The 57,671-nt window shown below is 36.0% G+C and carries 58 protein-coding genes (1 of these 58 running past the window's edge); 23 read left to right on the forward strand and 35 right to left on the reverse strand.

Annotation, left to right across the window (positions count from 1 at the left end; all coding sequences use genetic code 11):
• The 3 genes from obgE to hpt all read right to left on the reverse strand — a co-directional run.
• On the reverse strand, nucleotides 1-883 hold the 5' portion of the coding sequence (gene obgE / locus B0I22_RS01645) for a GTPase ObgE (RefSeq protein WP_133942874.1). Its footprint begins 101 nt before the window's first position; the window shows 883 of its 984 coding nt (coding positions 1-883); the start codon lies at nucleotides 881-883; its stop codon lies beyond the left edge, outside the window.
• 71 nt (nucleotides 884-954) lie between these two features.
• Nucleotides 955-1,536, reverse strand: a complete 582-nt coding sequence (locus B0I22_RS01650; protein WP_133942875.1) for an adenylate kinase — start codon at nucleotides 1,534-1,536, stop codon at nucleotides 955-957.
• A 128-nt stretch (nucleotides 1,537-1,664) separates the two neighbouring features.
• Entirely contained in the window at nucleotides 1,665-2,219 is a 555-nt protein-coding gene (gene hpt, locus B0I22_RS01655) for a hypoxanthine phosphoribosyltransferase (protein ID WP_133942876.1), read from the reverse strand.
• 129 nt (nucleotides 2,220-2,348) lie between these two features.
• On the opposite strand from hpt, the gene B0I22_RS01660 reads away from it, so the two are divergent.
• The 5 genes from B0I22_RS01660 to murI all read left to right on the forward strand — a co-directional run bounded on the left by B0I22_RS01660 (nucleotide 2,349) and on the right by murI (nucleotide 7,583).
• Nucleotides 2,349-3,395, forward strand: a complete 1,047-nt coding sequence (locus B0I22_RS01660; RefSeq protein WP_133942877.1) for a PASTA domain-containing protein — start codon at nucleotides 2,349-2,351, stop codon at nucleotides 3,393-3,395.
• Nucleotides 3,396-3,446: 51 nt separating this feature from the next.
• Nucleotides 3,447-4,514: an RluA family pseudouridine synthase gene (locus B0I22_RS01665; RefSeq protein WP_133942878.1), complete on the forward strand. Its 1,068-nt coding sequence runs from the start codon at nucleotides 3,447-3,449 to the stop codon at nucleotides 4,512-4,514.
• Nucleotides 4,515-4,533: 19 nt separating this feature from the next.
• On the forward strand, nucleotides 4,534-5,502 hold the full coding sequence (locus tag B0I22_RS01670) for a PorP/SprF family type IX secretion system membrane protein (RefSeq protein WP_246022128.1): 969 nt from the start codon (nucleotides 4,534-4,536) through the stop codon (nucleotides 5,500-5,502).
• Between the two features lie 86 nt (nucleotides 5,503-5,588).
• On the forward strand, nucleotides 5,589-6,698 hold the full coding sequence (gene hemW, locus B0I22_RS01675; protein ID WP_246022158.1) for a radical SAM family heme chaperone HemW: 1,110 nt from the start codon (nucleotides 5,589-5,591) through the stop codon (nucleotides 6,696-6,698).
• Between the two features lie 54 nt (nucleotides 6,699-6,752).
• On the forward strand, nucleotides 6,753-7,583 hold the full coding sequence (murI, locus tag B0I22_RS01680) for a glutamate racemase (protein ID WP_133942880.1): 831 nt from the start codon (nucleotides 6,753-6,755) through the stop codon (nucleotides 7,581-7,583).
• On the opposite strand, the gene B0I22_RS01685 is transcribed toward murI, so the two are convergent.
• Nucleotides 7,580-8,476 (reverse strand): LysR family transcriptional regulator, encoded by an 897-nt coding sequence (locus B0I22_RS01685; protein WP_133942881.1) that lies wholly within the window; start codon nucleotides 8,474-8,476, stop codon nucleotides 7,580-7,582. The genes murI and B0I22_RS01685 overlap by 4 nt on opposite strands.
• 101 nt (nucleotides 8,477-8,577) lie before the next feature.
• On the opposite strand from B0I22_RS01685, the gene B0I22_RS01690 reads away from it, so the two are divergent.
• Nucleotides 8,578-9,198 (forward strand): NAD(P)H-dependent oxidoreductase, encoded by a 621-nt coding sequence (locus tag B0I22_RS01690; protein ID WP_133942882.1) that lies wholly within the window; start codon nucleotides 8,578-8,580, stop codon nucleotides 9,196-9,198.
• A gap of 45 nt (nucleotides 9,199-9,243) precedes the next feature.
• On the opposite strand, the gene abc-f is transcribed toward B0I22_RS01690, so the two are convergent.
• The 5 genes from abc-f to B0I22_RS01715 form a co-directional block, all read right to left on the reverse strand.
• Nucleotides 9,244-10,830, reverse strand: coding sequence for a ribosomal protection-like ABC-F family protein (gene abc-f / locus B0I22_RS01695; RefSeq protein ID WP_133942883.1), 1,587 nt, complete (start codon nucleotides 10,828-10,830; stop codon nucleotides 9,244-9,246).
• 120 nt (nucleotides 10,831-10,950) lie between these two features.
• A complete protein-coding gene (locus B0I22_RS01700) occupies nucleotides 10,951-11,397 on the reverse strand; it encodes a glucosaminidase domain-containing protein (protein WP_133942884.1) in 447 nt (148 codons plus the stop codon).
• Between the two features lie 13 nt (nucleotides 11,398-11,410).
• Complete coding sequence (locus tag B0I22_RS01705) at nucleotides 11,411-11,977, reverse strand: RsmD family RNA methyltransferase (protein WP_133942885.1); 567 nt, start codon at nucleotides 11,975-11,977, stop codon at nucleotides 11,411-11,413.
• A 3-nt stretch (nucleotides 11,978-11,980) separates the two neighbouring features.
• Complete coding sequence (locus B0I22_RS01710; protein ID WP_133942886.1) at nucleotides 11,981-12,421, reverse strand: GNAT family N-acetyltransferase; 441 nt, start codon at nucleotides 12,419-12,421, stop codon at nucleotides 11,981-11,983.
• A gap of 2 nt (nucleotides 12,422-12,423) precedes the next feature.
• A complete protein-coding gene (locus B0I22_RS01715) occupies nucleotides 12,424-13,140 on the reverse strand; it encodes a DUF3822 family protein (RefSeq protein WP_133942887.1) in 717 nt (238 codons plus the stop codon).
• A 315-nt stretch (nucleotides 13,141-13,455) separates the two neighbouring features.
• On the opposite strand from B0I22_RS01715, the gene B0I22_RS01720 reads away from it, so the two are divergent.
• Genes B0I22_RS01720 through B0I22_RS01750 form a run of 7 tightly spaced genes read left to right on the forward strand, consistent with a single transcriptional unit; the run spans nucleotide 13,456 to nucleotide 18,410 of the window.
• Nucleotides 13,456-14,625 (forward strand): thioredoxin family protein, encoded by a 1,170-nt coding sequence (locus tag B0I22_RS01720; protein WP_133942888.1) that lies wholly within the window; start codon nucleotides 13,456-13,458, stop codon nucleotides 14,623-14,625.
• Nucleotides 14,626-14,627: 2 nt separating this feature from the next.
• Nucleotides 14,628-15,248 (forward strand): DUF3575 domain-containing protein, encoded by a 621-nt coding sequence (locus B0I22_RS01725; RefSeq protein WP_133942889.1) that lies wholly within the window; start codon nucleotides 14,628-14,630, stop codon nucleotides 15,246-15,248.
• A gap of 3 nt (nucleotides 15,249-15,251) precedes the next feature.
• The gene (locus tag B0I22_RS01730) at nucleotides 15,252-15,455 is read left to right on the forward strand and encodes a hypothetical protein (RefSeq protein WP_133942890.1); all 204 of its coding nucleotides are present in this window, start codon (nucleotides 15,252-15,254) and stop codon (nucleotides 15,453-15,455) included.
• A gap of 26 nt (nucleotides 15,456-15,481) precedes the next feature.
• Nucleotides 15,482-16,246, forward strand: coding sequence for a UDP-2,3-diacylglucosamine diphosphatase (locus B0I22_RS01735; RefSeq protein WP_133942891.1), 765 nt, complete (start codon nucleotides 15,482-15,484; stop codon nucleotides 16,244-16,246).
• A gap of 23 nt (nucleotides 16,247-16,269) precedes the next feature.
• Entirely contained in the window at nucleotides 16,270-17,250 is a 981-nt protein-coding gene (locus tag B0I22_RS01740) for a LuxE/PaaK family acyltransferase (protein WP_133943936.1), read from the forward strand.
• Between the two features lie 9 nt (nucleotides 17,251-17,259).
• On the forward strand, nucleotides 17,260-17,853 hold the full coding sequence (locus B0I22_RS01745; RefSeq protein ID WP_133942892.1) for a DUF5715 family protein: 594 nt from the start codon (nucleotides 17,260-17,262) through the stop codon (nucleotides 17,851-17,853).
• Nucleotides 17,854-17,864: 11 nt separating this feature from the next.
• Entirely contained in the window at nucleotides 17,865-18,410 is a 546-nt protein-coding gene (locus tag B0I22_RS01750; RefSeq protein WP_133942893.1) for a hypothetical protein, read from the forward strand.
• Nucleotides 18,411-18,463: 53 nt separating this feature from the next.
• Here B0I22_RS01750 and aqpZ read toward each other — a convergent pair whose 3' ends face one another.
• Entirely contained in the window at nucleotides 18,464-19,177 is a 714-nt protein-coding gene (aqpZ, locus tag B0I22_RS01755) for an aquaporin Z (protein WP_133942894.1), read from the reverse strand.
• Nucleotides 19,178-19,341: 164 nt separating this feature from the next.
• On the opposite strand from aqpZ, the gene B0I22_RS01760 reads away from it, so the two are divergent.
• Nucleotides 19,342-20,334, forward strand: coding sequence for an LLM class flavin-dependent oxidoreductase (locus B0I22_RS01760; protein ID WP_133942895.1), 993 nt, complete (start codon nucleotides 19,342-19,344; stop codon nucleotides 20,332-20,334).
• A gap of 93 nt (nucleotides 20,335-20,427) precedes the next feature.
• Here B0I22_RS01760 and B0I22_RS01765 read toward each other — a convergent pair whose 3' ends face one another.
• From B0I22_RS01765 to B0I22_RS01855, 19 genes are all read right to left on the reverse strand, one after another.
• A complete protein-coding gene (locus B0I22_RS01765; protein ID WP_133942896.1) occupies nucleotides 20,428-22,281 on the reverse strand; it encodes a CocE/NonD family hydrolase in 1,854 nt (617 codons plus the stop codon).
• Nucleotides 22,282-22,608: 327 nt separating this feature from the next.
• Nucleotides 22,609-23,991 carry an NADH-quinone oxidoreductase subunit N gene (locus tag B0I22_RS01770; protein WP_133942897.1) on the reverse strand — a complete coding sequence of 461 codons (1,383 nt, stop codon included), beginning with the start codon at nucleotides 23,989-23,991 and terminating at the stop codon, nucleotides 22,609-22,611.
• Between the two features lie 77 nt (nucleotides 23,992-24,068).
• Complete coding sequence (locus B0I22_RS01775) at nucleotides 24,069-25,562, reverse strand: complex I subunit 4 family protein (RefSeq protein WP_133942898.1); 1,494 nt, start codon at nucleotides 25,560-25,562, stop codon at nucleotides 24,069-24,071.
• Nucleotides 25,563-25,569: 7 nt separating this feature from the next.
• Nucleotides 25,570-27,483, reverse strand: a complete 1,914-nt coding sequence (nuoL, locus tag B0I22_RS01780) for an NADH-quinone oxidoreductase subunit L (protein ID WP_133942899.1) — start codon at nucleotides 27,481-27,483, stop codon at nucleotides 25,570-25,572.
• An 8-nt stretch (nucleotides 27,484-27,491) separates the two neighbouring features.
• On the reverse strand, nucleotides 27,492-27,824 hold the full coding sequence (gene nuoK, locus B0I22_RS01785; RefSeq protein WP_133942900.1) for an NADH-quinone oxidoreductase subunit NuoK: 333 nt from the start codon (nucleotides 27,822-27,824) through the stop codon (nucleotides 27,492-27,494).
• A 4-nt stretch (nucleotides 27,825-27,828) separates the two neighbouring features.
• Nucleotides 27,829-28,326 carry an NADH-quinone oxidoreductase subunit J family protein gene (locus tag B0I22_RS01790; protein ID WP_133942901.1) on the reverse strand — a complete coding sequence of 166 codons (498 nt, stop codon included), beginning with the start codon at nucleotides 28,324-28,326 and terminating at the stop codon, nucleotides 27,829-27,831.
• Nucleotides 28,326-28,883: a NuoI/complex I 23 kDa subunit family protein gene (locus B0I22_RS01795; RefSeq protein WP_133942902.1), complete on the reverse strand. Its 558-nt coding sequence runs from the start codon at nucleotides 28,881-28,883 to the stop codon at nucleotides 28,326-28,328. Before B0I22_RS01795 ends, B0I22_RS01790 begins: the two co-directional genes overlap by 1 nt.
• An 83-nt stretch (nucleotides 28,884-28,966) precedes the next feature.
• Nucleotides 28,967-29,356 (reverse strand): four helix bundle protein, encoded by a 390-nt coding sequence (locus tag B0I22_RS01800; protein ID WP_133942903.1) that lies wholly within the window; start codon nucleotides 29,354-29,356, stop codon nucleotides 28,967-28,969.
• 116 nt (nucleotides 29,357-29,472) lie between these two features.
• On the reverse strand, nucleotides 29,473-30,534 hold the full coding sequence (nuoH, locus tag B0I22_RS01805) for an NADH-quinone oxidoreductase subunit NuoH (RefSeq protein ID WP_133942904.1): 1,062 nt from the start codon (nucleotides 30,532-30,534) through the stop codon (nucleotides 29,473-29,475).
• A 46-nt stretch (nucleotides 30,535-30,580) separates the two neighbouring features.
• Nucleotides 30,581-31,609, reverse strand: coding sequence for a 2Fe-2S iron-sulfur cluster-binding protein (locus tag B0I22_RS01810; RefSeq protein ID WP_133942905.1), 1,029 nt, complete (start codon nucleotides 31,607-31,609; stop codon nucleotides 30,581-30,583).
• A gap of 96 nt (nucleotides 31,610-31,705) precedes the next feature.
• Nucleotides 31,706-32,605 carry a hypothetical protein gene (locus B0I22_RS01815; protein ID WP_133942906.1) on the reverse strand — a complete coding sequence of 300 codons (900 nt, stop codon included), beginning with the start codon at nucleotides 32,603-32,605 and terminating at the stop codon, nucleotides 31,706-31,708.
• Between the two features lie 18 nt (nucleotides 32,606-32,623).
• On the reverse strand, nucleotides 32,624-33,976 hold the full coding sequence (gene nuoF, locus B0I22_RS01820) for an NADH-quinone oxidoreductase subunit NuoF (protein ID WP_133942907.1): 1,353 nt from the start codon (nucleotides 33,974-33,976) through the stop codon (nucleotides 32,624-32,626).
• A 65-nt stretch (nucleotides 33,977-34,041) separates the two neighbouring features.
• On the reverse strand, nucleotides 34,042-34,551 hold the full coding sequence (locus tag B0I22_RS01825; RefSeq protein WP_034975451.1) for an NADH-quinone oxidoreductase subunit NuoE family protein: 510 nt from the start codon (nucleotides 34,549-34,551) through the stop codon (nucleotides 34,042-34,044).
• A 101-nt stretch (nucleotides 34,552-34,652) separates the two neighbouring features.
• Nucleotides 34,653-35,876 carry an NADH-quinone oxidoreductase subunit D gene (locus B0I22_RS01830; protein ID WP_133942908.1) on the reverse strand — a complete coding sequence of 408 codons (1,224 nt, stop codon included), beginning with the start codon at nucleotides 35,874-35,876 and terminating at the stop codon, nucleotides 34,653-34,655.
• A 76-nt stretch (nucleotides 35,877-35,952) separates the two neighbouring features.
• Nucleotides 35,953-36,447, reverse strand: coding sequence for an NADH-quinone oxidoreductase subunit C (locus tag B0I22_RS01835; protein ID WP_074233217.1), 495 nt, complete (start codon nucleotides 36,445-36,447; stop codon nucleotides 35,953-35,955).
• Nucleotides 36,448-36,453: 6 nt separating this feature from the next.
• Nucleotides 36,454-37,014, reverse strand: a complete 561-nt coding sequence (locus tag B0I22_RS01840; RefSeq protein WP_063969022.1) for an NADH-quinone oxidoreductase subunit B — start codon at nucleotides 37,012-37,014, stop codon at nucleotides 36,454-36,456.
• 94 nt (nucleotides 37,015-37,108) lie between these two features.
• On the reverse strand, nucleotides 37,109-37,480 hold the full coding sequence (locus B0I22_RS01845; RefSeq protein WP_133942909.1) for an NADH-quinone oxidoreductase subunit A: 372 nt from the start codon (nucleotides 37,478-37,480) through the stop codon (nucleotides 37,109-37,111).
• A 119-nt stretch (nucleotides 37,481-37,599) separates the two neighbouring features.
• Nucleotides 37,600-37,785, reverse strand: a complete 186-nt coding sequence (locus B0I22_RS01850) for a hypothetical protein (protein WP_133942910.1) — start codon at nucleotides 37,783-37,785, stop codon at nucleotides 37,600-37,602.
• Nucleotides 37,786-37,853: 68 nt separating this feature from the next.
• Nucleotides 37,854-38,984 carry a GNAT family N-acetyltransferase gene (locus B0I22_RS01855; protein ID WP_133942911.1) on the reverse strand — a complete coding sequence of 377 codons (1,131 nt, stop codon included), beginning with the start codon at nucleotides 38,982-38,984 and terminating at the stop codon, nucleotides 37,854-37,856.
• Between the two features lie 121 nt (nucleotides 38,985-39,105).
• Here B0I22_RS01855 and B0I22_RS01860 point away from each other — a divergent pair, with 121 nt between their 5' ends.
• The 3 genes from B0I22_RS01860 to B0I22_RS01870 all read left to right on the forward strand — a co-directional run bounded on the left by B0I22_RS01860 (nucleotide 39,106) and on the right by B0I22_RS01870 (nucleotide 40,594).
• Nucleotides 39,106-39,792, forward strand: coding sequence for a zinc metallopeptidase (locus tag B0I22_RS01860; protein WP_133942912.1), 687 nt, complete (start codon nucleotides 39,106-39,108; stop codon nucleotides 39,790-39,792).
• Between the two features lie 126 nt (nucleotides 39,793-39,918).
• Complete coding sequence (locus tag B0I22_RS01865; RefSeq protein ID WP_133942913.1) at nucleotides 39,919-40,173, forward strand: DUF6364 family protein; 255 nt, start codon at nucleotides 39,919-39,921, stop codon at nucleotides 40,171-40,173.
• Entirely contained in the window at nucleotides 40,163-40,594 is a 432-nt protein-coding gene (locus B0I22_RS01870; protein WP_133942914.1) for a type II toxin-antitoxin system VapC family toxin, read from the forward strand. The genes B0I22_RS01865 and B0I22_RS01870 overlap by 11 nt, the downstream gene beginning before the upstream one ends.
• Before the next feature lie 19 nt (nucleotides 40,595-40,613).
• On the opposite strand, the gene B0I22_RS01875 is transcribed toward B0I22_RS01870, so the two are convergent.
• Nucleotides 40,614-41,210, reverse strand: coding sequence for an IMPACT family protein (locus B0I22_RS01875; RefSeq protein ID WP_133942915.1), 597 nt, complete (start codon nucleotides 41,208-41,210; stop codon nucleotides 40,614-40,616).
• Between the two features lie 206 nt (nucleotides 41,211-41,416).
• Between B0I22_RS01875 and B0I22_RS01880 the strand changes: the two genes are divergently transcribed.
• A complete protein-coding gene (locus B0I22_RS01880) occupies nucleotides 41,417-42,496 on the forward strand; it encodes a 3-oxoacyl-ACP synthase III family protein (RefSeq protein ID WP_133942916.1) in 1,080 nt (359 codons plus the stop codon).
• Nucleotides 42,497-42,583: 87 nt separating this feature from the next.
• A complete protein-coding gene (locus B0I22_RS01885; protein ID WP_133942917.1) occupies nucleotides 42,584-43,789 on the forward strand; it encodes a metallophosphoesterase in 1,206 nt (401 codons plus the stop codon).
• 80 nt (nucleotides 43,790-43,869) lie between these two features.
• Here B0I22_RS01885 and B0I22_RS01890 read toward each other — a convergent pair whose 3' ends face one another.
• Both B0I22_RS01890 and B0I22_RS01895 read right to left on the reverse strand, forming a co-directional pair.
• Complete coding sequence (locus tag B0I22_RS01890) at nucleotides 43,870-44,622, reverse strand: polysaccharide deacetylase family protein (protein WP_133942918.1); 753 nt, start codon at nucleotides 44,620-44,622, stop codon at nucleotides 43,870-43,872.
• 86 nt (nucleotides 44,623-44,708) lie between these two features.
• Entirely contained in the window at nucleotides 44,709-45,671 is a 963-nt protein-coding gene (locus tag B0I22_RS01895) for an NAD-dependent epimerase/dehydratase family protein (RefSeq protein ID WP_133942919.1), read from the reverse strand.
• A gap of 222 nt (nucleotides 45,672-45,893) precedes the next feature.
• Here B0I22_RS01895 and B0I22_RS01900 point away from each other — a divergent pair, with 222 nt between their 5' ends.
• Complete coding sequence (locus tag B0I22_RS01900) at nucleotides 45,894-46,727, forward strand: sulfurtransferase (RefSeq protein WP_133942920.1); 834 nt, start codon at nucleotides 45,894-45,896, stop codon at nucleotides 46,725-46,727.
• Nucleotides 46,728-46,825: 98 nt separating this feature from the next.
• Here the strand turns inward: B0I22_RS01900 and B0I22_RS01905 are convergent, their stop codons facing one another.
• Entirely contained in the window at nucleotides 46,826-50,014 is a 3,189-nt protein-coding gene (locus B0I22_RS01905) for a hypothetical protein (RefSeq protein ID WP_133943937.1), read from the reverse strand.
• A 209-nt stretch (nucleotides 50,015-50,223) separates the two neighbouring features.
• Between B0I22_RS01905 and B0I22_RS01910 the strand changes: the two genes are divergently transcribed.
• From B0I22_RS01910 to B0I22_RS01920, 3 genes are all read left to right on the forward strand, one after another.
• Nucleotides 50,224-51,198, forward strand: coding sequence for a T9SS type A sorting domain-containing protein (locus B0I22_RS01910; protein ID WP_133942921.1), 975 nt, complete (start codon nucleotides 50,224-50,226; stop codon nucleotides 51,196-51,198).
• A gap of 201 nt (nucleotides 51,199-51,399) precedes the next feature.
• On the forward strand, nucleotides 51,400-52,107 hold the full coding sequence (locus B0I22_RS01915) for a T9SS type A sorting domain-containing protein (RefSeq protein ID WP_133942922.1): 708 nt from the start codon (nucleotides 51,400-51,402) through the stop codon (nucleotides 52,105-52,107).
• A gap of 243 nt (nucleotides 52,108-52,350) precedes the next feature.
• Nucleotides 52,351-53,118: a T9SS type A sorting domain-containing protein gene (locus B0I22_RS01920; protein ID WP_133942923.1), complete on the forward strand. Its 768-nt coding sequence runs from the start codon at nucleotides 52,351-52,353 to the stop codon at nucleotides 53,116-53,118.
• Between the two features lie 75 nt (nucleotides 53,119-53,193).
• On the opposite strand, the gene B0I22_RS01925 is transcribed toward B0I22_RS01920, so the two are convergent.
• Nucleotides 53,194-56,010, reverse strand: a complete 2,817-nt coding sequence (locus B0I22_RS01925) for a TonB-dependent receptor (RefSeq protein WP_133942924.1) — start codon at nucleotides 56,008-56,010, stop codon at nucleotides 53,194-53,196.
• Nucleotides 56,011-56,172: 162 nt separating this feature from the next.
• The gene (pyrF, locus tag B0I22_RS01930) at nucleotides 56,173-57,531 is read right to left on the reverse strand and encodes an orotidine-5'-phosphate decarboxylase (RefSeq protein WP_133942925.1); all 1,359 of its coding nucleotides are present in this window, start codon (nucleotides 57,529-57,531) and stop codon (nucleotides 56,173-56,175) included.
• Nucleotides 57,532-57,671: the final 140 nt, after the last annotated feature.

Genomic DNA, 57,671 nt, shown 5'->3' on the forward strand with positions numbered 1-57,671 from the left:
CTGCGATTTCTTTCTTAAGTTCATCATCAAGCAAATCAGCTTTTGAAACGGATAGTATGAAATCTTTGTCCACCAATTCTGGATTATATTCTTTCAATTCATTCTCCAAAATCTTATATTCCTGAAAATGATCTTCGGAATCTGCCGGAATTAAAAATAATAAAATTGAGTTTCTCTCGATATGTCTCAGGAATCTGTGTCCCAATCCTTTTCCTTCTGCCGCACCTTCTATAATTCCGGGAATATCTGCCATTACAAAAGATTTGTAATTTCTCCATTCCACGATTCCAAGATTTGGAGTCAAGGTTGTAAAAGCGTAATCTGCAATCTTGGGTCTCGCTGCTGAAACAGATGATAGAAGTGTAGATTTTCCAGCATTTGGGAAACCAACCAATCCAACATCAGCCAAAAGCTTCAGTTCGAAAATAATGTAACCTTCTTGCCCATCCATTCCAGGTTGTGCAAATCTCGGTGTTTGGTTGGTCGCAGATTTGAAAAATTCATTTCCTCTTCCACCTTTTCCACCTTCCATTAGGATGATTTCTTGCCCGTCTTCCAAGATTTCTCCAACGATTTCACCTTCTTCATTTTTGGCAATGGTTCCCAATGGTACATTGATGTAAACATCTTCACCATAAGCACCAGTCAACTGGTTTTTGGCACCATTTTGACCTCGTTCTGCTTTCACGTGACGTGTGTATCTCAGGGGAAGAAGTGTCCATTCGTGAGCGTTTCCTTTCATAATCACGTGTCCACCACGTCCACCATCGCCACCATCTGGGCCACCTTTTGGGATGTATTTTTCTCTACGAAGGTGAGCCGATCCAGCACCGCCGTGACCGCTTTTACAGTGGATTTTTACGTAATCTACGAAATTTGACATAATTTTGGTTTAATATTTAACGTTCAAAGTTTCAACCTTGAATATTGAACTTTGAACCTTGAATCAAAAATTTATTTTTGAATTTTTTCTACTTCAGCGAATAGTTTTTCAGAGATTTCGGAGATGTCGCCAATGCCGTCCACTTCTGCGTATTTGCCTTGTTTCTTGTATAATTCTGCAACTTCTGCAGTTTTTGTATAATATTCTACAATTCTGTTTCGGATGATTTCCTCATTAGAATCGTCTGTTCTACCGCTGGTTTCACCTCTTTTCAGAAGTCTTTCTACCAATACAGCATCATCTACAATCAATGATAGACAAACACTGATTTCAGAATTTAATTCTTCTTTCACGATGGTTTCCAAAGCTTCGGTTTGAGTCGCTGTTCTTGGGAATCCGTCAAAAATAAATCCATTGCTTTCTGTTGGTTTTCTCAGTTCGTCAATCAGCATATCGATAGTCACTTGGTCTGGAACCAATTGACCTTTGTCGATGTATGATTTTGCTAATTTTCCAAGTTCGGTATCATTTTTCATATTAAAACGAAAAAGATCTCCAGTCGAAATTTGTTTCAGATTAAACTTCTCGATAAGATGCTGAGCTTGGGTTCCTTTTCCACTTCCTGGAGGGCCAAAGAGAACAATGTTTATCATAGTCTTGAGGGGCTTTTAGCAAATTGCTTTTGGCTTTTTGCTCTTGAGCAATTTTAGTTAATATTTACTTTTTATTTAGATATAATTTCAAAAGCCAATAGCCAGAAGCTAAAAGCTAATAGCATTTTTTAATGATTGATTCTTCCTTCCTCCAATTGATAAAGATCTGGTAGGTTTCTTCCCAATTCGTCGTAATCCAAACCGTAGCCTAGAACAAACTTATTCGGGATTTCTTTTGCAACATAATCCACAATGAAATCTTTTTTGAAAACATCTGGTTTCAATAGCAAAGAAGCAACTTTCAAAGACTTAGGACGTTGTGTATTTTTGAAATATTCGAAAAGATTTTCTAATGTATTTCCGGTATCCACGATGTCCTCCATTAGAATAATGTGGCGATCTACAACATCTTTCGTAAGATCCATTTTTTTGTAAATAATTCCAGTAGATTGTGTTCCGGAATAAGAACTTACCTGCAAAAATGCGATTTCACATTTCCCAGGATAATATTTTAAAAAATCTGAGAAAAACATAATCACACCATTCAAGACACCTACAAAAATAGGCGTTTCGTCTTTGTAATCTTCGTAAACTCTCAGTGCTAATTTTTTTATAATTTCCTGAATTTCATCGTGTTTCAGGTAGGGTACGAAACTTTTGTCGTGAATTTGTACAGATTCCATAAGTATATCAAAGTGCAAAAGTAAGATTTTTCAGCCAAACTGCCATTTTTCTTTTATGAAGCTTTTTCTGAATCGGGTAATACAATTTAATTATCTATATTTGCGTTACGTTTCTGAAAAAGAATAATTATGTTCAAATCGCTTTTCCACTGGAAAGTATTACTTAATATCGTTTTAGCAATGGCGTTTTTCGCCGGTTTGGTTTGGCTTACATTCCGATGGTTGGAGTTTCATACCAATCACGGAGAGGAAGTTCCTGTGCCTAATGTCGTGAATATGACCATTCACCAAGCCATCAAAGTTCTGGACGACTCTGGTTTGGAATATGAAGTTGACAGTTTTAAATATGACCCAAAATTTCGTCCGTTTCAAGTTTTGGCAGTTTTTCCTGCACCTGGAGCGAATGTGAAAAATGGTAGAGTTATTAATGTTAAAGTTAATCCAAGAACTTGGGCAAAAGTTGGTATTCCTGATATTATTGATAGATATAAAGGTTTGGCTTTTAATCAATTAAATCTTGTAGGTTTGAAAGTTGGTGATACATTGTATGAGCCAAGTATTCAGAGAGATGCAGTTCTTAGAATTTTGTATAATGGAACCAGCGTAAAGCCGGGAACTCAAATTCCTAGATTTTCTTCTGTAGATCTTGTGATTGGATCTGGACCACTTAGAAATGTGGCTATTCCGAATTTGGTGGGAAGAACTGTCCAAGAAGCTAGAAAAATAATCGCTCAAGCCTTATTTGAAGTTGGAATCGTGGATCACGAAGATGGCGGAAAAGATGAGTCTGATATTATTTATTATCAAGATCCGGAATTTGGTTCATTGAGAGATCAGGGAATGCAAATCGATCTCTGGGCAAGTAAAAAAACGCCAGCCGAATTGCAAAACAAAATTAGACAATTGGATGATATGTACCGACCGAAAATCGATACGACATTGGCGCCAATTCAGTATAATGAAGTTCCGTCGCCAACGATTGAACAGAAACCTGTAGTTGCAAAACCGCCAGTTTCTACAAATCCATCAACATCTGGAACTACAACAACGCCGAAACCAAAACCAACCACCACACAGCCTGCGACTACTTCGACGCCTGTGAAACAAAATACAGCCACGCCAACATCTACAAAACCTGTAGATAAGCCTAAGCCAAAAAAAGTGATCATTGAATAAAAACAAATAAAAAAGGCTTCGACAATTGTTGAAGCCTTTTAAAATTAATATATGCTGGACGAGACCGAAGATTTCCTAGAAGATGAATTTACAAATGACGATCATTCTGCTGATGAAGAAAACAGTGGACTTTTCGAGCATCTCAAAATCACCGTAGATAAAAAGCAAGAGCCACTCAGGATTGATAAATTTTTGCTCTTATTTCGCCAAAATACTTCTCGAAACAAAATCTCAGAAACTTGCAGAGCCGGAAACGTAATTGTGAACGGAAATCCCGTAAAACAAAATTACAAAGTAAAGCCAAGTGATGTGATTAGCGTTCTTTTGGCGCATCCACCAAGAGAAAATGTCATCATCCCACAAGATATTCCGATTAATATCGTTTATGAAGATAATGATTTGATTATTGTGGACAAAGATCCTGGAATGGTGGTTCATCCGGGCTTTGGGAATTGGGATGGAACCTTGATTAATGCATTAGCGTTTCATTTTGCAAAAGATCCAAATTATAATTCAGATTTGGATAGAGTAGGATTGGTTCATAGGATTGATAAAGATACTTCAGGATTATTGGTAATAGCCAAGACGGAATTTGCGCTGAGTTTTTTGGCAAAGCAATTTTTTGATCGTACAACCAAACGTCTCTATTGGGCTTTCGTTTGGGGAAATGTAAAAGAAGATACAGGAACAGTCACTGGCCATATCGGCAGACATCCAAAAAACAGAATGCAGATGTACACCTATGAAGACGGAAGTCACGGAAAACACGCTGTAACGCATTACAAAGTTTTGGAGCGTTTCCGCTATATGACTTGGATAGAATGTAAATTGGAAACTGGAAGAACGCATCAGATCAGAGCTCATCTGAAACACATTGGTCATACTTTGTTTAATGATGCCCGGTATGAAGGAAATATTATAATGAGAGGCGTGAATTTGCCTAAGTACAAGCAATTTGTGCAAAATGTTTTTGAAGTTTTGCCAAGACACGCTTTGCACGCACACACTTTAGGATTTATCCACCCGACCACAAAAGAAGAAATGTATTTTGAAAGTCCAATGCCAAAAGATATGCAAGATGCATCCGAACGTTGGAGAAAATACCTCGATAATAACTAGAGTTTTATATATTTGCACTGTGAAGAAAAATTACAAATTCTATAAAATATTTTTGCTGTTGATTGCCGTTTTTTCTATTGAAGCAAAAGCTCAAGAGACATTGCCATTTTATCAGCAATACCTTTTGGATGGCGATTTCTTGTTCAATCCAGCGTTGTTGGGAAAGACAGATGATGTGGTGCTAAATCTCAATTACCAAAAACAATTTTCACAACTTAGTGAGTCACCGAATGTACAATCTATCGGTTTGCATGCCAACATATTTGACAGAGTTGGAGCTGGGATTTCATTTTTCAGAGATCAGAACGGCCCCATTTCCTCCAATGGATTGATGTTGGGAGCGTCGTATTTTGTTCCATTGAGCGATGAGGAAGACCGTCAGGATCAATTCTCATTCGGGATTGGAACCAATCTGTATAATATGAATATCGATTACACCCAGGTCAATGCCGCACAGCCTGGTGATCAGACTTTGGGAGAAAATACCAACGATATTTTCATTGCTTATGCCAATTTGGGAGCTGCTGTAAAGTATCAACGTTTCTTCGCTGGGATTTCCGTTGTGGATATTCCTTTGAGCAATGATTTGCCTATAATCAATGGAATAGAGCCTTCGCCCACAAAGTTTTATGCAAACTTAGGTTACGACTGGCATTTCACAGAAGGGATATTTCTGACGCCGTCTTTTATGATGAATCTCAATACCAATTCGTCAAGAATAATGGATTATAATTTAATGGCAACCGCTTTTGGAGAGACAAATAATATTTCTGCCGGAATTAGTTTCCGAAGTGCAAAAAGTGCCGTTGGAAGCCAGAATCTTGGAATGTCACCCATCATCAAAGGTCGAGTAGGAAACTTTACATTTGGTGGTGTTTACAACTTTGGTGTTTCAGAGTTGACGGAGACTTTTGGAAACAGTTTTATGTTATCGATCGGATTCAATATCGAAAATTTCATCAACACAAGAGGTTTCCGATACAGATAGTTTATAAATGGTAATTGATAAGTCATAAATGATTGTCATTCATCAATTATCATTCATCATTTATAATTATTTTGATTTATCTTCACATTCCTTTTTGCAAGCAGAAATGTAGCTATTGTAATTTTCATTTTTCGACTTCTTTTAGTTTGAAGGATGAGATGCTTTTGGCAATAAAAAAAGAGATTGGTTTAAGACATCAAGAACTCGAAAACAAAACTCTCAAATCCCTTTATTTCGGAGGAGGAACGCCTTCAGTTCTTAGTGTTGACGAAATCAAATCTTTATTAGATGAATTTCAAAAATATTTCATTTTTGATGAGAATATTGAAATCACTTTGGAATCAAATCCTGATGATCTCAATAAAAATTTCCTCAAAGACTTATCCCAAACAGAGATCAATCGATTGTCCATCGGGACGCAAAGTTTTTTTGATGAAGATTTGAAATTAATGAATCGTGCCCACAACGCTTCCGAAGCTGAAAGTTCAATTAAAAGAGCTCAGGATTTTGGATTGGAAAATATCAGCATCGATTTGATTTACGGCTCACCAACTTCAAACTTCGAAATCTGGAAAGAAAATCTCAACAAAACTATTGAATTACAAGTTCCTCACGTTTCATCTTATGCTCTGACTGTTGAACCAAAAACAGCTTTGGAAAAATGGATTGAAAATGGAAAAGTAAGTTCTCCTGAGGAAGCAGAACAGAATCAAGAATTCCATTATATGTCTGATTTTCTGAAAGATAATGGATTCGACCATTATGAGATTTCAAATTTTGGAAAACCAGGTTTTCATTCCAAGCATAATTCTGCATATTGGAAATCTGAACCTTATCTGGGAATTGGTCCATCCGCGCATTCTTACAACGGACATCTTGAGAGAAGTTGGAATATCGCCAATAATCCAATTTATATCAAGAATCTAAACCAAAATATTCTCCCAAAAGAAACCGAAATCCTTTCTGAAAAAGACAGATTTAATGAAATGATGATGATTGGTTTAAGGACAATTTGGGGCGTTGATTTGGAAAAAATCAATCAAAATTTTTCTTCAGAAATAATTGATTATCTCAATCAAGAAATAAAAAATAAATTAGAATCCAGAATTCTCAAAATCGAAAATAATTATCTCAAAATTCCCGAAAAACATTGGTTTTTAGCAGATGGAATTGCGAGTGATTTATTTATGGTTTAAACGTTGCAAATATGCAACGTGATTTTCTTATTTTTGTAAAAATATTTTTTCAAATTGAAAAAGAAAAAAGCCGACTACACCCATCTTTCAGCCAATCAGCCAATCGGGATTTTTGATTCCGGCGTTGGCGGATTAACAGTTGCGAAAGAAATCAAAAGATTGTTGCCCAACGAAGATTTGATTTATTTTGGCGACACAAAACATCTTCCTTACGGTGAAAAATCCCGTGAAGCGATTGTCGGTTATTCTACAAAAATCACCAATTTCTTACTAGAGAAAAACTGCAAAGCCATCGTGATTGCCTGCAATTCTGCGACAGCTAATGCTTTGCAGGAAGTTCAGGAATTGGTTGCTGAAAGAGTTCCTGTGATTGACGTTATTAATCCGGTTGCAGAAAAAGTGTCGTACGAAATACACAATAATGTCGGTGTAATTGCGACAAAAGCAACCGTGAATTCTGGACTTTACAAAAAATCAATTCGGAAGCATAACAAATTCATCAAAGTTGATGAATTAGCAACGCCACTTTTGGTTCCGGCAATTGAAGAAGGTTTTAAAAATCATCCAATCACGCATTCTATTATTTATAATTATTTGAGTAATAGTAAATTAAAAAATATCGAAACTTTGATTCTCGGTTGTACGCATTATCCACTTTTGATAGATGAAATCAAACAATATTACGGAAACCGAGTTCGAGTAATCGATTCTCCAAATATCGTTGCAAACCAATTGAAAATGATATTGGACAAGCATAATCTTCTGAATGAAGAAAGTCATCAACCAACTTATCAATTTTTCTTGTCGGATATTACCAAAAATTTCGAAAAAATCTCAAAAAAATTCTTCGGAAAATCGATTGATTTGGAACATAAAGTTCTTTAGAAATTTTCATTTCGGAATATCTCTTTGATTTTATCAATTTCATTTTGAACATTGTTTTTCACGCGCTCGCCAAAATAAAGTGTATTCTCGATTTTATTATTTCCTTCCCATGCAATCTCGATTCCGCCGTTGGCAATTTCTTTTTTGCAAAGAAAATCAGGAACAATTGAGAAACCCGAATTCCCACTTAAACAGCGGACAATTGAACAAATATTTGGAACAATGTAATTTGGTTTAAAATCTGGATGTCGATTGAAATTCGCTTTCCAAAAGTTGTTCAAATGTTCCATATCTCCCGCTGTACTGTACCAGATTTGTTGTTTCAGCCAAACTTCAGCTTCCTCGATTTTATTTTCCTTAATCAGATTTTTGAATTCTGAAGTATCAGTTCCTGTTCCATTAATCAAAACAATTTTTTCCTTGGAAAAAGCTTCAAAATTCAAATTTTTCAAATTGATTTTTCTTGGCGTTATAATCAAATCCAACAAACCATTATCCAAATCCGAAAACATCTGCTCATACAATCCAAACCGTATAATGACATTAAAATCAAAATTCGGAATATGCTTTTCCAAAGTGAATTGAAAAGTTTCGAAACACATTCCAATGCTCACGGTTGAACGTTCAGTTTTTGTCGTTTTATGGAAAGTTTGTTCCGCAGTTTCCAGCTTCAAAAGCGGTTCGAGAGTGAAGTTGTAAAGGATTTTAGCTTTCTCCGTCGGAATCAATTTCTTAGAAATTCTTTCGAATAAAGTGTATCCTACATAAGCTTCCAAGGAACCAATATGCAGACTCACACCAGGTTGAGAAATGTACAATTCTTTCGCCGCTTTCGTGAAAGATTGAGTTTCGTAAACACTTTTAAAAGTTCTAAGCCATTCCAGATTTATCATTTTGTCATCATAATTATGATGCAAATGTATGATTTAAATTATTTTTATAATTCATTTTTCTGTCGGAAATTTGCAGTATCAAAAATTTAAATAATCAATTAATGAAAAATATATTCATAATCAACGGCGGACAGACGTTTGCACATTCTGGCGGAAGTTTCAACAAAACCATTACCAACTGGACTAAAGAAGTTCTTGAAAACGAGAATTTTGAAATCAGAATTACCAATGTTAATGATGATTTCGACGAAACCCAAGAAGCTGAGAATTTCAAATGGGCAGATATTGTCGTGTATCATTTTCCGGTTTGGTGGTTTCAGGTTCCAAATCGTCTGAAATTTTATATTGATGAAGTTTTCACAGCTGGTCACAACAACGGAATTTATAAAAGTGATGGTCGTTCTAGAGTAAACCCAGCGATTAATTACGGAACTGGCGGATTGATGCACGGCAAACATTATTTCGTGACAACAAGCTGGAATGCACCTGAAACGGCATTCACTTTGGAAGGCGAATTTTTCAACCAACATTCTGTCGATGAAGGTGTTTTATTCGGTTTTCACAGGATGAATGCGTTCACAGGAATGTCACATTTGGGAAGTTTCCATTTCCACGATATGGAAAAATCGGCAACTCAGGAACGAATTGATAATTATGAAATTGAGTATAAAAACTATCTCAAAACAGTTTTCGTAGAAAAGAAAATCAGTGTGTTGAATTAAAAAAAAAGAGGAATTTGAATCATCATTTTCCTCTTTTTTTTATTTTTACAGCAAGATATTTTTATTGATATTAATATCGTCCAAAAATCGATTGTCGTGCGAAACCACAATCAAAGTTCCCTCATAATCGTTGATAGCGGATGTCAGAATTTTAATATTTTGGATGTCCAGATTATTGGTCGGTTCGTCCAGAATTATCATATCAGGAGAAAGATTTTGAATGGAAAGACAGCAGAGTAGAAGCTTCAGTTTTTCGCCTCCGCTAAGGAATTCACACTTTTTGTCCCAATCATTTTTCCAGAAAAGAAAACGTGCTAAAATCGTTTTAATCTCGTGTTCTTCAATATTTTTTAAATTGAATTGTTGTGCTTGTTCATACACCGAAAGTTTATTTTTAATCAAAGAATATTCTTGGTCTATGTAAATCGTTTTCTTTTCTGATAAATAAATTTCACCAAAAGTTGGACTGATTTCACCAAGAATCATTTTAATTAAAGTCGTTTTTCCAGAACCATTATCGCCTTTTATCACAATTCTTTCTCCACTCACAATTTGAAAATCGAGATTATCTTTCCAAAGATTTTCTTGATGATAATTGAAATTAATTTGTTCAGCTTTGACCAAAATTTTTCCTCTGTGAAGTTGAGAATTATCAAAATTAATTTTCATTTTATCAATTCCCGAAAGATTATCTTTTAAGTTGTGAAGATTTTCTCTGATGTTGTCGATTTTATCTTGATGAATAGATTTCAATTTTGAAGTGCTGTTTTCGGCTTTGTTGCGAAGCGTGTTCATCATAATTCTAGAAACGCCCGATTTTTCCTGTTTTCCTTTTCCTCGAGAATCCAATTTGTTTTGTCTTTCAATCGTTTCTCGCTCTTTTTCTTTGGCTTTTTTCAGTTCTTTTTGTCGGTTTTGAATGTTCTGTTCAAGCGAATTTTGTTCAATTTTTTTCTGTTCAGAATAGAAATCATAATTTCCGCCATAAACTGAAATTCCATTTTTATTGAGTTCACAAGTTTTAGTTAAAAGATTGAGTAAAACTCTGTCGTGACTTACAATCAAAAGACTTTTTGAAGTTGATTTAATGAAGTCGTAAAGTAAAGTTCTATTCGCAAAATCCAGATGATTTGTAGGTTCATCCATTAGAATCAAATCCGGCTGATGAATCATCATTCCTGCGAGAAACAGCTTAGTTTTTTGTCCGCCACTCAGATTTTCTAATTTCAGATTCAAATCAAAATCGGGAAGATTCCAATACTCAAAAGCTTCTTTGATTCTGTCTTCGATTGTCCAATCATCATTAAGAATTTCTATATTTTCTTCGGTTACAGAACCGTTTAGAATTTCCTTTAAAGCAATTAGTTTTTTATCAAAATTTAAAGCTTCAGCAATACTCAAATGATTATACTGACCGAAAATTTGCGGAATGTAATAGATGTTAGAATCAGATTTAATCGTTCCTGATTTTGGTTGTAATTCGCCAGCAATTATTTTGAGCAAAGTCGATTTTCCGGAACCATTATTTCCGATTAGAGCTGTTTTTTCCTGAGAATTAAGTGTAAAGTTGATGTCCGAAAAAAGAACATCTTTGTTGGGATGTTGGTAGGATAAATCCTGTAAGATTAACATAATTTCTTTTTTAGAATTAACAATAGCAGACGAGATTGCCTGCGGAAAATTGTTTGAAAAGAAATTATATTTTACATTTTAATCTTAAGAATTTGATTTTTGCAAAGTTAGAAATTATTTTTAAAGTCCAAATTTCTTAATCACAAAATTGATTTTCTGCTTCCATTCCGCAGGTTTTGTGGCATATCCAGCGGACGCAATTGCGGAAATCCATTCGGAATGATTAAGGTTGCCTTTTAGTTTTTCGTAATATTTTTTTCTCGAAATCATTTCACAAAAAGCGCGGAAAGATTCCTTAGAACTCTCAAAGCTTTTGAATCTGGAATTGTTAACCGTGTTTTTTCCAACCATTCCAAAATGATTGTTCAGCGTCTGAGCGTGTTTGCTATTTCCACCTCCAGTTTCCACGTAAGCGATGGAAAGAATAATCGCAGACGGAATCCCAAATTCTTTGGAAAGTTCCGTCGCAAGCGGTTTATATTGATTGATGTAAGAACTCTGTGCAGAGATTTTTAAACTAAAAAATAAAATAATTAAGCTTAAAAATTTGATATTGAAATTCCTCATATTCAAAACAATTTTATTCAGAAATTGGTTGACTTTCAAAGATAGAAAAATTGATATTTCCGTACTTTCTGCTGTCTTTCAAGTTTGGATGCGGATATTTTTGTCTGCTTTGATGTTCCATTATGAAAAGTCCGTTTGGTTTCAATAATTCATTTTTTAAAACCAATTCAATCAGTTCGTTGTATTTAATTTCGTCAGTTTCGAAAGGCGCATCGGCGAAAATAATATCATACTTTTTCTCGTGATTTCTTTTCCTTTTCAACCAATCGAAAACATCAGCTCTCTGAACATTCACTTGCAATCCCATATCCAAATCATTGGCTGTAGAGTTAATGAAACCAGCGTGTTTAGGGTTCAGTTCCACAGAAGTGATGTCTTTGCACTCGCGCGATGCAAATTCCAAAGTAATGGAGCCAATTCCCGCAAACAAGTCCAAAACGGAACAAAATTCCAAATCAAAACGATTGTCCAGCATACTGAAAAGCGCTTCCTTGGCGAAGTCTGTCGTTGGTCTTACTTCAAAATTTTTCGGAGCCGCAATTCTTTTTGCTTTCCATTTTCCACTGATTATTCTAAACATTATTTATTTTTTAAGTTTCATTTTGAGAATTGGATAAGGTTTTCCCATATCGTCTTTCTCCTTTCTGTCAAAGGTTTCAAATCCTATTTTCTTATAGAATTTTGTTGCCTTTGGATTTTGCTTATTGACATCAACATATTGAATGTCAAAATTCGAAAATGCAAAATCGGTTAATTGTTTGCCTAAACCTTTTCCAATGTAATCTGGATTCAGAAAAAGCATTTCTATTTTTTCTGAATGAATGCCGATAAAACCTATGATTTCACCTTTTTCTTCGAGACAGAAAACATCCAAGTCTTTGAAATCGAAATTCTGCAGAATCTTTTTGTACTCTTCAAAATCGGATTCCAGCAAAAAATGATGCGTTGCTTTTACAGATTTTTCCCAAACAGAAAGGATTCCGTTTTTGTGAGAATCTTTGTATTCAATTATTTTGAAGCTCATTATTAATTCAGGACAAAATTCTTCTTATGAAGATTGTCGAAAACGATTTTCAGATTCGGAACAAATTTCTGCATTTCTGAGATAAAAGTTTCATTTTCAGTAGTTTCTCCATAAATGTAAAAATGCGTTTCAGAAATTCCGAAATTTATTTTACTCAAAGTAAACATTATGAAATATAGAAAATCCACTTCCGAAGTTGCGTCCAGATTATTATAAAGAATCACTTTTTTATTTTCAATTGCGAAAAATTCCGCTTGCTGGTGATATAGATTCACGTGGATTTCTTTTCGGTTTTTCACAGTCAGAGAATTCAAAAACTTTTCACCAGAAAAATTGAAATTCGTTGGAACTTCCAATGCTTTAATTTTCTGATAAAAATCCTTCGGAAAACTATAATAAAACTGAACCCCAAATTTCTTGTTCACAGACAACATCAATTCCTCAGAATCTCTCTTCACATCGGCATTGTAAGAAATCAAATCATAACCCAAATCGTGCTGGTCAAAACCTTCTTCCACAATCGAAAAATGATTGATAGCCGATATCACAGAGATTTCAGAAAACTTCTCCGAAGCCAAAATTTCATTCAGTTTTTCCTCCACCAAATTCTTCGGCGTTTCTTCATCCTTCAGCCAGATTTTTTCTTCCAAAACCTTTCTGGATTTCGAAATCTGCCACTGCAAGCCATCTTTCGTAAAAAGCAAGGATAATTTCCTCATATTTTAGTATCAATAAAATTAATTTTTTGGGCAGCTTTTCCGCCTTCCGTTCCCGCTTTTTTTTGCCAAGGCTTTTCCCAATGCAAAAAAAGAGCTCCACTCAAGTCGGGCTGCGCTTCGCAAAGTTGAAACATTCTTTATATTATCCAACTTGTAAAAGCAATAAACAAAATTTAAAAGTCTTTTATCTTTTGTCTTTCATCTCAAAGTCTTCCCCAAGATTTGCAAAGTTAAAAAATTAAAACTTTAGTATTTCACTCTCGGTCAATTCTTATATTATGGTTATCTTCGCAGTTAATTCGATTTATTCTCAGGATGAACAAGATATCATATTTCCTTTTACTATGCGTTTTCCAGTTGAGCTTCTCTCAGCAGTCCATCAAGTTTGAAGATTCCAATTTTGCAAGCATTCTTACCAAAGCCAAAGCCGAAAAGAAATTGGTTTTTCTAGATGCTTATGCTACTTGGTGCGGCCCGTGTAAATTGATGGAACGCAATGTTTTCACAGACAAAAATGTGGCAGAATTCTACAACAAAAATTTTATCAATGCCAGAATCGATATGGAAAAAGGCGAAGGTAGAGATATTGCTGCACAATATGGCATCAGAAGTTACCCAACTTTGCTTTTTCTGAACGGTGAAGGCGAAGTTGTCGGCAAAGAATTAGGCTATCTCAATACAGAAGATTTTCTGGCTTTAGGAACAAAAAATAACAAACCGGATTTGGTAAACACCAATTTGAAAGATGAATTCCTGAAAGGAAAATTGGATCAACCTTCGTTGTTAAGCTTTATCACTTTGTATTCTGGGAAAGATCCTATTTTGGCAAAACAAGCCTCAGAAAAGTATTTTGCTAATAAAAAAGACAAAACATTTTCCGGAGAAGAGATCAATGTTTTACTGAATTTTACGCAGTCTGTAGATGATGTAAATTACAAAGTTTTCAAAGCGAACAAAACTGAAATTTCACAACTATTAACCGATAAAAATTATGTTCAGTTTGATAATTATTTGAGATTAATGAAAATCGTGACTTCTGCCACAGACGAAAAAACCAAAACAATTGATGATGCAAAAGTGCTGAAAGAAGGCGAAGGTTTGCTTCCAAAAGAGGATCTGCAGAAAAGTTTAAATATCTACAAACTCAATTATTACATTTCGCACGAGAATTACCAAGGCTATGAAAAAACGGCTTTGGAATATTATAAAAACACAGATGAGTTCAATGCCTCAGAATTGTTGGCCGCAGCAGGCGTTTTCAACGATCATATTTCAAATCAAAAATCTTTGCAAATGGCAGCCAGATGGGCAGAGAAAGTGGTGATGTCTCAGGAAAACTTTGATTCTACAAGTATTTTAGCGTCTTTGTATGATAAGTTAGGAAAAAAAGATGAAGCTAAAATGTTTGCAGGAATGGCCGCCAATTTTGCAAAACAAGAAAACAGAGATGGCACAAAAATGAACGAGATTTTGAATAAAAAATAACTATGAAAAAAATATTATCCCTGAGTTTGCTAAGTTTTGCGATCTTCAGTTTTGCACAAAAAAATGAGACTTATGTAAAAGCAAATGCCTTGTTCCTTCCCGTAGGAATGCTCAATATTGGGGTAGAACATGGCTTTACAGATCACATTACGGGACAAGCAGATGTTTTCATTTCCCCTTGGAAATCTTTTGCAGGTAAGCACGCACAGGTTTATATGTTAGGTTTCAATGGAAGATATTATTTTAATGAAGCTTTTAAAAAATTCTATGTCGGAATAGATGTGTCTGCCGCAAATTTCAATATCCAGAAATATGGTTATTGGAATGATAATAATTATGTGCGAAAAGATGGAGAAGTCACGCCGTACATCAATTCAAATCTTTATCAAAAGGGCTACTCATTTATTTTGGGGGCTATGGCTGGATATCAATTCAAATGTACAGAAAGATTGAATTTGGATCTCTACATTGGTGTGGGAACGATGCAAAGTTTCTATAAAGGTTATGATAAAATAAGTGGAGATAGATATGACGCAGGAAGCGATTCTATGGATAGAGAAATGAACAGAAGCGGAGAATGGTTGCCTTACAAGGGGGGATTGATGCTTTCATATAAACTTTAAATTATGAATTTCAAGAACCCAAAATACATCCTCATTGCTGTTATCACTTTCATCATTATTTTCTTGATGAATTATATTGGGAGCGATTATCCAGACAAGCTTTCCCGGGCTTTGTTGACCGCAGTCTCTGCAGTTATTGGTTTGGGATTAGGAATGTGGATCTATTCCAAAAGAGATAAAAATGATGAACGCAACAATTTTGATTAATTCATAATTCGTTTCAATATTAACCTATGACGATTAATCTCGATTCAAATAAAAAAATATATTTCGCATCCGATCAGCATTTTGGCGCTCCAAATTTGAAGGAGAGCAAAATCCGGGAAGATAGATTTGTGCGTTGGCTGGATTCCATCAAATCTGATGCACAGGTTCTCTTTTTGATGGGCGATCTTTTCGATTTTTGGCATGAGTGGAAATATGTCGTTCCAAAAGGCTACATCCGTGTTTTAGGCAAAATTGCTGAACTCAAAGATTCTGGAATCGACGTTTATTTTTTTGTCGGAAATCACGATCTCTGGATGAAAGATTATTTTGAAGAAGAATTTGGAATTCCCGTTTATTTTGAAAAAAGATACTACGAGATTTCTGGCAAGAAATTCCTTTTGGCTCACGGCGACGGACTTGGACCAGGCGACAAAGGCTACAAACGGATGAAAAAAGTTTTTACCAATCCGCTTGCGCAATGGGCTTTCCGATGGTTGCATCCGGATATTGCGATGAAGATTGCGAATTATATGTCTCAAAAAAATAAAATGATTTCTGGCGTAGAAGATCAAAAATTTTTGGGCGAAGACAAAGAATTTCTCATCATTTATTCCAAAGAAAAACTAAAAACCGAAAAAATAGATTACTTTGTTTACGGACATCGTCACCTGCCAATGGTTTTGGAATTGAATGATTATTCGAAATATATCAATCTTGGCGACTGGATTTCTTATTTCACTTTTGGTGTTTTTGATGGCGAGAATTTTGAAGTGAAAACTTTCGAAGGTTAATTTCAAAATTAAGTTGAGTAATGATGCAGAATATTTTTGATATTAAAAATGAATCAGATTTCCAGACGGCTTGTTTGGAAACTTTTCGTTATCAATATACAAATGTAGAAGTTTACAGAAAATTTGTCGATTACCTGAAAATCGATATTTCAACAATTAATAAAATTAACGACATTCCATTTCTTCCAATTGAAATGTTCAAAAATCACTTGGTTTTAGACAAAAATTCTGAAGCTAAAAATTATTTCCAAAGTTCCGGAACCACACAGATGAACCGTTCCAAACATCATATTGCCGATTTCTCGCTTTATGAAGAAAGCATTTACAAAAGTTTTGAACAGTTTATTGGAAAGCCAGAAGATTTTATTTTCTTAGGATTATTGCCCAATTATTCCGAAAATCCACATTCGTCATTAATTTATATGATAGATTTTCTGATGAAAAAATCAGGAAAAACAGAAAGCGGCTATTTCCTTTACAATCATCAGGATTTATTCAATTTGCTTCAAACTTTGAGCGATAAAAAAATAATTCTCTTCGGTGTTTCTTTTGCTTTGTTGGATTTTCTTGATACACTTGAATCTCAAAATCTTTCAATTTCTCAATCACAAAATTTAACAGTGATAGAAACCGGCGGAATGAAAGGTAGAAAGGAAGAAATGACAAAAGACGAATTGTTGAAAATCTTCAAAAATGGTTTCAAAACAGAGAAGATTTTTTCAGAATATTCGATGACGGAATTGCTTTCCCAGGCTTATTCTTTTGGAGAAAATGTTTATAAAAGTCCCAACTGGATGCGGATTCTCATCAGAAATACAGAAGATCCATTTTCTTATGTAGATGATGGAAAAACCGGCGCTATCAATATTATTGATCTGGCAAATCGACATTCTTGTTCGTTCATCGCAACGCAGGATTTGGGCAAATCTGAGAAAGATACGTTTCAGGTTTTGGGCAGAATAGACCATTCTGATATTCGTGGTTGCAGTCTTTTGGTTTCATAAAAATATAAAATGAGATTTCTATTATTAATATCAATATTAAGTTTTTCTTGGTTCCAATCTCAGAAATGTTACGATTTGAAATCTGTTCTGAAAGTTGAGCCAACCGCTTTGTACAAACCACATTTGCTCGCATCTCAGAATTTTAATGTCAATCTTTTGGAAAATACAAAGTCCGTGGACAAGTATATTGCCAGAGGAAAATTCGTAAAAGTCAAAAAAAAATCAAGAGGTTACAGATTGCAAACTTTGGAGTACAGCAGACCGTATTTGGTAAAAAAAGCCAGAACGACTTTGGAAAATATGGCCAATCAGTTTGCGTCCGAAACTAAAAGTTTCTTCGTCGTTTCTTCTGTCACAAGAACTTTGGAAGACCAATGCAGATTGAGAAAAGTCAATTCCAATGCATCATTAGGGATTAGTTCGCACAATTATGGGGCCGCGTTCGATATTTCTTATGTTCGTTTTGATCATAAGCTGAAGGTCAATGCAAAACTTGAAAAACACTTGGAAAAAGTTCTGGAAGCGTACAAAAATCAAGGCAAGATTTTTTACATCAAAGAGAAGCAACAAAGCTGTTATCACGTGACGGTTCGTAATTACTAAAGATTTGACTGATGTTGAAAATCGAGGAATTGATTCACGCTTACATCCATCAAAATGGCGATTTTGATAAAGAAATTATTCTGACCAATTTTTTTCATTCCGATTGGGAAGCCGATATTTTATCCATTGATAATGAAGGTTTCAGTCACGAGATCGAAATTAAATTATCCAAATCAGACTTCAAAAACGATTTCAAAAAGAAATATACCAATCAGAAAACAGGAGAAAAGTTTCTGAAACACGATAAAATTGGTTGTGGCGATTACATCTGCAATTCGTTCAGTTTTCTTTTGCCAATGGGAATGATAGATCATAATGAAATCCCAGATCACTGTGGTATCATTGAGTTTTATCACGATGAAGACAATTGGGAAACGACTTTTTACAAAATCCGTGAGCCAAAAATAATTCACCAGGATTCGTACTGGAAACTTTGCGACAAAGAATCTTTTATTAGAAATATGGCTCGAAGTCTTCTCTTCAAAAAATTCGAACTAAAGGGGAAAAGAGAAGAACTGATTTTCAAAAATCCTTTCGACATCAAAACAAAAAAATAAATCCTGCCAATGATCTTGACAGGATTTTTTGATTTTTTATTAGTGAAATTAATTTAAGCAATTTCCTTTTTCTCAATCAAAAGATTGTAAACGAATGAGGCAAAAACGCCACCCAAGACTGGTGCAACGATGAAAAGCCAAATTTGAGAAAGAGCAGCGCCTTGTGCAAAAATTGCGGGACCAATACTTCTCGCAGGATTCACAGAAACACCGGTAATTTTAATCCCAACAATGTGAATCAGAACCAATGAAAGTCCAATTGCCAAACCTGCAAAACCACCGTGGATATTTTTGGTAGAAGTAGATCCAAGAATCACTAATAAAAATATAAATGTGAAAACAAACTCAGCAATAAAAGCTGCATAAGTATTGTACTGATCCAAATAACCAGTTCCCCAGCCATTCGAGCCCAAAGCCCAAGGGCCCAATTCACCAGCAGGATGATTCGTGAAAATAACGTAGAGAATTCCAGCGCCGATGATTGCGCCAACAATCTGAGCCACAATATAGTAAGCCGCTTCTGATATTTTCATTCTGCCAGCCGCAACCATTGCGATAGAAATTGCAGGATTGATGTGACAGCCGGAAATATGCCCAATTGCATAAGCCATTGCGACCACACTAAGACCAAACGCAAAAGAAATTCCTAAGAGTCCAACGCCAGTTGTGCCATCTGCGCCAGCAATTACGGCGCTTCCGCAGCCCATTAATACGAGAACCATTGTGCCAATCATTTCAGCAACAAATTTTGAAGTTTTAGATACCATTTGTTTATTTTTTTTGATAGTTTATTGTCGCAAATTTAATAATTATTTCAATTAATTGTAAATAATTAAATTATTAATTAATGACTGACAAAATTTCCAATTATTTTTCACATTAATGCAATGGTTTGTTTTTTGAGTTAAACAATTGTATAAATTTTATAATTATGGCTTTAAAATATTCAATTCTCGATTTGGCAACTATTGTCAAAGGTGACGATATAAGTAAAACATTTCAGAAATCTGTAAAATCTGCTCAACACGCTGAGAAACTTGGTTTCACAAGATATTGGTTTTCCGAACATCACAATTTTCCAAACGTGGCGAGTGCAGCGACTTCTATTTTGATAGGTCACGTAGCTGGTCAAACAACCACTTTGCGTGTTGGCTCAGGAGGAATTATGCTACCAAATCATTCCACTTTGTCAGTAGCAGAGCAGTTTGGAACTTTGGACGGATTGTATCCAAGCAGAATAGATCTTGGCTTGGGAAGAGCGCCTGGAACTGATGGATTGACGGCTAGTGCTTTGCGTGGAAATAATTTCAATCCCAATTATAATTTTGAATTCCATATCAAAGAACTTCAAAAATATATGTCTAAGGAAAACTCAGAAGCCAAAGTAAGAGCGATTCCTGGCGAAGGTGCGGATGTTCCATTTTACATTTTGGGAAGTTCGACTGATTCTGCTTTTTTGGCGGCGAAACTTGGTTTGCCTTATGCGTTTGCAGCACATTTTGCGCCGTCGCAGTTGGAGGTTGCTTTGGAAATTTACAGAGAACATTTTCAGCCGTCTGAGTTTTTGGATGAGCCTTATGTGATGATTTGTATTAATATTATTGCGGGAGAGACTGTGGACGAAGCACATTATTTATCGACTTCGCATTTTCAGGTTTTTGTCAATATTTTGACGGATCAGAGACAACCGCTTTTACCACCGGACGAAACAGATCTTGCCAATATGGGTGATGATGTCGCATTACATCTCAACAGAATGGCCGCGAAAACTTTTGTTGGTGACAAAGCAACATTGAAAGAAAAATTATCGAAGTTTGTGAAAGATTACAAACCAAATGAAATTATTGTCTCCGGAAATATCTATGATTTCGATAAAAAGCAAAGATCTTACGAGATTGCATCTGAAGTCATCAAGTCATTATAATTAAAAAAGCACAAACCGAAGTTTGTGCTTTCTATTTTTTAGCCTTGTCAAGGTTCAAAACCTTGACAAGGCTTTTTTTTTTAACTTGATTTTTTATTTCAAAACATCAAATTCTATCGTACTTCCACTGGAAATTTTGATTTCAGCCTTTTGATAATCTTCTTTGGTAGCCAAACGCGGATTGGCCAAAAACTTTTGAGGATTAATCGCCATCAGCGGGAACCAAGTGCTCTGAATTTGAATCTGAATTTTGTGTCCTTTTTTAAACGTATGGAAAACGTCTTGTAATTTTACATTGACCGCTGTTTCCTTATTCGGTTCCAAAGCTTCCGGTTTTTCAAAACTATTGCGGAATCTCGCGGGCATTATTTCGCTTCTCACCATCTGATGGTAGTTGGCGAAGATGACGCCTGGTTTGTCTGGATTTGCTTTTTCGTCTGCGGGATAAACATCGATTAGCTTCACGATAAAATCAGCGTCTGTTGATGATGTGATCACTTTCAACTTTGTTAAAATTTCTCCAGCCAAAGTCAAATCCTTTTCCAGAATATCGGTGGTGAAAGTTACTACGTCCGGTCGGTAACTCGCAAAACGTTGATCTTCGCTCATATAATTTTTCGGCGTGAATCCATTCATATCTTTCAGATTATTACTGCTGAGAACTGGTTTGTTTGGGTCAGAAATGTAAATCGAATTTGTTTTCGGATTTTCTCCAGTTACAGAGAGATTTCCTGAACTATTTAAATGAAAACTTTGTTTGCTGGATTGCTTTGGTGGCCAATTTTCGAATTGTTTCCATTCTTTTTTTCCGGTGTCAAACATATAAGCTTCCGGAAGTTTTGCCGAAGTTTTAGAATTTTCTTTTAAATAATGATTAAAGAAAGGTTGCTCTATATTTTTCTGATAAAAAGTAGCAATGCTATCTCCAAAATAAATGTCATTATGAAAATGTTTTCCTGTGTCATAATTCCAACCGCCGTGGGAAAAAGGTCCCATCACGATTGTATTTTTTGCTTTTGGATTGTTCTTTTCTATGGTTTTATAAATATTCAACGGACCTGCTAAATCTTCCGAGTCAAGCCAACCGCCGACCGTCATTACGGCGTGATTGATATTTTTGAGATGAGGCAATAGATTTCGTTTTTTCCAATAGTCATCGTAGTTTGGATGCGCCATTACTTCCTGCATAAAGAAGTTGTCTTTGTAATATTTGTCCACGCCTTCTTTCAACGTTCCCATATTTTGGTAGAATAAATAACCATCTTCGGAAGTCGGTTTTATCATTTTGTCAGCGAACCAAGATTCGTTTTCAGCTTTGGTTTTCTGAACGCCGAAGACTGGAAAAGTTTTGAAATAACTCATCAAAAAAGCACCGTTGTGAAGAAAATCATCAAACCAAAAATCTGAAATTGGTGCTTGAGGAGAAGAGGCAACCAAAGCCGGATGATTTGCCAAAGTTCCAACTGCCGTGTAAAATCCAGGATATGAAGTTCCGTATTGACCTACTTTTCCGTTGTTATTTTGAACATTTTTCACCAACCAATCTACGGTGTCATAAGTGTCTGTACTTTCGTCCACATCTTTTTTGGTTTTGTGATCCACTTGTGGCGTCATATTCGTGAAAGTGCCTTCGCTCATATATCTTCCGCGAACGTCTTGGAAAACGAAGATGTATTTTTCATTTTCAATGAATTTGTTTGGACTGAGTTTCTTTCTGAAATTGGTTTCGCCGTAAGGTGCGATGCTGTAACAAGTTCTGTTCATAATGAACGGATATTTGTTGCTTTTCGAAATGTCTTTTGGCGTGTAGATGATGGTAAATAGTTTTGTGCCGTCACGCATCGGGATGTAAACTTCTTTTTTTGTAAAGTTTTCTTGGACAGAAGTTGCTTGCGAAAATCCTAATGCGGAAGTCAATACAACGAGCAGAAAAAATAATTTATTCATTGACATAAAAATTTGAATAAAGTTAGGTTTTTTGATGGAATGGAAAATGACAATTGTTGACAAATGTTTAATTTGAAAGACAAATGTTCAAATTTTGCGAAGCGCGCCCCGAGCTGAGTGGAGCTCTTTTTCTGTTGTTGCGATTGACAAAAAGTTCTATTAATAAACTAAAGTTCGAAAGCAACGACAGAAAAAAGCGGGAACGGAGCGCGGATATAGGCGCCATAATTTTTATTTTAGAGTGGGAGAGTTTGAGAGTTTGTTTGACTGAATAAAAAAAACCTGACTCTTTTAGAATCAAGTTTGTATTTTTTTAGTGAATTGATTTTATAATCCAAATATTCTTGCGAACAAATCTGGTACAATTCCCATCGAAACCAAAGCCAAAATAATGACTATAGAAACGATGTTGTAAGTGATGCTTGCTCTTTCTGACGTGTTGAAATTGTCTTCTTTGTAGAAGAACATTGCCATAATTAGTCTTAAATAATAAGCGATACTTAACGCTGATCCAAGAACTGCGATTAGAACCAAGAACTCGTAATGTCCGCCAATTGCTTGGTTGAAAATTCCTAATTTACCGATGAAACCAGCCGTCAAAGGAATCCCAGCCATAGATAACATTGAAACTGTGGAAACGACTGCCAAGATTGGTTCTCTTTTTCCCAATCCGTTGAAGGCTGTGAACGATGCTTCTTTTTTGATTTTCTCTACCCAAATCAAACTGATGAAAACACCAACGGTTGCCAATGAGTAAGCGAATAGATAGTAACCTAAAATGTACGTCGATAAGTTATTGATTCCGAAAAATATCAATGAAATGTATCCTGCGTGGGAAACGGAAGAGTAAGCGAGCATTCTTTTTGCGTTGGTTTGTACCAATCCCATTACGTTTGCCAAAAGCAAAGTCAAGATGATGAAAACGCCCAAAATATTAATCCAATCACCAGCAATTCCGCCGAATGCGATGGTCATTAATTTGAATAATGCGAAGAATCCGGAAATCTTTACAACCGAAGCCATAAAAGCGGTAATCAATGAAGGAGAACCTTGGTAAACATCGGGGCTCCACATGTGAAAAGGTGCCAATGAAACTTTGAATGCCAAGGCACAAAGCATCAAAATAGCTCCCATTATCAACATCAAATTCTTTGGATTGTTGTAAGCAAAATCGTGGATGGCGTAAAGGTCGAAACTTCCTGCGCTACCATAAACCAAAGCAACTCCGAACAACAAGAAACCTGTTGCGAAAGCTCCCATTAGGAAATATTTCATAGAAGCCTCTGTGGAACGAAGGTCGGTTTTATTAGCTCCTGCCATTACGTACAAAGGAATTGATAGAATCTCGATTCCTAAGAATAATGTAACCAAGTTTTGGAATCCGAACAATACAACGCCTCCACAAAGTGCAAACAACATCAATGCGTACAACTCTGACTGATGACTTCTGTGATTGCTGAATGCAAAGCCTCCTAAAAAGAACAAAAGCAATGTGACAACTACCGATATTTTGGTAAACAGCGCAGCGTTGTAGCTGTATTCATACATCGATTTGTACTGAGCGAAAAACTCGCATTCCGGAAGAAAACTCACATATAAACCAACGATCAATCCTGCGATCCCGATGTATCTTGCGTATTTTCCTTTCTCGAAAACACCCGAGAATAATACAAGAATTGCCGTAAGGAATAAAACTATTAAAACACTCATAATATAGATTTGAGATTGGAGATTTGAAATTTGATATTCTCAACTTTCATAGTCTCTTTCTAATTTTTAATTTTAAATTAATTGATCATTGATGAATAAATAAAACTCACCGAGCTTGTCACCATTTCTATAACCGGTTGAGGATAAACGCCCAAAACAATGACGAATACTGATAAACTTGCCAACACTGTGAATTCTACATTGCTTACATCTTTCGTAGTAGCCAAAACTGAATCATCACCTTTTCCGAACATTGCTTTTCCGTAGAATCTCAACATATATGCGGCGCAAAGAATGATTGTCAATCCTGCTAAAACAGCCATAATTAAGTTATAAGAATAGATAGATTTTAGCAAGATAAATTCTCCGATGAATCCGTTTGTCAATGGAACTCCGGTTGCACCTAATAAGATGATCATAAACAAAATGGCAAACTTAGGAGCGACTTTTGCCAAACCTCCCATTTTTCTGATGTCTCTTGTTTTGAATCTTTTGTAAAGAATATCTGCACAGTAGAAAAGTCCTACAACGTTGATTCCGTGAGCAAAACTCTGGATCATTGCGCCTTGTCCACCTTCGAAAGTCAATCCTGTTCTCATTGTCACGACTGCTGAGGCAAAAATACCTGCGACAATCAATCCAACGTGGGAAAGAGATGAGAAAGCAATCAATCGTTTGCTGTCTGTAGAAATCATTGCAATCAAAGCACCGTAAATAATTCCGATCACTGAAAGGATGATTACAATTTCTCCGGATATTCCGCCAATTGCTAATGGTGTGATTGGTAACAAATATCTTAATACGCCATAAACTGCCATCTTTAGCATAATTCCTGAAAGCAACATCGATCCTTGAGTAGGAGAGTAGGTGTACGTGTCAGGCTGCCAAGTGTGGAAAGGAAATACTGGTAGCTTCACTGCAAATGCAAAGAAGATGAACCAGAAAATAACCGTTTGTTCGTTGATATTAAGTGAAGCATTGTAAAGATCTGTCAAAGCGAAAGATGCTGCGTGGTTGTAAACGTAGATCAAACCAATCAACATAAACAAAGATCCTACGAATGTGTACACAAAAAATTTTGTTGTGAATTTGATTCTCTTGTCCTCTTGTCCCCAGATTCCAGCGATTAACCAGATTGGAATCAATGTTACTTCCCAGAAAATGTAGAAAAGTAATCCATCCAAAGAAGTGAAAACACCCAACAATCCGAATTGCATCAATAAAATCAATGCGTAGAAAGAATTTGGATAACCTTTCGCTTCGTTGTAAGAAGACAAAACAATTAGTGGAACCAAGATGTTCGTTAGTAGGACCATTAGCATACTCATTCCATCAATCCCAAAATTCAAACTACTTTTGATGTAGCTGGACCAAGGATAGGTGATTTCGTATTGCAATGGCGCATCAACAGTTGGATTGAAATCGAAACTTCCCAACATATAAAATGCTAAAAACATCTGTGCAAGGGCAAAAGCCAATGCGATATATTTACTGGAAGCATTTTTCCAGAAAAAGAGTAAACCCGAACCTACAAGAGGTAACAGTAATAATGTTAATAGTAAATAAGACATTATCTATTTATTTCAATAAAAAGTTAACAATTAATACGATACCTACAGCCAACGACATAATCAGCACATAGTTTTCTACATTTCCGTTCTGAAGACGTTTTGCCGCTCTCCCAGAATCTTGAGCTCCCAAACCAATGAAATTCACGATAGGATCCAAAACTGCTTTGTCAAACATCGCCGCTGCTTTACCAGCTTCCTCGAATGGTCTTACGATGCAGGCGTTGTAGATTTCATCAACGAATAATTTTCTCGCCGATAATTTTTCCCAACCTGTATATTGATCTTCTGGAAGTGCTCTCTTTTGTTTTTTCACATAAGTATTTTTAACAAAGAACCAAACTGTGAAGAACATTAATATCGTTGCTCCCAAAAGAATCATTTCTGTGTTGAATGGTACTCCTGAAAGCGTGTTTTCCATTTGTTTGAAACTTTCTTCCGTCAAAACAGGTTTTAGCCACTCCATTAATTTAGCATAATTTCCGTGACCAATGAAGTGAGGAAGATTTATAAAACCTCCAACCACAGAAAGAACAGCCAAAACGATTAATGGCAAAGTCATATTCAATGGACTCTCGTGCAAATGGTGTTTTTGATCTTCTGTACCTCTGAACTCGCCGTGGAAAGTCAAATAGTACAATCTGAACATATAAGTTGCAGTAATCGCCGCTAAGACAAATAACATCACCCAATAAATTGGATTTTTAGCGTAAGCTGCTACCAAAATTTCGTCTTTTGAAATCATCCCTGATAATAATGGGAATCCTGAGATTGCCAAAGTTCCAATCAAGAATGTAATGTGGGTAATTGGAATATATTTTTTCAGTCCGCCCATAAAACGCATATCCTGCTCGTTGCTCATTGCGTGGATTACAGAACCAGCTCCCAAGAACATCAAAGCTTTGAAGAAAGCGTGCGTCATAACGTGGAACATTGCTGTTGAATAAGCGCCCAATCCTAAAGCAATGAACATAAATCCAAGTTGAGAAACTGTAGAATATGCCAATACTTTTTTGATGTCGTTTTGACGAAGTGCGTAGAAACCTGCTAATGCTGCGGTTAAGAATCCAATTAATAAAATCCCATCCTGAACAGTTGGTGCTAAAGTGAATAAGAAGTTACTTCTTACGACTAAATAAATACCAGCTGTTACCATTGTTGCTGCGTGAATCAATGCAGAAACCGGCGTTGGTCCAGCCATCGCGTCTGGCAACCAAGTGTATAATGGAACCTGAGCAGATTTACCAGTTGCTCCAATGAATAAACTTGCGGTAATAAAGATAATTACTGTTCCGTCCAATTCAAAGCTTGAAGCGTTTTGAGCTACTGAAAGATAATCGATAGCGTTAACGTTTGCTGCAATGGCAAAGATTCCAATCAACAATCCAAGGTCACCAATACGGTTCATAATGAAAGCTTTTCTTGCTGCTTTTCCATATTCTTCGTTGGTGTACCAAAATCCAATCAATAGATAAGAACAAAGTCCAACACCTTCCCAGCCGATAAACAAGATCAGATAATTGCTTCCTAAAACCAAAAGCAACATCGAGAAAATGAAGAGATTAAGATAAGTAAAAAACTTATAGAAACCTTTGTCGTGGCTCATATAGCCAATAGAGTAGAGGTGAATCAATGATCCGATTCCAGTGATGATCATCACCATCATTAATGATAATTGATCGACTTGAAATCCGAAATTAACCTGAATCCCATTAATTGTGAACCATTCAAAAGCTTTAATAATTACAGGTGCGCTGTCATTCTTAAAACCTAAAAATATACTTACAGTGATAACAAACGAAGCGAAAACTACCAATGTTGCCAATCCTCCAACAAGCATCTTCGGAAGGTTTTTCCCGAAAAGTCCGTTGATAAGAAATCCAACTAAAGGTAAAAGTACGATCGCGTAAACTAAATTTTCCATTCCTTTTATTATCCTCTTAATTTATTAAAAATACTCACGTCCACAGATTTGGTATTTCTGTACATCATTGCAATGATTGCCAATCCTACAGCTACTTCTGCTGCGGCAACTACCATTATGAAGAACACCAAAAGCTGTCCGTTGCCATCGCCATTGTAAGCAGAAAATGCTGCCAATAAAAGATTCACGGAATTAAGCATCAATTCTACACATCCTAATATCACGATGGCATTTTTACGAAGCAAAACTCCCAAAACACCTAGGCAAAACATAATCGTACACAGAATAATAAAATATTCCAATGGTACTTGTTGTATAAATGTATTTACGTCTCCTCCCATAATCTTATAAATCTTTTTTACCAATCAAAACAGCACCTACGATTCCTGCTAAAATCAGAATCGAAGCCAGTTCGAATGGCAATACATATTCGTTAAACAATAATCTTCCCAGATTTTTAGTCAAACCAACCGAGTGGTCGATGTTGTCTGCAACTGTTGTGTTTCCGGAAAGTCCTTTGTAAGCACCCAACATTCCTACGAATAAAATGCAAACAGAAATAATTCCGATGAATTTTGGAAGGTTCGCTTTTCGGCTTTCGTCTTCTTTGTTAAGATTCAACATCATTAATATATAAAGGAACAAAACCATAATGGCACCTGTATAAACAATGATTTGAACTATACCTAAAAACTGGGCATTAAGAAGAATGTACATTCCCGCGATGGAGAACATTGTAACGATCAAAGAAAGAATCGCATACATCGGATTTTTTGCAAATACGAAATAAACAGCACTTGCAATGGCGATAGACGCTACGGTAAAAAATAAAATCTGATCCATTACTTTACTGCCTTTTTTTGTTTCTCAGATTGTCTTTCTGTGATGTCAATCTTTGCATTAATTTTCTCAACCAATTTATCTTTTCCGTAGATGAAAGAGTTTCTGTTGGTTTCTACATCTACCAATCTGTCTGTCAGATAGATAGCAGATTTTGGACAAGCTTCTTCACACATTCCGCAGAAGATGCATCTCAACATATTGATCTCGTAGATCTCAGCATATTTTTCTTCTCTGTAAAGATGTTTTTCTTCCTTGGTTCTTTCGCCAGCCGTCATTGTGATGGCTTCTGCAGGACAAGCCACGGCACAAAGTCCGCAAGCTGTACATCTTTCTCTGCCTTCCTCGTCACGTTTCAAAACGTGCTGACCTCTCCAGATGTCTGCTCTAGGTTTCTGAACCTCTGGGTACGAATATACTGCAGGAGCACCTTTCAACACGGTTCTTACGGCGTGCTTGAAAGTGATTCCCATACCTTTGAAAATCGCAGGTAAGTAGATCTTTTCGCCCAAGGTCATTTCTTTATTCGAAACAACTTTTGATCTGTTAGTAAGTTTCATTCTATAATTTGAAATTTGAAGTTTGAGATTTGAAATTCCATCCTAAATTTGAGATTTGAAATTTATTCCCAATCTTTTAATTATTATCTTTTAAATTTATTTCCGTTATGTTCGGTACTTTTCAAATAATTTATAAATCCCGAAAGTTTCTTAGACAAAGATATTGTTTGCTCTTTTAAAAAACTAAAATTCTCTTCCTCTAAATAATTTCTGTCAAAAGCTCTGATCAACTGTGAGCGTACTTCACCCGCCGAACCTTTCGCCATTGTAAGAAAATTTATAAATTCTTTATTTCCTTCTCTCTCAAAACCTTCAGCAATATTGTCCATCACAGACGCAGAAGATCTATCTATTTGATTTTTATCGTGATTTAGAAATTTTGGATTCAACAAACATTCTTTTTGAATCAATTTGCAAAGATTTCTTGAGCTCTGCCATATTTCTAAATCTTCAAAATTGTTTATCGTAGCCATTTTTTATTATTTGAAATTTGAATTTTGAGATTTGAAATTATTATCATTTTAAGATTAAACAATTAAGTTTTTATTACACGTACACAATTTCAAATTTCAAACCTCAAATCTCAAATTTACTGGAATGCTAAAATCACAGCACCTGTTATGATAAGATTTACCAATGCCAATGGAATCAAAGTTTTCCATCCAAGGTGCATCAATTGATCGTATCTGAATCTCGGAAGTGTCCATCTGATCCACATAAAGATCAAAATTCCGACGATTGTTTTTGTTAAGAATGCGACGATGCTTAAGATTCCCGCTGCATTTTCTCCCCAATTTTGAGTTACCCAATCAATTCCAGGATAATTGTAACCTCCGAAGAATAGAACTACGATGAATGCATTAGAAATAAACATATTCACGTATTCCCCAAACATATACAATCCTAATTTCATTGATGAATACTCTGTTGAATAACCAGTTACCAATTCAGATTCACATTCAGGTAAATCGAATGGGTGACGGTTGGTTTCTGCCATTGCCGCAATGAAAAATATTAGGAAGGCTAATGGTTGATAAAGAATATTCCAGTTAATTCCGGAAATTGCAGGAATGAATCCCCAGATTTTCCCGGCAGACTGTGCTTCTGTAATCAATTTTAAATCAAGACTTCCAGACATCATAATGATTGACAATAAAGACAATCCCATTGCCAATTCGTAAGAAATCATTTGAGAAGAAGCTCTGATGGCACCTAACAAAGAATATTTGTTATTTGAAGCCCAACCTCCGATCATAATTCCGTAAACACCGATGGAAGCCATTCCGATGATGAAAAGTACACCAACATCAATATTAGCAACCTGAAGATCAAAAGATGTTCCGCCAATGTTCAATGTTTTACCCCAAGGAATTACTGCGCCAGTAATCAATGAAATAAACATCACCAAAGAAGGTCCTAGTACAAAAAGGAATTTCTCGGCGTTCTGCGGTGTAAAATCTTCTTTAAAGAAAAATTTACCTCCATCTGCCAACGGTTGCAACAATCCGAAAGGTCCCGATCTGTTTGGTCCAATCCTGTCCTGCATAATAGCGGCTACTTTTCGCTCTGCCCAAGTAGAGTAGGCAGCAATAGTAAGCGCCAAAAGGAAAAGAGCAAGTACTAATATGATTTTAAAAGTCAGTAATTCCATATCAATTTATTTGAGATTTGAAGTTTGAGATTTGAAGTTCTCAAAATCAAATGGTCTCATTATCTAATTTTTCAATTTCTTTTTCGTCTGCTACACCAATTTCCTTGGCTTCAGCATTTTCTAAAACATTATAGCTATCTGTTTTTTTCTCATAATGATTAAGAGAAATCACAGAATGTCTGTCGATATGTCTTGGTCCTTCGATGTTCCAAAGTGCAGTATCTTTTTTATGGAAACGACACTCGTCACAGATCCATTCTTCAACTTCTCCGTATTGGTCTTTTCGAGCTGTTACTCTTACAACTTCATCACCTTTCATCCAAACGACTGCTTTTCCGCTACATTTTGTACAAGAACAAGTCGCGTTGTAAGGTTTTGTGAACCAAACTCTGCTGGTGAATCTCGCCGTTCTATCCGTTAAAGCTCCAACTGGACAAACATCGATCACGTTTCCGATGAAATCGTTGTCCAAAGCTTTGTTCAACATTGTAGAGATCTCTGCGTGGTCACCTCTGTAAAGGATTCCGTGCTCTCTTTTCTCCGTCAATTGATTTGCTGCCAAAACGCATCTTGCGCAAAGGATGCAACGGTTCATATTCAGTTTGATGTTTGGACCAATGTCGTCTGCATCATAAGTATTTCTTTCAAATTCAGTTCTGGTTTCAAGATTACCATGCTCGTAACCAAGATCCTGAAGATGACATTCTCCCGCCTGATCACAAACTGGGCAATCCAAAGGGTGATTGACCAAAAGAAATTCGGTCACCGCTTTTCTACCTTCCTGTGCTTTTTCGGAACTAAGGTTTTTCACTTCCATTCCGTCCATCACGCCAGTTCTACAACTTGCGACTAACTTCGGCATTGGTCTCGGGTCTGCTTCGGAACCTTTGGAAACTTCTACCAAACACGTTCTGCATCTTCCTCCGCTGGTTTCCAGTTTGCTATAATAACACATAGCTGGCGGAACAGATTTCCCACCGATTTGTCTTGCAGCTTCCAAAATAGAAGTACCAGGCAAAACTTCAGTAGTCTGTCCGTCTATGGTAACTTTAAATTTTTTGACTTCTTCGCTCATATTTCAAGGTTTTAGATTTTCGGATTTTAGATTAAATCTTTGTCCTCAATCTTTTGTCAATTCTATTTATATTTAAAATATAACTTAATGTATATTTTAGTTTTTTAATTTTCTATTAAAAACGTATCCGATTCCAAAATTAACTTGGTAGAATACGAAGTCCTGACTTGCTTTATCAGGTTTATTGTTCAACATAGTTTTGATATCAGGCATATTGATGTAACCAAATTTCCCTTCTACTCTTGCCATCCAATGATTCCAGAAAACAAGATTGATGTTGGCTCTTGCGTCCAATCCAAATCCTGCTACGTGAAATCTGTCACTTCTTTCATTTCCAAAAAGTTTCACATTACTTTTCGGAAAAAGAACACCTGCGCCGGCTCCATAAGCCCAAAAGATATCAAAATTCTTTTTACTTAATAGATTTTTGTATTTCTCTACACCTGCATTCACATAATTCAATCCATCTGTATGTTCAAAGGTTAAAAACTGTTCGTCTGATAAATTGACTTGCCCGTTCTGAACCATCGCTGCATAAGTCGGGTCAGAAATATGACCATTAAACTTTGCAGTTTGATTTTGATCCATCACGTATTTCATGTGATCCGTTCCAACCACCAAAGCCAGATTATCTTTCAAAAAATAAGCATATCTGAAATTAAATTGTGGAATAGATACTTTTCCAGGATTAATATAATCCAAACTCAACGGCGATGGTCTGTCTTGAGCGGTTACATTTTGCAACGTAAAATCATAACCATTTCCTTTGAATCTAATATCAGAATCACTGAATCCAGCTCTGTTCCAACCCCAGAAAACGAACATTGTTCCTTTTTTTAAAGTGGATTTTTTACTAGTTCGTTCAAAACATTTTGTAGAATAAACTTCTTCTATATCTCTAACAATACTATCTTTTTGCCCGAAAACAAAATTCAATCCAACAAAAAACACAAAAATCAATTCAAAGAACTTCTTCTTCGTTGTAAAATTTATCATCTTCTAAAATCCTCCTTCTTATTTTGCAACTGCTGGGATTGGGTCTGCATAATTTGCCAATCCATAATTTTGAGTTTGGCTCAACTCAGGGTTGTTCACGTGCCATTCAAACTCATCTCTGAAGTGTCTGATAGCAGCAGCAACCGGCCAAGCAGCAGCATCTCCCAAAGGACAAATGGTATTACCTTCGATTTTTCTCTGGATGTCCCAAAGCAAATCGATGTCTGCCATTTTACCTTCTCCTTTTTCTATTTTTTTCAAGATTTTGTACATCCAGCCAGTCCCTTCACGGCAAGGTGTACATTGTCCGCAACTCTCGTGGTTGTAGAATCTTGCTAAAGTCATTGTATGATTTACCACACACTGGTCTTCGTCCAAAACAATGAATCCACCTGAACCCATCATTGTTCCGGTTGCGAAACCACCATCAGCAAGGGATTCATAATTCATATATCTTGGTTCACCGTTGATTGTTTTCAATAATAAGTTTGCTGGAACAATTGGAACAGAGCTTCCTCCTGGGATACAAGCTTTCAATTTTTTACCATTCGGGATTCCACCACAATATTCATCAGAATAAATGAATTCTTCAACCGTAATGGTCATATCAATTTCGTAAACGCCTGGTTTGTTGATATTTCCACAAGCTGAAATCAATTTGGTTCCTGTTGACCTTCCAACGCCAATTTTAGCATATTCAGCACCTGAAATTTCGATGATTGGAACAACAGCAGCAATTGTTTCAACATTGTTTACCACCGTTGGTCTTTCCCAAAGTCCTTTGATAGCGGGGAAAGGTGGTTTCAATCTTGGATTTCCTCTTTTACCTTCAAGAGATTCAAGCAACGCTGTTTCTTCACCACAAATGTAAGCTCCAGCACCTCTCTGAACATAGATCTCACAATCGAAACCAGTTCCTAAGATATTTTTTCCAAGAAATCCAGCAGCCTTCGCTTCCTCAATCGCTTCTTCCAAAATATCCGGAATCCAAGAATATTCTCCTCTGATGTAGATGTACGAAACATTGGAACCTAAAGTGTAAGACGAAATCAACATTCCTTCAATCAAAAGATGAGGAAGAAACTCCATCAAATATCTATCTTTAAAAGTTCCTGGCTCAGATTCATCGGCATTTACGACCAAGTGTCTTGGAACACCTTCCGGTTTTGCAAGGAAACTCCACTTCATTCCAGTAGGGAAACCAGCACCACCACGACCACGGAGTCCAGAAGTTTTCACTTCTTCAAGAACTTCATCGGTAGTCATTTTCAGGGCTTTCTCTGCTGCTTCGTAACCACCATTTTTACGGTAAGTTTCGAAGTAACGGATTCCCTCAATATGTGCGTTTTTAAGTAAAAGTTTTTTACTCATTATATTTATAAGCTTATAGCAATTGGCTTTTGGCTTTTTGCTTAATTATTTATCTAAATTAATTCTTAACCTAAATCGATGGCGCCTTGTCTGCAAAGGTCAATGATTTCGTCAACTTTTTCGATGGTCAAATGTTCGTGGTAAAATTTACCCAATTGCATCATCGGTGCATAGCCGCAAGCGCCGAGACATTCTCCAGGTTTCAAAGTGAAAAGTCCGTCCGCTGTGGTTTCGCCGTCTTTAATATTCAATTTTGTTCTGATGTGGTCGAGGATATTATCACTCCCGTTTAGCATACAAGGTCCGGTTCTACAAACTTCCAAAACATATTTTCCAACCGGCTTCATATTGAACATTGTATAGAAAGTCGCAACTTCATATACTTCGATTGGTGTGATGCTCAATAATTCTGCAACATAATCCATCACTGGAACAGCCAGCCAACCATCAAATTCTTTCTGTGCAATGTGCAAGACAGGAATCAACGCAGATTTTTGTCTGCCTTCCGGATATCTCGCCATAATTTTATGAACCTGCGCTAAGCTTTCAGGTTTAAAAGCAATTGTTTCGCTCATCTTATTTTGTTGTAAAATGTACATTGTACAAAGTACAAAGTATTTATTTAACTATTATTTCAAAGTACATTGTACATACTACAATGATACTTTTGACAACTCTATGCGTCTAATTCTCCCGCAATGATATTCATACTACACATCGTCACGATTGCATCAGATATTACGGCGCCGGTAATCATTTCCGGATATGCTTGGTAATAAATGAAACAAGGTCTTCTGAAGTGCAATCTGTAAGGCGTTCTTCCGCCGTCGCTCACAAGATAGAATCCTAATTCTCCATTTCCACCTTCTACAGCGTGGTAAACTTCGCCTTTAGGAACATCTGTTTCTCCCATTACGATTTTGAAATGGTAAATCAAAGCTTCCATTTTGTTGTAAACATCTGCCTTTTCAGGAAGATAGAAATCTGGAACATCCGCGTGGAATGGTCCTTCTGGAAGATTGTCGTAAGCTTGGTTGATGATTTTTAATGATTCCCAAATCTCCTGCTGACGAACCATAAAACGATCGTAAGTATCGCCCGCAGTTCCGACCGGAATGATGAAATCGAAATCTTCATAAGAAGAATAAGGCTGTGCAACTCTCACGTCATAATCAACGCCAGTTGCACGCAAATTAGGACCAGTAAAACCGTAGCTCAAAGCTCTTTCTGCTGAGATTGCGCCTGCGCCAATGGTTCTGTCCATAAAGATTCGGTTTCTTTCTAACAATTGACCGAATTCTGCAAATCTTGCCGGGAAAGTTTTCAGGAAGTCTTTCAACAACTCGTGGAACTTTGGTGTGAAATCTCTTTCGAAACCTCCGATTCTTCCCATATTGGTTGTCATCCTCGCACCGCAAATCTGCTCGTACATATCATAGATACGCTCTCTTTCGATGAACATATAAGTCAGTCCTGTAATTGCTCCGGCGTCCATTCCTGTTACACCGTTGCAAATCAAGTGGTCACCAATTCTTGCCAATTCCATCAAAATCACACGCATATAATCGACACGTTTTGGAACTTTGATGCCTAGCAATTTTTCAACTGTCATATGCCAACCCAAATTGTTGATGGGGGCAGAACAGTAGTTCATTCTATCGGTAAGCGTCGTGATTTGTGCAAAGTTTCTTCTCTCAGAGATTTTTTCAAATGCTCTGTGAATATAACCTACAGTTTGCTCAGCGTGAAGAATCCTTTCTCCGTCCATCGTAAGAACGTTCTGGAAAATCCCGTGAGTTGCAGGGTGCGTAGGTCCAAGATTTAGGGTATATAATTGCCCGTCGATTTGTTCCTTGCTGTCGTATTGGTTAAGTATATTAGATAATGATTTATCTTTCATATTCTTTTATAATTGATAATTGATAGGTGATAATCGATAATCATTTATCTATCATCATTTATCATTTATATTAATTTTATCTTCCGAACATACTATCGTTCTTGTCTGTTCTGGTTCCATCTTCCAGGCGATATTCCTTCAACATTGGATGGTAGCCCAGGTCTTCCATATTAAGGATTGGTCTCAAGTCTGGGTGGCCTTTGAATTTGATTCCATAGAAATCAAAAGTTTCTCTTTCCATCCAGTTTGCACCGGCATATAATTCCGTCAAAGAATCAACTTCAACATTTTCTCTCGTCATAAAAACCTTGAGACGGATTCTGAAATTGGTCATCATATTATGCAAATGATAAATAACGCCGATTTCCTTCTCAGGTGTTTCAGGATAATGAATCCCGCAAACATCCGTCAAAAAATTAATTTCTAAACTTGAATCTTTCAAATAATGAATCACCTTCTTAATGTCGTCCTTTTTAATTTCAACCGTCAGCATTCCGTAAGGTTCTGAACTTGAAATCACAGACTCAGGAAATTCTCTTGTGATGGCTTCTAATACAAATTCGTTCGTCATTATTCCTTAATTGTCGATGTTGTATGAGTCTAACAAATGCTGATATTCTGGCATATCTCTTCTTCTAATGCTTTCGCTTTCTGCCAAAGCCTGCACCTGCATTACACCTTCGATGATTTGTTCTGGTCTTGGCGGACACCCTGGAACGTAAACGTCAACAGGAATAATTTTATCAATTCCCTGAAGAACTGAATAAGTATCAAAAATACCACCGCTGGAAGCACAAGCTCCAACAGCAACTACCCATTTTGGCTCAGCCATTTGGGTGTAAACTTCTTTCAAAACTGGTCCTAATTTCTTAGAAATAGTTCCGCAAACCATCAACATATCTGCTTGTCTTGGAGAGAAAGAGTTTCTTTCCATTCCAAATCTTGAAGCATCATAAGTTGGATTCAATGTCGCCATAAATTCGATTCCACAACAAGAAGTTGCAAATGGTAAAGGCCAAAGTGAAAACTTTCTTGCCATCCCAATCACACTGCTCAATTGCGTTGCGAAAAATCCTTCTCCTTCAAATCCTGGAGGAGCAGGCGCATCTGTTTTTATTACTGGTTTATTATCTGACATTTTTTTTCTTTTTTGTTAAAGTGTTAAATCGTTAATTTGTCAAAATGATGAACAATTTTACGATTCTGCGATTTCGCAGTTATACTTCATTCAGTTATTTATCCCAATCCAATGCGCCACGTTTCCATACATAGAAAAACGCTACAAAGAAAATAGCCACGAATGTAAGAACTGCTAAAAAGCCTTCCATTCCAAATTCTCTGAAGTTAACAGCATAAGGATAAAAAAATACGATTTCTATATCGAATAGAACAAACAATACAGCAGTTAAGAAATACTTGATAGAAAAAGGTGTTCTAGCATTTCCTTCTACAGGGATTCCGCATTCCCAACTTGAGTTTTTTACAGAATTTCCTTTCTTCTGTTGTGGTCCCAAAAAATGAGCACCTAACAGTGAAACGATAACAAAGCCAAGTCCAACTCCTGCTTGAATCAGTATTGGGATATAATTTTCAGGTAAATTCATAAAGTCTAAATTTAACTATGCAAAAGTACTAAATAAAGATTTAATATATTAAATTATCGGCCTTACGAAGAGCAGACAAAAGTCTGTTTTCGTAAATTTAGAATTGTTATAAATAAGAATTATTTGTCCTTTTTACCGATTCTTTTGAGAACAAGATAAGCAATATATGCGATGTAAAGAAACAATACACTGGCAAACAAGATATTGATAATTGCGTCCAATCTCTCGTCTTTCACAGGTTTGTAAAAGTTGTAAGCGACAAACAGAATTATCAGACCTGCGTAAAAGTAGAGTTGCTTTTTCAATGTTTTTGAATTTTTTATATAAATTTAAAGCTTGAAATATAATTTAGTTAAACAATTGTTTAACTAAATTATTCATTGATATTCAGAGAATAAGTTCTTCTGCTTTTGTGATGCACAGGGTGATACTCTTGCCAAAGCACTTGAACATTCTTATTTTCCTCCAATTCCGGATTCGTTTCCAAGTATTTGATTCCTTTATTTTTAAGGTTCATTTGGATAGATTTGAAGATAATAGATGTTACGCCACGTCTTTGATATTCCGGATGAATTCCTATCAAGTAAAAATTGGCTCTGTCGTTCTTCTTTCCAGCCTGTAAAAAATGCCACCAGCCAAATGGAAAAAGTTTTCCGTTCGCTTTCTGTAATGCTTTTGAATAAGAAGGCATTGTGATAGCGAAAGCAACAAGATGGTCATTCTCGTCCGCTACGCAAGTGATGTAATCTTTGTCTATAAAACTGAAATATTTTTCTTTGTAAGTCTGGATTTGCTCGTCGGAAATAGGTGTGTAGGTGGAAAGCGATTTGTAAGTTTCGTCCAACAATTTGAACATCGGTTCCACGTAAGGCAAGATTTCTTTTTTATTCTTAAATTTTAAAGTTCTTAATTTATATTTCTGAGCAATCAAAGAACTAAATTTCTCCACTTTTTCCGGCAATATTTCTGGAAATTGCAACTCAAATTCTACCCATTCTTTTTCTTTGGTCAAGCCAAGATTTTCAAGATGCTTTGGATAATAATCAGCGTTATAAAGTCCAATCATTGTGGCTAATTTGTCAAATCCGAAAGTTAACATTCCAGCTTTGTCCAAGTTCGTAAATCCCATTGGGCCTTCGATTTTTTCGATGTTGTTTTCCTTTGCGAAATTAATAGCAGTATCAATCAAAGTTTTAGAAACTTCGGCGTCATCAATAAAATCCAGCCAGCCAAATCTCACTTTTTTGATTCCTAATTCCTGAGCTTCCTTATTATTAATCATCACAGCAATTCTGCCGACGATTTTGTCATTTTTATAAGCTAAAAACTGTTTGGCGACAGAGTATTTTAATGCTGGATTTTCATTAGCATTCCAGATGTTTTTTTCTTCATTAATGAGAGAAGGAACGTAGTTTGGGTTGTCTTTATAAAGATTCATTGGGAATTTAATAAAATCCATCAAATCTTTTTCCGTAACAACTTGTTTTATATTGATATTTCCCATATTCTTGTTTTATAGATAAGACAAAGATAGTTTTTAAGGCAAAAAAAGCAAATCTTTGGCATCATTTTTACATCAAAAGATGTAATTTATTCAATTTAAAATTAATATATTTTCAAATAAAATGACAGGTTATTATTTAATTATTGGGATTTCTATGTTAATCAGCTGGATTGTCTCTGCCAGACTGAAATCCAAGTTCGAACATTATTCCAAAGTGCATCTCAGAAATGGACTTTCGGGAAAAGAAATCGCCGAAAAAATGTTGAGAGATAACGGGATTACAGATGTTCAGGTTGTTTCTGTTCCGGGACAACTGACAGATCATTATAATCCGGAAAATAAAACGGTCAATTTGTCAGAAGCTGTTTATATGCAAAGAAATGCGGCAGCCGCAGCGGTTGCAGCACACGAATGTGGACACGCAGTTCAACACGCAGTTGGCTATTCTATGTTGCAATTGAGATCCAAAATGGTTCCTATCGTTAATATCAGTTCCAATCTTCTTCAATTTGTTTTGATGGGCGGAATCGTGATAATGGCGATGAGCGGAAGTAAGATTGTTTTGGCAATTGGCGTTGTGCTTTTTGCGATTACGACTTTATTTGCTTTCATCACATTGCCAGTAGAGTATGATGCTAGCAATCGTGCTTTGAAGTGGTTGGAAACAACCGGGACAGTTTCTCGCGAAGAGTATGCGGGCGCAGAAGATTCTCTTAAATGGGCGGCTAGAACTTATGTTGTCGCTGCATTAGGATCATTAGCACAATTGATGTATTTCGCATCAATGTTGATGGGAAGGAGAGATTAATAAATTATATAAAATTAAACTCTAAAAGCATCTCGGATAATTCTTCTGAGATGCTTTCTTTTTTTATCAATTTACACGTGTTGTATAATTAAAACAAAACACGTATTTTTGTTAAAATGAAAAGAAATGAATACCAAACTGACATTGACAATCGAGAAAGAAGTCATAGAAATTGCTAAAGAATATGCCAAAGAAAAAGGACAAAGTCTTTCTGAAATGGTGGAGAATTACTTCAAATTTGTGACCGTAAATCGGAAAAAAATGAAAGAAAAACAACTGTCTCCAAAGGTTAGAAAGCTGAGAGGAATTATCAAAACAGATGATAACTTTGACTATAAACAAATTTTAACCGAAGAACTTTCAAAAAAATATGGTGTATAAACTTTTTGTAGATTCTGATGTTGTTATTGACTTTTTTACCGACCGAGAGCCTCACGCAAATCCCGCCAGCGAACTTTTTGAACTCAGCGAACAAGGAAGTGTGACTCTCTATATTTCTGCGTTGAGCATCAATAATATTTACTATATCGTAAGAAAATTTTTAGGACACAAGAAAACACTGGAAATTGTTGAAGCCTTGGTAGAAATGACCGAAGTTATTGGAATTACCAAAGTGGAAATATTGCAAGCTTTGAAGAATGATTTCTCGGATTATGAAGATTCTGTTCAATATTCATCTGCGTTGACAATCGCAGGTTTGGATGCGATTATTACACGGAATATTAAGGATTATCGAAATTCTTCCATTGCTGTAATGACACCTTTGAATTTTATGAAAATGAAGGAGAAAAACGAAGGTTAAATACGATAAAGCTACTTATTTAAATAAAATCAAACTCCAAAAGCATCTCGGACAAATCGTCTGAGATGCTTTCTTTTTTAGAAGTCTTGATGTTTGCTTTGATGATGCAGATTTCCTGCGCATCGAAGTCCAGGATTTTTGCATCATATTTATTAAGCAAAGTGAAAATCTGGTTTTGCTGCGAGAATTTGAATTTCAATTCGACTTGGGATTCCAATTCTTTGGTGATGATTTTGGCTTGTTCCAAGGTGTATTTCGCCGATTCTTTGTAAGCTTTTACCAATCCACCAACGCCTAATTTTGTTCCACCATAATATCTTATCACAACTACAAGAATGTTTGTTATTTGATGTGCTAAAAGCTGATTATAAATCGGTAAACCAGCACTTCCGGATGGTTCTCCATCGTCATTCGCGCGATAATTTTCTCCATTGATTCCTAAACGATAAGCGTAACAATGATGCGTTGCTTTTGGATGGATGGATTTTAAATGGTTTAAAGAATCCTTTACATCAGACTCAGAATTGACGGGAAAAGCAAAGCCTATAAACTTGCTTCCTTTCTCCTTCATCAGAATGTCTTCAATCGGTTTTTCTATGGTTTGGAATTCAAACATTCGTCAAAAATAGAAAAATTCTCAGAAGAAATTTCAAATTGATAATATTCAATTAATGAAGAAAAAATTGAGAATAACTTAGGGTTTATTAATGTTATGAAGCAATTATCTAATCGTTAATCATAATTTCTTAAAGAAATCTTAAAAAAATAAAATTTGGTGAATTAATTTTTGTGTAATTTTGCATTTCAAATTTTTTAACATCAATGCCTAATACAGTAATCATTGGCTCCGGAAGTTACATCCCGGAAAACGTAATAGAAGGTTCTCATTTCAAGGACTCCATTTTCTATGATGATAATAATCAATTGATTGAGAAACCAACTGAAGAAATCATCGAGAAATTTGTGGATATTACAGAAATCAAAAGAAGGCGGTATTTGAATCCTGAAGACTTCAATTCGGATCTTGGTCACAGAGCTTCTTTGGAGGCGATTGCCGATGCTGGTATTGATAAAGAAGAGATTGATTACATCATCTACGCTACCAATTTTGGCGAAGTGGATACAGATGGTGTTCCGAATTTTATGCCATCACTTTCAGCAAAATTGAATGGGAAATTAGGCATTAAAAGAAGAGATTGTGTCAATTATGATATGATTTTCGGATGTCCGGGTTGGGTAGAAGGGTTGATTCTTGCAGATACATTGATAAAAGCCGGAAAAGCAAAAACGGTTTTGGTAGTTGGTGGAGAAACGCTGAGCAGAGTGACGGATGCTTTTGACAGAAACAAAATGATTTTTGCTGATGGCGCTGGAGCAGTTGTGGTACGAGCTACAGACGATACGACTGTAGGTGTTATTGCAGATAAAACACTTTGTGATAATGGCGAGGAAATCTGTTTTCTAGAGAATGCACCTTCGCTAAATCTCGAAGCGGATCAAAGCAAATTGTACATCCGAATGAGAGGTCGTAAAATCTACGAATATGCCTTGAAGAATGTGCCAGATGCGATAAAAGCAACTATTGAAAAAGCAAATCTTGATATCTCTGACATCAGTAAAATATTGATTCATCAAGCCAATGCAAAGATGGATTACGCGATGATTGGCAGACTTTTCAAACTTTACGGCCAAAAAGAATACGACCACGCAATTTCCCCGATGACAATTCAGGAATTAGGAAATTCTTCGGTTGCAACGGTTCCGACTTTGTTTGATTTGATTAAAAAAGGAAAATTGGAAGGTCAGCAATTTACGCCTGGTTCTCACATTATTTTCACTTCCGTAGGTGCGGGGATGAACATCAACTGTGTGGTTTATAAGTTTCCGGAAGGTAAAATTTAAGTTACATTAAAGTAAAATTCAATTTTAAACGTTTATACTTACAAAAGGAATGATTTTTTATTCCTTTTGTTTTTTTTTAATATCAGTATGCAAAAGAATATTTTATTTCTTCTAGGTGTTTTTTTAGTTTTGGAAACCTATGTTTATCAGGCTTTTAAAACGGTTTATTCAAGTCAAAATGCCAAGTTAATCTATTGGATTCCAACGATTTTGATTTATGCTTTTCTGATTTATTCCGTTATCACTTTCGATAGAGCTTCTCATAAATATTTGAACTTTCAAATCGTTTTTTCGGTTATCTTGATTTTTGTTTTGCCGAAAATTTTAGTCGCCGTTTTTCTACTAATTGAAGATTTGATAAGATTTGTGAATTTCGGTTACAATTATGTGGCGACAGAAAATCACAATTATCCATCCAGAAGGAAGTTTATCAGCTTGGTTGGTCTTGGCTCAGGCGCAATTGTTGCGGGAATGGTTTTGGACGGAATTATCTTCGGAAAATACCGCCACAAAGCGAGAATTGTAAGACTTAAACTAAAAAATCTGCCAGCAAGTTTTAAAGGTTATAAAATTGTTCAGATTTCTGATGTTCACAGCGGAAGTTTCCAAAATCCAAATAAGTTGCAACACGCAATTGATTTGATTAATGAACAAAAGCCTGATTTGGTTTTGTTTACGGGCGATATGGTAAATAATTATGCTGATGAATTCGTACCTTTCATCGACTTGTTTTCCCAAATTAAAGCAAACGATGGGAAATTTGCAGTTCTCGGAAATCACGATTATGGCGAATATGGCGCCTGGAAAAACATTGACGACAGGAAAAATAATATTCCAAAACTCATCGAGAACCAAAGAAAAGCCGGTTTCGAAATGCTGAGAAATGAACACAAGATTATCGAAAGAAATGGCGAAAAATTGTACATTCTGGGTGTAGAAAACTGGGGGATTCCGCCGTTTCCACAGTTTGGAGATTTGGATAAAGCTACACGCGATGTTCCTGCAGAAGCCTGTAAAATCCTGATGTCTCACGACCCATCACACTTTGATGCCATCGTCAAAAATCATCCAAAAGATGTGCAACTTACGCTTTCTGGACATACGCACGGGATGCAATTCGGAATCGACTTGAAGAACTTCAAATGGTCACCTGTGAAGTATAAATATCCAAAATGGGCAGATCTCTATCAAAGCGGTGACAAATATCTCTATGTCAATCGTGGTTTCGGGGTGATTGGCTATCCAGGTAGAGTAGGCGTTTTGCCAGAGATTACAGTTTTTGAGTTGGGGTAAAATAAAATAAATATAAATGAAAAACCAATAGTTTGCACTATTGGTTTTTTTGTTGTTAAAATAGGGTTTTTTAGTGGTTTTTAAAACAAATAATCTTTCATTCTCGAAACCGCAATTTCTTGTTCATCTATGAACTGAAACAACTCTTCCAATCTGTCCTCAAAACGTCTTCCGAGATTCATCTTTTTATAAAAAGGCAAATCAAATGGCAAATTTTCTTTGTCATAAATCTGCCAAGCGTTGGCGTAAATCATCACGTATTCTTCCCGTTTCAAACTTTCCAAAAGCATATTCTCATAATACTTCATCGGCGTCATTTGAAGCACGTAATCGTTGAACGGAAGTTGGGAGTAAGGCGACTGACTTTCGGGTACGATTGTCAACTCGTTTTCCGTATAGATTTCTGTCTTTTCAGTCAGTTTTCGCCATAGAAAATTGATGGTCGATTCTTCGATATTTGAGACATAAATGAAGTCCAAATTCTTGATTTCAGAGTAGGGGAGACGATGCGATTTTTGTCTCAATCCTCTGATTGGTTTTTCTAAAAATTCTTCAAGATTTTGCTTTGTTTTTGCAATCGTTTCCAAGTCAGAATTGACGTTGTAAAGTGCAATTTCGTGACCAGAAAGTGAGATGGTTTTTAGCAATTTTTGTACGCGGTTTGCAATGGAAACTTCCACGAAGAACGTTGCCAAAAATCCGTGCATTTCCAACAAGAGCAAAATGATTTTAGTGTTTTTCTCGATAGATAATATCAATTCATCATCAGAATTTTTATTCTTAATTTTAGAATTATTTTCTGGAATCGATATGTTAAATGTTAATAAAATCACTTAAAGTAGAATTTAGATTTTTATTTTAAATATTTAAAAATCAGATGTTAAAATTTATTTAGTTTAAACTAATGCTTTTAATTTTACTATTTTCCTAGTTTCTTTTTCAAATTATTTATCATATCTATCGACATTGATGAAATATCAAATTTGTAATCCAATCCCCAATCTTGTTTTGCAGAAGAATCATCAATGCTAGCTGGCCAAGAATCTGCAATTTCCTGACGGAAATCTGGCTCATATTTTATCTCAAAATTTGGAATCGTTTTTTTGATTTCATCAGCTAATTCTTTCGGTGTAAATCTCATCCCACCAAGGTTGTAAGAATAGCGAATTTTAACCTGCTCTTTTGGCGCTGTCATCAGCTTGATTGTAGCATCAATTGCATCGTCCATATACAGCATTGGCATCGCCGTATCTTCCTTGATAAAACTCGTATATTTTCCATTTTCCACAGCCTCGTAAAAAATCTCAACTGCATAATCTGTAGTGCCTCCACCTGCCGGCGCTTTCCAAGAAATCAGACCAGGATAGCGGATACTTCTGATGTCAACACCATACTTTTCGAAGTAATATTCGCACCATTTTTCGCCAGCCATTTTTGAAATTCCGTAAACAGTAGTCGGATTGAGAACCACTTCTTGTCCTACATTTTCTTTCGGAATTCCTTTTCCAAACACCGCGATAGAACTTGGCCAGAATATCTTTTTTAGCGTTCCTGCCTTCGCCAATTCGCAAAGATGAATCAATGGGTCGAGATTCAGTTTCCAAGCGAAAAGAGGTTGTTTTTCCGATGTTCCGGAAAGTAACGACGCCAAATGATAGACTGTGGTGATGTTGTGTTCTTTAATCACGTCTGTAACCGCTTGAAAATTAGTTACATCAAGTCTTTCGTAATAGCCTGCTTCCGTGATGCCTTCTTTCCATTTGTCAAGTCCGGAGGCGATAACGTTTTCTTTGCCGTAGATTTCAGACAATCTTACCGTCAGTTCCGTTCCGATTTGTCCAAGTGCGCCAGTGATTAGGATTTTTTCTTTAGGTGTTTCCATTTTTATTTTTATTGATTCGCAAATCTAATTAATTTAAATATTTGGTTAAAATTTTTCAACTTTATGATGAAAAATAATTTTAACTAACAGACACATACTTTTGATAGTAGATTTAGATTTTATTTTAAATCGAATTATGATGCTTCTGTATGGTTTTTTTAATATTTTAGAATGTTGTAATGCGTTACAATTTCAGTTCCAAATCTCATTAATCAAATCTTTATGAAAACGAATCCAATTATCAATATCGATGAGCTTCTTCAAATTTCAAACCACTCAAATCTCCGAATTTTTGATGTGAGAACTGGTCCAAATGCCAAAGAAGATTATCAGAAGAAACATTTGAAGAACGCCGTTTTTGTGGATTTGAATACAGATTTAGCTGAGATTAATGATCCGAAAAATGGTGGAAGACATCCACTTCCCACGTTTTCAAATTTCATTAAAACCTTAGGAAAGTTAGGAATTGACAAAGATTCGGAAGTTGTAATTTACGATGATAAAAACGGCGCAAATGCCGGCGCAAGATTTTGGTGGATGCTGAAAGCGGTTGGTCACAAGAATGTGCGAGTCTTGAATGGAGGCTTGCAATCTGCTGAAAATCAAAATTATCCGTTAAATTCTGGCAATGAAAATTATCCCAAAACAGATTATATTGCTGATTTTAATGATTGGCAATTACCGCAAGTTTGGATTGATGATGTAAAATCGGCAACCGAAAATCTAGATAATTTGATTGTTGACGTTCGTGAATCGCAACGTTATCAAGGGATTACAGAGCCAATCGATTTGGTGGCTGGACATATTCCAAACGCTGAGAATTTCCCTTTTTCTGAAAATTTAGATGAAAATGGATTGTTCAAATCGCCTGAAATTCTGAAAGAAAAATACACGGAATTTTTCAAAAACAAAGATTCAAAACAAATTATTTTCCATTGCGGAAGTGGCGTTACGGCTTGTCATTCTTTGTTGGCTTTGGATTACGCTGGTTTTGAAATTCCCAATTTGTATGTGGGAAGCTGGAGCGAGTGGAGTAGGAATTTTGATGATGTGTAAAATCGTGAAATCGTAGAATTGTAAAATCGTTTATTTGTAATTATATTTAATCATCAAATCACGATTTTACGATTTAACAAATTAACAATTCCAACCCACTAAAAACTCGCCCGAATTTGCATACTTCCAATGTGAATCGTCCTTTCGCCAGAATTTCTGCCTTCATAATTCACATTGAGTTGAATGAAAGAATTGATGGATTGCTGGATGAACAAAGACCAAACTTGATTTTTCCCAACCTTCAAACCTTCCAACATTTGATTGCCGACGATGCTGAAATTATTTCCGGTAAAGTCATTATTAATGAAAGAAAAATTCGCTCGCACAGACGTTTTCAACTTTTCCCATTGAAGGGTTCCGGAGATCTCGTAAGTTTTCAACAACTCTTCACCATCCGTTCTTTTCTTTTGACGAAGTGCGCCGAAAAGCTCTGTTTGTAAGCTTTCGGAAAGTTTATAGGTCGCTTTTGGTTTCGTTTCCCAGTTTTGAAGAAGGTAATTTCGAGAATCATAAACCTGCGAACTATTCGAAATATTATGATAAGAATTTTCCCAATCTGTGCGGAACGTTTTCGTGAAAGAATAACCGACATTCAAGTAGTGTGAATTTTGACTGTGTGCTTCATTGCTGAAATTAGCGTTGATGAGATTGTCATTGTCTGTGTATCGGTAACTCCCATTCCAACCGGATTTGTCGCTGGAATTAAATAAAGCTGAAGCCAAAATATTCTGCGTTCTAAGCAATTGATCTGCTTGTTTTTCAAAAGGATTCCAAACCAGAACTTGGTCGTTTTTTAGATAAGAATTCTGCGACAACAAGGATAGATTGAAATTCCAACGTTTCAAAAATTCATTCTGAGAACTGATGATGACGGATGGATTCACAAACAAAGCCAATTGTAATTTGTTTTTGTTAGACGCGAGATAATTCACGCTGTTCGTGTAAACTCTGATGTATTGTGCCAAATCTGCATATTCTGCGACTTCAAACTCGTCAATCTGTTGAACGCCGTCGTTGTTGTAATCCGTCCATTTGTAAACGCCTTGCCCATCGGTTACTTTGATGTACTGGAATTCCCTTTGAGCCTCCTGTCCATTCCCCAATTCGTAGAAAAACTGCAGTCGCATTCCGTTTTTGAAAAGCTGTTGATTGTACAAAATATTCCCAACCACAAAGTCTTGATTCTGGTCATTTGCCAAGCTTTGATTTGCGTAAAAGAACTTTCTGTAATGCATAAGAGTTGACAATTGCGTGGTTTCGGTTTTGATGATTTGACTTTCTGCCATTATCCCGAGAATGTTGTTCATCTTCTGCAAACGGTTGTCCTGCACGGAATCGTTGCTTCGGTAATAGAGTTTTGTCAATAGTTTGGTTCTCGTAGAATCGGCGATTTTTTTCTGAACGAAAACTTCCTTCCAGCTAAAACTCGTCACATCCAGATTTTGTGTCAAATTGTACTTTTTCTCGTTGTGTTCCATCGAGCCACCCAACATCCAGCTTCCTTTTTTGCCTGCCAATTCCGTAGAAACTGCACCGCGAATGAAGGTTGTGTTGAGGTCAGTCGATTTGGTGTCGAGATAAGAAACCGACGCCAGGTTTTCGAACTTTCCGATTTTCCAAAGTGCATCGAGGTCGTTTTTGATTCCTTTGTAAGTGTCACTTTCTTCGAGGTAATTTAATTTATAATTGATTTTCGAAGTTTTATTAAAATCATTAAGAAAAGAGAAAATAAAACGGTTTTGCGTGATTTGGTTGAACTCATTAGTCAAATTGAAATCCCTCCAAAAATCAACATTGTTAATCCTATCCAAAATATGAAAATTCTTTTGAATCACTTGATATTCCAACATTGGCGTTCCTGTCCAAGTGTTTTTTCGGAAGGTTTTGTTGGCGTAAATCCTTGTTGCGTAACCAATATTTTGCTCATTATCTCTTGACGAAAACATATTGAGGTCATAATTGCTCAAAGAAACGTCGGTTCCAATCACGCCTTCGTTCAACGCATATTCCACATTGGCGGAATAAACTTGGGATTTCTCTGGCGCCGGCAATTTTCGAACGGCCAAATAATCGCCCAATCCAGTTCCAACGTATTGAAAAACCCGACCATTATTGGTACTTTGTTGCAATTGATAATCGCCTTTTCCACTTCCAAAATACGTGAAAGCCACTTGGTAAAGCGTTTGCGTTTGGTCGGTTGAAAATTCATAATAGAAAGAATTGCCCGAGAAAATTCTTTTGTATAAGATTTTATTAACGTCATATTCCGTTTCTACGCCGGATTGAGAATACATCAAATTCGGATCGTTTCCTGCATTCACCAATTGTTGCTGGTCTTCTTCGCTTAGGTTGATAGAAAGTGGTGCGTTTTTGTTGTCGTTTTCCATAAACCAACTGAAACTTGCTCTCAGTTTTTCACGTTGATGTTTGATGTTTCCAGTGACGAGAAATCTGGTGTAATTTCGGTTCGTGTAATTGTAAGAAACGTTGATGAAATTCTGTTTGTAAATCGGTCGGAAACTCGTGAATGTAATTTCGCCGGTATTATAATTAATGATGTAATCCTGATTTTCGCCACGCTTCATTAATATCCCATCAATGAAAACCTGTTCCGAACCAGAAATAATAGTGATGAAAAGTTCCCCGTTTTTCCCCGTCAATCGATAAGGACCTTGATTTCCCTCAATTCCTTGAAAACGCATTCGGAAGAATTCACTTCTGGCAACACCGCCGGAAACATCTACTGAGGTTTTATTTCCATTTTTCTCCCAATTCGTCAGGAATTGCAAACCCATACTTCTTCTTTGATAACGTCCGAAATAGGTGGTTTCATCATTCAAATCCAGATGTCCGGCGCGTATGATGCTGTGATTTTTGATATTAAGCTGAAGGTAGATTTTGTCAAATTCCTGCAAAGTCTGCGTATAACCATCCGCCTGAACCGGCAAATTGTGATCTGAAATCGAAGCCAAAATAGAAACATCCGGACTCAGCTTTCCGGAGATTTGCATATCCATCGAACTTTGAACCGATGATCCTTGGTTGTTCCCAAACGTAATTCCTCGGATGATAGAACCTTTGGAATTGAGTTCTCCCAAGATTCTTTTTTTGTCGTTTTTCACGAGCACTTCTTCGTCATAAATCACGCGATTTTGCTTTTTGATGAAGTCAAGCGTGTCTTTGGTGAAAAAATCGCGATTGATTTTCGAAATAAGAATGCTGTCTTTTTTAAGGGAATCTTGAGGGAGATTTGGGTTTTTCCAACTGAATATCTGTGCATTAATCACATTTAATGCAAAAAAAATCAATGCCAGTTGGAAAATTTTGTATATCTTAGACACCCTTTTAAAATGAGGAGCAAATGTACTAATAATCAAGTTTACAGCGCCTTTGCAATTTGTTAAGAACGGAGACGGGCATTATAAATTGTAGTTAAAGATAAAATTTTATATTTGCCCACAATAAAAACAATAACAATTTTAAATTTTTATATATTATGAAAAAAATCTATTCTTTATTAGCGGTAGTTGCTTTAACAGCGACAGCAACTGCACAAAACACTTTTCAACAGGATTTTTCTTCGTCTTCTACGGTTGCAGATTATGTAAATACTCCTGCAGTAGGGACAACGGATAAATTTGATGGGATTACAACTAGTAATTCTGGTAGCGTTTGGTCTATTGATAGTGGTGCTTTGAAAATAGCAAGAACAGGAAATGCAGCTCAGTTCGCAAGGTTAGGTGTGACTGGAGATACTAATGCAGAGGTATTGTCTGTTCAATTTGATTTGTCTGTTTCATCTTCATCATCAACAACTAATGCTGCAGCATTCTACATTGGTAGTGGGTATAGTGCGACAGCAAACAGTGCACCTTCAAATGCAAGTTCTAATTCTAGACTAGGTGTGAATTTTTCTACTACAAGCGGAACTTTTCAGTTGAGAAATATTGCTGGTAGTTCTAATAGTGCTAACTTGACTGGAGTACAAAAATTAACATGGATTATTAATAACACTTCCTCTGAATACACTTATACCGCTCCAGATGGTAGTACTCAGACTGTAGCTGCATCTAAGTCGGATGTGTGGGCTGGAAATGCAATAGTTTTTGATGAAATGGTAGCTACTACATCAGGTGTTGCACTTCAAGATTTAAAATTTGCAATATCTAATGGTACAGGAAGTTTGACAGTTGATAATTTTGTGATTAAAGCTCTTCCGGTTCCAACTATGTCTGTTGGAGACGTTAAAAATGGAAAAGCTAACTTGGTAAAAAACACAATCGTTTCAAACGAATTAATCTTTGGTGCAGCTGCAAAAGTATCTGTAATTAATATGAATGGCCAAGTAGTGAAAACTGCTGAGGTTTCAGAAAACTCTAGATTAGATGTTTCTTCATTAGTAAAAGGAACGTATGTGGTAACAGGTGTTGTAAATGGACAGTCTGTTTCTCAGAAAATTATCAAAAAATAATTAGGAAATTAGTTTTCTATAACGGAAGCGTTACCAATTTGGTAGCGCTTTTTTTTTGTTAAATGATTGTGAATTAAAATGAAATTTCGTCTTAACGGAATGTGTCTTTTTGTTGTTATTTTATTAATGTTTCGTCAATCTAAAATTTGAGACCTTCATATAAATTTGTGCCAACAAAAAAATCTTTAATAAAAAATCATTATGAAAAAGATCTATTCTTTATTAGCAGCAGTTGCAATGACTGCATTTGTAAATGCACAAACTACAGAAACTTTTACAATTACTGGAGCTAATGCTTCTGACTTAACAAGCGGAACCGTGGGTGATGTTTCTTACGCCTTTGATAAAGGTGCTGGTTCAAACGCGCCTAAATACTATACCAGCGGTGCAGCAGGAAGATTGTATGCAAAAAACACTTTAACTCTAGAAGTGCCTGCTGGTAACAAAATTACAAGTGTTGTGCTAATGGGTTCTGCAGGAGGTGATTATTTGGCTTCAACTTATTCAATCAATGGTGGAACGGCTTTGACTGCTACAAAAACGGGAACTGTTGACTACACAATCACGCCTTCTACAGATGGAAGAACATTTGTTTTCACAGCTGGACCTAATGTTTCAAGTGGTCACTCTAGAATTAAAAGCTTTACGATTACTTATACTCCAACACTAGCTGTTGTAGATGCTACAAAAGGAAAAGCTAATTTGGTAAAGAATACAATCGTATCAAACGAGTTGATCTTCGGAGCAGCTGCAAAAATATCTGTGGTGACTATGAACGGACAGGTGGTGAAAACTGCTGAGGTTTCTGAAAATTCTAGATTAGATGTATCTTCTCTTGCAAAAGGTGTTTACATTATAACTGCTGTTGTAGGTGGACAAACTATATCTCAAAAAATTATCAAAAAATAATTAATTTTATCAGAGGTAAGCCAGTGCGCAATGAATTTGTGTGCTGGCTTTTTTATATGATTTAAAACACACGTAACATTGGGGTGAAAATATATCCCTATTTTTGTACCCACAGAAACAAATTATAGTAAGTCATTGGGAATTAAATGTTAAAAAATAAATAAAATTTTGCTGTATGTATTTTTTTATTAACTTAGCAACCCTTTAAATAAATAATTAAAACAATTTTTAAACTTTAATAAAATGAAAAAAATCTTTACAATTTTAGCTGTTTCAGCTTTAGCTATCACTGCACAAGCTCAAACTACTTTTACCTATGTTTGGAATAACCAAGGTTTCGCAAATGCACAAGATATTACTACGGGTAATATTGTTGCGGGAAAATTGACTTATGATGTTCAAAAGAATGGTGCAAGCAATGGTCCTAAATTTTACACTGCTGGTGGAGGTGCTTTAAGAATGTATTCCAACAACGCAGATGGAAACGGTAACTCGCTAGCAATTGTTGCTGTTGGGACTACTAAAATCAGCTCTGTAAAAATCAAAACTCCTGGAACTTTAGGTGCTGATAACTATGCTCCTACAACTGCTGTTGTAAAAGTTGACGGGGTAGTTGTACCTACGGTTTACGATCCTGCTGATGCTACAAACGCTACTTATCTGATTGTTGCTGCTACTCCTGCTTCTAACGTTTCTATCCAAAACGGTCAAACAGGAACTTCGGCTCAAATTAGAGTTCTTTCTATGGATGTAACTTACACAGATGGTCTTTCTGTAGCTGATTTCTCGAAAGCTAAAGTTTCTTTAGTTAAAAACACTGTAGTAGGAGAGGCTATCGCTTTCGCTAACGCTGCTGATATCCAAATCATCAACACTGCTGGTCAAGTTGTAAAAACTGCTAAAGTAACAGAAGGTTCTACTCTTAACGTTTCTTCTCTTGCAAAAGGTGTTTACATCGTAACTGGAACAGTAAACGGAGAAAAAGTATCTCAAAAAGTGATCAAAAACTAAGAATAATATTTCTTAAAAATAGAAGGCTTCCTAATTTTAGGAAGCCTTTTTTTATTGTCAATATTCCTGAAATATCTAGAAAACCCCGCGTCTCAGATTATTCACCAATGCACCAAGATTCAGAACCAAGGTATATCGTATTCTGTATGCATAATCTTTAAACGAAGGTTCAAAGCCTAAAGTGGAAGCGATTGGGAAATAGATCTCCAGAAAATCAGGAATCACTTTCACCTTTACACCAGAATCCCAGATAAATTGTGTTGCTCTGTTTTTGTTCTTGTAAACACCCGCATCTGCGTAGAGATTAAACCATTTCCAAAGATGGGAATCCACATTGATACTCGTGATGAATTGATTTACAGAAGTATTAAAAAAAGATTTAAAACCACCCTCAGCCAAGATAAATTGTTGCGAAAGAATCCCCGAAGTCGCACTTTGTCCCAACAATCCGTAAGAAAATGAATAGTTGGACACCCTCGAAATTCCATAATTGAACAAGGCGTTTTTAGTTTCGTTTTTCACAAAATAACCAGCAAACCAACGGAAGCTTATTTTCTTGTCTTTTGCAAATTCCCAACGGTAGAATGCTTCTGCCGAAATCTTTTGAAAATCCTCCATCCATTGTACATTTCCGCCAATGTATTGCTCGTGAATCAGCCGGTTGTCTGAGTAAGCGTAACCCAAATTCCAAAGATTGTATTTGGAATAGAGATTATTTTCAATCATCAAAGGTGTGAGTTCTCTGTCGTAATAATTATAACTAAAATACAAACTTCTCCCAATGGCGCTCCTCGGATTTTTATTAAAATTAAGTGAAGTAGAAGCACCAAATTTTTTGTAAGCCAAGTTATCATCATAATGAAAATACGACCCGGAAACCGCAAAATTCCAACTTCTAAAAAAACTATCGGGCGGAAGAATAGAGTATCCCAAACCTCCGGAGCCAGTTAACTTTCCGGTTCCAGTGCTGAAATAGGGTGTGACGGAATAATCAAATTTTTGATCAAAAATTCCTTGATTCTTAAAATTCATTCCCAAAAGAATCTTGTCATATGCATTGAAAGTCAATCTTGGAGTCAAAAAAATCTCGTTATATTCTGGATTTTGAATGTCTTTGATCAACTTGAATCTAATCTTTTTCATATTAGAAAAAATCCCCTTTGTATAAAGGTAATTATCTCGAAAATTGGTTTCTGAAAAGATGTATTCGTCATTCAGTACAATTTTCGTAGTGCTGTTTTCGGGTATAGAAATGGAGTCGGTTTTCAGTGTACTTCCACTTTTCCAAAAGGTGGTTTTTTCGCCAGATTTAGTTTCAGTTTCTATCTTTAAAGGGATGACGTCCGAGTTGTTTTTATGGATTTTAACCAAATAATTATTGCCCGCGTCATCAAAACTTTTCAGATTAAAATTGAGTCGGTGTTTTTCTGCCATCATTTTTTTGAGAAACGCAGATTTTCCTCGAGAATGATTTTCCAGACTTTTCAGGAAATCGTCGCCAATAATTTTACTTTCAAAATTTTCAGAAAAATATTGTTTTAAGAAATCGTTAAAATTCTCACTTCCCTCATATTCAGCAATATAATTAAGTAAACTTCCGGTTTCAAATTGGCTAATCGCGGTTGTATTAAAATTGCTTAATTTATAAAATGGCGTTGTAATCTTTTGATCCAGATTCTGAGTGTAAATATAATGATACGCCAATCCATAACGTTCTTGCAGTTTCAGTTTCGAAGCGTGGAAAATCTTTAAAGGTTTGATTCCGAATATATTGGCGTTGTCCGCCAGATTTCCTATCAATTTATGATCAGGATAATTTTGTTTTAAATATTGGATTTCGAGATATGATTTCAAACCATTTTTCAGCCAATGATCTTTGGTTTTATCATTAATGAAAAACTCGTCCATCACTTTTTTGGAAATGGTGCTAAAGTAATCCAAATCCGTCTTTTCATAATCTGTAAACATCTGAAATTTGAATTTCCAAAACTTGATGTCATCAATCCCGATAAATTCTTCCTTTTTCATAAATTTATCCGTAATAAAAAGCTTTTCGGGAAGATTTCCGGTTCTTGATTTTATGAATTTCAAATGATTAGTCAGAACAGAACCTAAGATTTGGCGTTGGTATTCATTGGTTTGATAACCCAAATCAACTTTTACAGTTTGTCCATCAACATTCAGAGAAAATTCGGGATAAATTTCTTTTGAGATTTGAAACTCAGGATCATTAATGGATTTTCCTTCAAACTCAAAATCATTGTTTTGAATCAAATTAGAATAGATTTTCCAATATTTTGGGATTTCAAAATTCACTTTCCAAAATGAACCTGCATTGGCTGTTTCTTCGGTGTCTCGATAAAAGGAATTGCTCTGAGCTTCATCCTCAAAAGTCTCTGGAACGAGGAAAAAATATTTCAGAAGAATGTGATTCACATTGATTCCATAACCCGTAAAACGTGCGTCAGGAAGCTTAATTTGATATTTTAAATTGATTGTAATACTTTCGCCTGACTTCAAATCTTCGGAAAGTGGAATGAAGATATTTTCCTGTTTGGTGTTAAGGATTTCGGACGTTGTGCTGTTGTAAGAATATTGCAGACTTTCCAATTTCCCCAATTGCTCGTCTTTAGCAAAATACAAATCATTTTTTCGGTCTTCGATTTTTCTTTTGAGAAGTGGCGTTTTTCTTTTCTGATAAGCCGAAACCCAATTCAAAAGTTTGATTTGATTGATGGATTTCTTGTGTGGATTATGATAAACCAAAGTCTGCTCCACAGAAATGGATTTTTGGTCGTCATTCAGTTTGACATTCAACCGAATGCTGTCTTGCTGAGCAACCGCCCAGAAATTAAAGGAAACCGAAACCAAGACACAAAAAAAACGCTTCATCAGGAACAATCAGTACTTATCAAAACTAATGATTTTTTTTGATGAAGTGTGGGTTATGTTTGTTAAAGTTTTTTTGTATTACTGTTCGAACTGTCAGAAGTGAAAAACCCTTTCAAAAGTTGAAACTTCGAAAGGGTCTTATTGTTAATTTTATTTTAAAGACTAAAGCGTCTCCAAATACGCTTTCCAGCCTTCATTTTTATAGCGCAAAGCTTCTTGTTCTGGTTCTTCGGACTTATAAATCCCTCGTCCTACGATGATGAAATCGGTTCCATAATTTTTGATGACGTGTTCAGGAGAATTGTATTGTTGACCTTTGTCATCGCCTGTTTCTCCGAGATTCACGCCTGGTGTGAATAATAAAATATTTTCAGGAACCTCGTTTTGAGCAACACAACCAATAATACTTGGATGGTTTTCAATTACTTTAAGTGCTTCTTCACGGTAATGAGAATCGGTCAAAGTGCCTTCGGATGACATTCCTAAAATCGCTACTACGCCCACATTTATAAAGCAATCCAAACTTTTGCTCCCGCCAATGACGTGAGAAGTTACCAAATCTGCCCAATTTGAAATTTTGTAAGTTCCATAAGAAAATTGCAATTCCTGAGTATTTCCAATATCCGCAAATTTTCTATCTTCCATCAAAAGGAAGTTATGTTTCGTTGCCAAATCCTTTAAAGAAAGAATGGTTTCATCAGCATCAAAATCATTCAGAATATCAATGTGAGTTTTTAGCGCTACAATATGAGGACCAACAAAATCAGCGAAATCTAATAACTCTTTTGTTGTAATAAAATCTGCGGAAGCAATTAGATTTGACTTTTTCTCAATAGCAATTTCAAGGATTTTCTTAGCGAAAGAATGTTCTGCAACTTCTAATTTCTGTTCGTAAGACAAGCGTTTTTTCTCTTCAAAAACAACCTGATTTCCATTCACAAAATCTTGAATTCTTGCCACCTCATCATCATCAATATAATTAACTTCTCTCAAGATTTCCACAACCTCAGAAATATTGAAAAGCGAATGAACTTTATAACCCTTCTCCTCCAATTTCTCTTTTCCGCCTTGTTCTCTGTCAAGAACTACAACAATGTCAGAAACTTTGATGCTTTCATTTTCCACTTCATCAATCGTCTCAACCAAAGATTTTCCGGATGTAATCACATCTTCTACCAAAAGACAGTTTTGACCTTTTTCGTAAATCCCTTCAATCAGTTTTTTTGTACCGTAAGCTTTGGCTTCTTTTCTTTTAATGATAAGCGGAATGTAACTTTGAAGTGACATTGCCGTTGCCATTGGAAGCGCGGCATAAGGAACTCCACAAATGATGTCAAAATTATCCAAAGGAAGCATTTCCAAAAGATAATTGGCAAGTTTTTTTAATATTTTTGGGTCAGAAGCGAGCGGACGAAGATCAACATAAAACGGACTTTCAATCCCGCTTTTCAGTGTAAAACGTCCAAATTTGATAATCCCGAGTTTGTAACACTCGAGGAAGAATTCTTTTTTACTTTCCATTTACTTTTCTTAGATTTCTACAAATTTAAGGCGAATTTTTTAGACTGAAAAAATGAGAAATAAGAAAGTCTTCGAGAGCCTCAGACTGACAATCCTAAAAAAGTCTTCGACAAAGTTTATATTGAGCTTGTCGAAATGCT

The sequence above is a fragment of the Epilithonimonas xixisoli genome, assembly GCF_004365655.1.
Taxonomy (GTDB): Bacteria; Bacteroidota; Bacteroidia; order Flavobacteriales; family Weeksellaceae; genus Epilithonimonas; species Epilithonimonas xixisoli.

Excerpts from the sequence above, each read along its gene's own strand:
- B0I22_RS01700 (WP_133942884.1), bottom strand. The coding sequence starts at position 11,397 with ATGAGGAATTTCAATATCAAATTTTTAAGCTTAATTATTTTATTTTTT.
- B0I22_RS01915 (WP_133942922.1), top strand. The coding sequence starts at position 51,400 with ATGAAAAAGATCTATTCTTTATTAGCAGCAGTTGCAATGACTGCATTT.
- B0I22_RS01870 (WP_133942914.1), top strand. The coding sequence starts at position 40,163 with ATGGTGTATAAACTTTTTGTAGATTCTGATGTTGTTATTGACTTTTTT.
- B0I22_RS01925 (WP_133942924.1), bottom strand. The coding sequence starts at position 56,010 with ATGAAGCGTTTTTTTTGTGTCTTGGTTTCGGTTTCCTTTAATTTCTGG.
- B0I22_RS01765 (WP_133942896.1), bottom strand. The coding sequence starts at position 22,281 with ATGAATAAATTATTTTTTCTGCTCGTTGTATTGACTTCCGCATTAGGA.
- B0I22_RS01840 (WP_063969022.1), bottom strand. The coding sequence starts at position 37,014 with ATGTCAGATAATAAACCAGTAATAAAAACAGATGCGCCTGCTCCTCCA.
- B0I22_RS01690 (WP_133942882.1), top strand. The coding sequence starts at position 8,578 with ATGAAAAATATATTCATAATCAACGGCGGACAGACGTTTGCACATTCT.
- B0I22_RS01800 (WP_133942903.1), bottom strand. The coding sequence starts at position 29,356 with ATGGCTACGATAAACAATTTTGAAGATTTAGAAATATGGCAGAGCTCA.
- B0I22_RS01650 (WP_133942875.1), bottom strand. The coding sequence starts at position 1,536 with ATGATAAACATTGTTCTCTTTGGCCCTCCAGGAAGTGGAAAAGGAACC.
- B0I22_RS01705 (WP_133942885.1), bottom strand. The coding sequence starts at position 11,977 with ATGTTTAGAATAATCAGTGGAAAATGGAAAGCAAAAAGAATTGCGGCT.
- B0I22_RS01715 (WP_133942887.1), bottom strand. The coding sequence starts at position 13,140 with ATGAGGAAATTATCCTTGCTTTTTACGAAAGATGGCTTGCAGTGGCAG.
- B0I22_RS01730 (WP_133942890.1), top strand. The coding sequence starts at position 15,252 with ATGAATTTCAAGAACCCAAAATACATCCTCATTGCTGTTATCACTTTC.
- B0I22_RS01865 (WP_133942913.1), top strand. The coding sequence starts at position 39,919 with ATGAATACCAAACTGACATTGACAATCGAGAAAGAAGTCATAGAAATT.
- B0I22_RS01735 (WP_133942891.1), top strand. The coding sequence starts at position 15,482 with ATGACGATTAATCTCGATTCAAATAAAAAAATATATTTCGCATCCGAT.
- B0I22_RS01815 (WP_133942906.1), bottom strand. The coding sequence starts at position 32,605 with ATGATAAATTTTACAACGAAGAAGAAGTTCTTTGAATTGATTTTTGTG.
- B0I22_RS01830 (WP_133942908.1), bottom strand. The coding sequence starts at position 35,876 with ATGAAAGATAAATCATTATCTAATATACTTAACCAATACGACAGCAAG.
- abc-f (WP_133942883.1), bottom strand. The coding sequence starts at position 10,830 with ATGTTAATCTTACAGGATTTATCCTACCAACATCCCAACAAAGATGTT.
- B0I22_RS01685 (WP_133942881.1), bottom strand. The coding sequence starts at position 8,476 with ATGATAAATCTGGAATGGCTTAGAACTTTTAAAAGTGTTTACGAAACT.
- B0I22_RS01760 (WP_133942895.1), top strand. The coding sequence starts at position 19,342 with ATGGCTTTAAAATATTCAATTCTCGATTTGGCAACTATTGTCAAAGGT.
- B0I22_RS01775 (WP_133942898.1), bottom strand. The coding sequence starts at position 25,562 with ATGTCTTATTTACTATTAACATTATTACTGTTACCTCTTGTAGGTTCG.
- B0I22_RS01875 (WP_133942915.1), bottom strand. The coding sequence starts at position 41,210 with ATGTTTGAATTCCAAACCATAGAAAAACCGATTGAAGACATTCTGATG.
- B0I22_RS01745 (WP_133942892.1), top strand. The coding sequence starts at position 17,260 with ATGAGATTTCTATTATTAATATCAATATTAAGTTTTTCTTGGTTCCAA.
- B0I22_RS01790 (WP_133942901.1), bottom strand. The coding sequence starts at position 28,326 with ATGGATCAGATTTTATTTTTTACCGTAGCGTCTATCGCCATTGCAAGT.
- B0I22_RS01845 (WP_133942909.1), bottom strand. The coding sequence starts at position 37,480 with ATGAATTTACCTGAAAATTATATCCCAATACTGATTCAAGCAGGAGTT.
- B0I22_RS01710 (WP_133942886.1), bottom strand. The coding sequence starts at position 12,421 with ATGAGCTTCAAAATAATTGAATACAAAGATTCTCACAAAAACGGAATC.
- B0I22_RS01855 (WP_133942911.1), bottom strand. The coding sequence starts at position 38,984 with ATGGGAAATATCAATATAAAACAAGTTGTTACGGAAAAAGATTTGATG.
- nuoK (WP_133942900.1), bottom strand. The coding sequence starts at position 27,824 with ATGGGAGGAGACGTAAATACATTTATACAACAAGTACCATTGGAATAT.
- B0I22_RS01795 (WP_133942902.1), bottom strand. The coding sequence starts at position 28,883 with ATGAAACTTACTAACAGATCAAAAGTTGTTTCGAATAAAGAAATGACC.
- B0I22_RS01885 (WP_133942917.1), top strand. The coding sequence starts at position 42,584 with ATGCAAAAGAATATTTTATTTCTTCTAGGTGTTTTTTTAGTTTTGGAA.
- B0I22_RS01720 (WP_133942888.1), top strand. The coding sequence starts at position 13,456 with ATGAACAAGATATCATATTTCCTTTTACTATGCGTTTTCCAGTTGAGC.
- aqpZ (WP_133942894.1), bottom strand. The coding sequence starts at position 19,177 with ATGGTATCTAAAACTTCAAAATTTGTTGCTGAAATGATTGGCACAATG.
- nuoL (WP_133942899.1), bottom strand. The coding sequence starts at position 27,483 with ATGGAAAATTTAGTTTACGCGATCGTACTTTTACCTTTAGTTGGATTT.
- B0I22_RS01770 (WP_133942897.1), bottom strand. The coding sequence starts at position 23,991 with ATGAGTGTTTTAATAGTTTTATTCCTTACGGCAATTCTTGTATTATTC.
- B0I22_RS01810 (WP_133942905.1), bottom strand. The coding sequence starts at position 31,609 with ATGAGCGAAGAAGTCAAAAAATTTAAAGTTACCATAGACGGACAGACT.
- B0I22_RS01750 (WP_133942893.1), top strand. The coding sequence starts at position 17,865 with ATGTTGAAAATCGAGGAATTGATTCACGCTTACATCCATCAAAATGGC.
- B0I22_RS01835 (WP_074233217.1), bottom strand. The coding sequence starts at position 36,447 with ATGACGAACGAATTTGTATTAGAAGCCATCACAAGAGAATTTCCTGAG.
- B0I22_RS01880 (WP_133942916.1), top strand. The coding sequence starts at position 41,417 with ATGCCTAATACAGTAATCATTGGCTCCGGAAGTTACATCCCGGAAAAC.
- nuoH (WP_133942904.1), bottom strand. The coding sequence starts at position 30,534 with ATGGAATTACTGACTTTTAAAATCATATTAGTACTTGCTCTTTTCCTT.
- B0I22_RS01725 (WP_133942889.1), top strand. The coding sequence starts at position 14,628 with ATGAAAAAAATATTATCCCTGAGTTTGCTAAGTTTTGCGATCTTCAGT.
- pyrF (WP_133942925.1), bottom strand. The coding sequence starts at position 57,531 with ATGGAAAGTAAAAAAGAATTCTTCCTCGAGTGTTACAAACTCGGGATT.
- nuoF (WP_133942907.1), bottom strand. The coding sequence starts at position 33,976 with ATGAGTAAAAAACTTTTACTTAAAAACGCACATATTGAGGGAATCCGT.
- hpt (WP_133942876.1), bottom strand. The coding sequence starts at position 2,219 with ATGGAATCTGTACAAATTCACGACAAAAGTTTCGTACCCTACCTGAAA.
- B0I22_RS01895 (WP_133942919.1), bottom strand. The coding sequence starts at position 45,671 with ATGGAAACACCTAAAGAAAAAATCCTAATCACTGGCGCACTTGGACAA.
- B0I22_RS01665 (WP_133942878.1), top strand. The coding sequence starts at position 3,447 with ATGCTGGACGAGACCGAAGATTTCCTAGAAGATGAATTTACAAATGAC.
- B0I22_RS01660 (WP_133942877.1), top strand. The coding sequence starts at position 2,349 with ATGTTCAAATCGCTTTTCCACTGGAAAGTATTACTTAATATCGTTTTA.
- B0I22_RS01740 (WP_133943936.1), top strand. The coding sequence starts at position 16,270 with ATGCAGAATATTTTTGATATTAAAAATGAATCAGATTTCCAGACGGCT.
- B0I22_RS01900 (WP_133942920.1), top strand. The coding sequence starts at position 45,894 with ATGAAAACGAATCCAATTATCAATATCGATGAGCTTCTTCAAATTTCA.
- B0I22_RS01825 (WP_034975451.1), bottom strand. The coding sequence starts at position 34,551 with ATGAGCGAAACAATTGCTTTTAAACCTGAAAGCTTAGCGCAGGTTCAT.
- B0I22_RS01920 (WP_133942923.1), top strand. The coding sequence starts at position 52,351 with ATGAAAAAAATCTTTACAATTTTAGCTGTTTCAGCTTTAGCTATCACT.
- B0I22_RS01860 (WP_133942912.1), top strand. The coding sequence starts at position 39,106 with ATGACAGGTTATTATTTAATTATTGGGATTTCTATGTTAATCAGCTGG.
- B0I22_RS01910 (WP_133942921.1), top strand. The coding sequence starts at position 50,224 with ATGAAAAAAATCTATTCTTTATTAGCGGTAGTTGCTTTAACAGCGACA.